44 protein-coding genes and 3 tRNA genes are annotated in these 46,999 nt (G+C 72.7%); 24 read left to right on the top strand and 23 right to left on the bottom strand.

The features are described 5' to 3' along the window. Positions 1–204 precede the first annotated feature (204 nt). The 5 genes from ABT085_RS08340 to ABT085_RS08320 all read left to right on the top strand — a co-directional run bounded on the left by ABT085_RS08340 (position 205) and on the right by ABT085_RS08320 (position 5,358). Positions 205–1,173 (top strand): bifunctional MaoC family dehydratase N-terminal/OB-fold nucleic acid binding domain-containing protein, encoded by a 969-nt coding sequence (locus ABT085_RS08340; RefSeq protein ID WP_351603513.1) that lies wholly within the window; start codon positions 205–207, stop codon positions 1,171–1,173. Positions 1,174–1,190: 17 nt separating this feature from the next. After that, a complete protein-coding gene (locus ABT085_RS08335) occupies positions 1,191–1,607 on the top strand; it encodes a MaoC family dehydratase (RefSeq protein ID WP_351603525.1) in 417 nt (138 codons plus the stop codon). After that, positions 1,604–2,770, top strand: a complete 1,167-nt coding sequence (locus tag ABT085_RS08330; protein WP_351603511.1) for a lipid-transfer protein — start codon at positions 1,604–1,606, stop codon at positions 2,768–2,770. Before ABT085_RS08335 ends, ABT085_RS08330 begins: the two co-directional genes overlap by 4 nt. A gap of 147 nt (positions 2,771–2,917) precedes the next feature. Beyond that, positions 2,918–3,514, top strand: a complete 597-nt coding sequence (locus ABT085_RS08325) for a SigE family RNA polymerase sigma factor (protein WP_351603509.1) — start codon at positions 2,918–2,920, stop codon at positions 3,512–3,514. Between the two features lie 185 nt (positions 3,515–3,699). Next, complete coding sequence (locus tag ABT085_RS08320) at positions 3,700–5,358, top strand: long-chain fatty acid--CoA ligase (protein ID WP_351603507.1); 1,659 nt, start codon at positions 3,700–3,702, stop codon at positions 5,356–5,358. 185 nt (positions 5,359–5,543) lie between these two features. Here ABT085_RS08320 and ABT085_RS08315 read toward each other — a convergent pair whose 3' ends face one another. Further along, entirely contained in the window at positions 5,544–9,689 is a 4,146-nt protein-coding gene (locus ABT085_RS08315) for a PAS domain-containing protein (protein ID WP_351603505.1), read from the bottom strand. A 265-nt stretch (positions 9,690–9,954) separates the two neighbouring features. Next, positions 9,955–10,482 (bottom strand): SSI family serine proteinase inhibitor, encoded by a 528-nt coding sequence (locus tag ABT085_RS08310; protein ID WP_351603503.1) that lies wholly within the window; start codon positions 10,480–10,482, stop codon positions 9,955–9,957. A 169-nt stretch (positions 10,483–10,651) separates the two neighbouring features. On the opposite strand from ABT085_RS08310, the gene ABT085_RS08305 reads away from it, so the two are divergent. The 12 genes from ABT085_RS08305 to ABT085_RS08250 all read left to right on the top strand — a co-directional run bounded on the left by ABT085_RS08305 (position 10,652) and on the right by ABT085_RS08250 (position 23,249). After that, a tRNA-Ser gene (locus ABT085_RS08305) sits at positions 10,652–10,742 on the top strand. Between the two features lie 258 nt (positions 10,743–11,000). Then, positions 11,001–11,073: transfer RNA gene (locus tag ABT085_RS08300), tRNA-Arg, on the top strand. Positions 11,074–11,234: 161 nt separating this feature from the next. Further along, positions 11,235–11,657, top strand: coding sequence for a DUF6234 family protein (locus tag ABT085_RS08295; RefSeq protein ID WP_351603499.1), 423 nt, complete (start codon positions 11,235–11,237; stop codon positions 11,655–11,657). Positions 11,658–11,999: 342 nt separating this feature from the next. Further along, the gene (locus tag ABT085_RS08290) at positions 12,000–12,689 is read left to right on the top strand and encodes a TNT domain-containing protein (protein ID WP_351603497.1); all 690 of its coding nucleotides are present in this window, start codon (positions 12,000–12,002) and stop codon (positions 12,687–12,689) included. A gap of 70 nt (positions 12,690–12,759) precedes the next feature. Further along, positions 12,760–13,113 carry a hypothetical protein gene (locus ABT085_RS08285; RefSeq protein WP_351603495.1) on the top strand — a complete coding sequence of 118 codons (354 nt, stop codon included), beginning with the start codon at positions 12,760–12,762 and terminating at the stop codon, positions 13,111–13,113. Positions 13,114–13,182: 69 nt separating this feature from the next. After that, positions 13,183–14,070, top strand: a complete 888-nt coding sequence (locus ABT085_RS08280) for a DUF2797 domain-containing protein (protein ID WP_351603493.1) — start codon at positions 13,183–13,185, stop codon at positions 14,068–14,070. 229 nt (positions 14,071–14,299) lie between these two features. Next, positions 14,300–15,037, top strand: coding sequence for a response regulator transcription factor (locus ABT085_RS08275; RefSeq protein ID WP_351603491.1), 738 nt, complete (start codon positions 14,300–14,302; stop codon positions 15,035–15,037). 166 nt (positions 15,038–15,203) lie between these two features. After that, a complete protein-coding gene (locus ABT085_RS08270) occupies positions 15,204–16,865 on the top strand; it encodes a sensor histidine kinase (protein ID WP_351603489.1) in 1,662 nt (553 codons plus the stop codon). 14 nt (positions 16,866–16,879) lie between these two features. After that, positions 16,880–18,397, top strand: coding sequence for a bifunctional glycosyltransferase family 2/GtrA family protein (locus ABT085_RS08265; protein WP_351603487.1), 1,518 nt, complete (start codon positions 16,880–16,882; stop codon positions 18,395–18,397). Next, positions 18,394–20,718: a glycosyltransferase family 39 protein gene (locus ABT085_RS08260; RefSeq protein ID WP_502982686.1), complete on the top strand. Its 2,325-nt coding sequence runs from the start codon at positions 18,394–18,396 to the stop codon at positions 20,716–20,718. The genes ABT085_RS08265 and ABT085_RS08260 overlap by 4 nt, the downstream gene beginning before the upstream one ends. Positions 20,719–20,823: 105 nt before the next feature. Continuing rightward, positions 20,824–22,299: an MFS transporter gene (locus ABT085_RS08255; RefSeq protein WP_351603485.1), complete on the top strand. Its 1,476-nt coding sequence runs from the start codon at positions 20,824–20,826 to the stop codon at positions 22,297–22,299. A gap of 221 nt (positions 22,300–22,520) precedes the next feature. After that, positions 22,521–23,249 (top strand): TetR/AcrR family transcriptional regulator, encoded by a 729-nt coding sequence (locus ABT085_RS08250; protein WP_351603521.1) that lies wholly within the window; start codon positions 22,521–22,523, stop codon positions 23,247–23,249. 44 nt (positions 23,250–23,293) lie between these two features. Here the strand turns inward: ABT085_RS08250 and ABT085_RS08245 are convergent, their stop codons facing one another. Beyond that, positions 23,294–23,764 carry a PPOX class F420-dependent oxidoreductase gene (locus tag ABT085_RS08245; protein WP_351603483.1) on the bottom strand — a complete coding sequence of 157 codons (471 nt, stop codon included), beginning with the start codon at positions 23,762–23,764 and terminating at the stop codon, positions 23,294–23,296. Positions 23,765–23,786: 22 nt separating this feature from the next. After that, a complete protein-coding gene (locus ABT085_RS08240; RefSeq protein ID WP_351603481.1) occupies positions 23,787–24,140 on the bottom strand; it encodes an STAS domain-containing protein in 354 nt (117 codons plus the stop codon). A 224-nt stretch (positions 24,141–24,364) separates the two neighbouring features. Between ABT085_RS08240 and ABT085_RS08235 the strand changes: the two genes are divergently transcribed. Next, positions 24,365–25,093: a GAF and ANTAR domain-containing protein gene (locus ABT085_RS08235; RefSeq protein WP_351603479.1), complete on the top strand. Its 729-nt coding sequence runs from the start codon at positions 24,365–24,367 to the stop codon at positions 25,091–25,093. 28 nt (positions 25,094–25,121) lie between these two features. Here ABT085_RS08235 and ABT085_RS08230 read toward each other — a convergent pair whose 3' ends face one another. From ABT085_RS08230 to ABT085_RS08220, 3 genes are all read right to left on the bottom strand, one after another. Continuing rightward, entirely contained in the window at positions 25,122–25,943 is an 822-nt protein-coding gene (locus ABT085_RS08230) for a YceI family protein (RefSeq protein WP_351603477.1), read from the bottom strand. A gap of 107 nt (positions 25,944–26,050) precedes the next feature. Further along, positions 26,051–28,489, bottom strand: a complete 2,439-nt coding sequence (locus ABT085_RS08225) for an MFS transporter (RefSeq protein WP_502982688.1) — start codon at positions 28,487–28,489, stop codon at positions 26,051–26,053. Positions 28,490–28,571: 82 nt separating this feature from the next. After that, a complete protein-coding gene (locus ABT085_RS08220) occupies positions 28,572–29,063 on the bottom strand; it encodes a MarR family winged helix-turn-helix transcriptional regulator (protein ID WP_351603471.1) in 492 nt (163 codons plus the stop codon). 207 nt (positions 29,064–29,270) lie between these two features. Here ABT085_RS08220 and ABT085_RS08215 point away from each other — a divergent pair, with 207 nt between their 5' ends. After that, entirely contained in the window at positions 29,271–29,471 is a 201-nt protein-coding gene (locus ABT085_RS08215) for a hypothetical protein (protein WP_351603469.1), read from the top strand. Positions 29,472–29,540: 69 nt separating this feature from the next. Here ABT085_RS08215 and ABT085_RS08210 read toward each other — a convergent pair whose 3' ends face one another. The 9 genes from ABT085_RS08210 to ABT085_RS08170 all read right to left on the bottom strand — a co-directional run bounded on the left by ABT085_RS08210 (position 29,541) and on the right by ABT085_RS08170 (position 35,309). After that, a complete protein-coding gene (locus ABT085_RS08210) occupies positions 29,541–30,137 on the bottom strand; it encodes a hypothetical protein (RefSeq protein ID WP_351603467.1) in 597 nt (198 codons plus the stop codon). Between the two features lie 298 nt (positions 30,138–30,435). Then, complete coding sequence (locus ABT085_RS08205) at positions 30,436–31,329, bottom strand: RNA polymerase sigma factor SigF (protein WP_351603465.1); 894 nt, start codon at positions 31,327–31,329, stop codon at positions 30,436–30,438. A gap of 382 nt (positions 31,330–31,711) precedes the next feature. Beyond that, complete coding sequence (locus ABT085_RS08200; protein ID WP_502982683.1) at positions 31,712–32,686, bottom strand: RNA polymerase sigma factor SigF; 975 nt, start codon at positions 32,684–32,686, stop codon at positions 31,712–31,714. 195 nt (positions 32,687–32,881) lie between these two features. Next, positions 32,882–33,175 carry a Dabb family protein gene (locus ABT085_RS08195; protein ID WP_351603463.1) on the bottom strand — a complete coding sequence of 98 codons (294 nt, stop codon included), beginning with the start codon at positions 33,173–33,175 and terminating at the stop codon, positions 32,882–32,884. Positions 33,176–33,270: 95 nt separating this feature from the next. Continuing rightward, the gene (locus ABT085_RS08190; RefSeq protein WP_152893628.1) at positions 33,271–33,450 is read right to left on the bottom strand and encodes a hypothetical protein; all 180 of its coding nucleotides are present in this window, start codon (positions 33,448–33,450) and stop codon (positions 33,271–33,273) included. A gap of 162 nt (positions 33,451–33,612) precedes the next feature. Continuing rightward, a tRNA-Ser gene (locus ABT085_RS08185) sits at positions 33,613–33,697 on the bottom strand. 81 nt (positions 33,698–33,778) lie between these two features. Continuing rightward, complete coding sequence (gene tadA, locus ABT085_RS08180; protein ID WP_351603461.1) at positions 33,779–34,210, bottom strand: tRNA adenosine(34) deaminase TadA; 432 nt, start codon at positions 34,208–34,210, stop codon at positions 33,779–33,781. Positions 34,211–34,266: 56 nt separating this feature from the next. Next, positions 34,267–34,812, bottom strand: coding sequence for a tRNA adenosine deaminase-associated protein (locus tag ABT085_RS08175; RefSeq protein ID WP_351603517.1), 546 nt, complete (start codon positions 34,810–34,812; stop codon positions 34,267–34,269). A 302-nt stretch (positions 34,813–35,114) separates the two neighbouring features. Then, complete coding sequence (locus ABT085_RS08170; RefSeq protein ID WP_351603459.1) at positions 35,115–35,309, bottom strand: hypothetical protein; 195 nt, start codon at positions 35,307–35,309, stop codon at positions 35,115–35,117. Between the two features lie 138 nt (positions 35,310–35,447). On the opposite strand from ABT085_RS08170, the gene upp reads away from it, so the two are divergent. Then, complete coding sequence (upp, locus tag ABT085_RS08165) at positions 35,448–36,083, top strand: uracil phosphoribosyltransferase (protein WP_152893632.1); 636 nt, start codon at positions 35,448–35,450, stop codon at positions 36,081–36,083. 329 nt (positions 36,084–36,412) lie between these two features. On the opposite strand, the gene ABT085_RS08160 is transcribed toward upp, so the two are convergent. The 7 genes from ABT085_RS08160 to ABT085_RS08130 form a co-directional block, all read right to left on the bottom strand. Beyond that, entirely contained in the window at positions 36,413–37,060 is a 648-nt protein-coding gene (locus tag ABT085_RS08160) for a LytR C-terminal domain-containing protein (RefSeq protein WP_351603457.1), read from the bottom strand. Positions 37,061–37,158: 98 nt separating this feature from the next. Then, positions 37,159–37,455: a type II toxin-antitoxin system VapB family antitoxin gene (locus ABT085_RS08155; RefSeq protein ID WP_004943146.1), complete on the bottom strand. Its 297-nt coding sequence runs from the start codon at positions 37,453–37,455 to the stop codon at positions 37,159–37,161. Between the two features lie 428 nt (positions 37,456–37,883). Then, complete coding sequence (locus ABT085_RS08150; RefSeq protein ID WP_351603455.1) at positions 37,884–38,039, bottom strand: hypothetical protein; 156 nt, start codon at positions 38,037–38,039, stop codon at positions 37,884–37,886. A gap of 59 nt (positions 38,040–38,098) precedes the next feature. Further along, positions 38,099–38,440 (bottom strand): hypothetical protein, encoded by a 342-nt coding sequence (locus ABT085_RS08145; protein WP_351603453.1) that lies wholly within the window; start codon positions 38,438–38,440, stop codon positions 38,099–38,101. Positions 38,441–38,532: 92 nt separating this feature from the next. Then, positions 38,533–39,204 (bottom strand): HdeD family acid-resistance protein, encoded by a 672-nt coding sequence (locus ABT085_RS08140; RefSeq protein ID WP_351603451.1) that lies wholly within the window; start codon positions 39,202–39,204, stop codon positions 38,533–38,535. Between the two features lie 61 nt (positions 39,205–39,265). Further along, positions 39,266–39,862: an HhH-GPD-type base excision DNA repair protein gene (locus ABT085_RS08135; protein WP_351603449.1), complete on the bottom strand. Its 597-nt coding sequence runs from the start codon at positions 39,860–39,862 to the stop codon at positions 39,266–39,268. A 24-nt stretch (positions 39,863–39,886) separates the two neighbouring features. Then, entirely contained in the window at positions 39,887–40,609 is a 723-nt protein-coding gene (locus tag ABT085_RS08130; RefSeq protein WP_351603447.1) for a siderophore-interacting protein, read from the bottom strand. An 84-nt stretch (positions 40,610–40,693) separates the two neighbouring features. Between ABT085_RS08130 and ABT085_RS08125 the strand changes: the two genes are divergently transcribed. From ABT085_RS08125 to ABT085_RS46660, 4 genes are all read left to right on the top strand, one after another. Further along, positions 40,694–42,823 carry a penicillin acylase family protein gene (locus ABT085_RS08125; RefSeq protein WP_351603445.1) on the top strand — a complete coding sequence of 710 codons (2,130 nt, stop codon included), beginning with the start codon at positions 40,694–40,696 and terminating at the stop codon, positions 42,821–42,823. Continuing rightward, positions 42,816–43,430: a GNAT family N-acetyltransferase gene (locus ABT085_RS08120; protein WP_351603443.1), complete on the top strand. Its 615-nt coding sequence runs from the start codon at positions 42,816–42,818 to the stop codon at positions 43,428–43,430. The genes ABT085_RS08125 and ABT085_RS08120 overlap by 8 nt, the downstream gene beginning before the upstream one ends. 312 nt (positions 43,431–43,742) lie before the next feature. Beyond that, positions 43,743–45,599 carry a copper resistance CopC/CopD family protein gene (locus tag ABT085_RS08115; protein ID WP_351603515.1) on the top strand — a complete coding sequence of 619 codons (1,857 nt, stop codon included), beginning with the start codon at positions 43,743–43,745 and terminating at the stop codon, positions 45,597–45,599. Positions 45,600–45,975: 376 nt separating this feature from the next. After that, the gene (locus ABT085_RS46660) at positions 45,976–46,920 is read left to right on the top strand and encodes a lamin tail domain-containing protein (RefSeq protein ID WP_502982681.1); all 945 of its coding nucleotides are present in this window, start codon (positions 45,976–45,978) and stop codon (positions 46,918–46,920) included. The last annotated feature ends 79 nt before the right edge of the window (positions 46,921–46,999 follow it).

The raw sequence follows: 46,999 nt of genomic DNA, 5'->3' as shown, positions 1-46,999 counted from the left end.
GCCCCTCGGGGTCCCTTGCGCGGGCGTTCCATGGGGTGCGACACGACTGTGCGGCGGTGCTTCGGCGCCGCCGCGCGGCCGTTCCCGGCAGGCACCCCCTGCGCCGGCCGGTACCGACTCCTTGACAGTCGACACTATCTGACGGACAGTCAGAAATCTTCGGAGATCGGGGCGCTACGGATCGGCGAGGGGCGGTGGCGGGCGGTGGGCGACGAGTGGGACGAGCGGCTGAAGGCGTACGAGGGACGGGCCGCCGTGGTCGGCGGGGTCGGCAAGGACCCCGTCAACGCGCCGATGATCCGGCACTGGTGCGAGGCGATGGGCGACACCGGTCCGGCGTACCGGGGGCCCGGCGCCGTCGCCCCGGCCACCATGCTCCAGGTGTGGACCATGGGCGGCCTGACCGGGCACGCGGATCAGGCGGATCAGGCGGGTCAGGCGGAGCGGGCCGGACGCGGGGGCCGGACGCAGGCGTACGACGAACTGCTCGCGCTGCTCGACGAGGCGGGCTGCACCTCGGTGGTCGCCACCGACAGCGAGCAGGAGTACCTGCGCCCGCTGCGCCCGGGTGACGAGATCACCTTCGACGTGGTGATCGAGTCGGTGTCGGCACGCAAGACGACCAGCCTGGGCTCCGGGTACTTCGTCACGACCCGGATGGACGTGCGCGCGGGCGCCGAGCTCGCCGGGACCCACCGCTTCCGCATCCTCAAGTACGCGCCCGTACGGCAGCAGCCGAGACCGCCCCGCCCCCGCCCGGTGGTCAACCGCGACAACGCCGGCTTCTGGGAGGGCGTGGCGCGCCACCGGCTGCTCATCCAGCGCTGCACCGGCTGTGCCACCCTGCGCCATCCGTGGCTGCCGGGCTGCAACGCCTGCGGCTGCCCGGACTGGGACACCGTCGAGGCGAGCGGCGCGGGCACGGTGTACTCGTACGTCGTGATGCACCACCCCCGCTTCCCGGCCTTCTCGCCGCCCGAGGGCGGTCCCGGCCCGGCGGGTCCCTACGCGGTCGGGCTGATCGAACTGGCCGAGGGGGTGCGGATGGTCAGCAACGTGATCGGGGTGCCGTACGACAAGGTGCGCATCGGGATGCCGGTGCGGCTCGTGTTCCACACCTACGACGGGGAGTCGGTGCTGCCGGTCTTCCGCGCCGCGGAGGAGGCCGCATGAATCCGCCGCCGGAGGACGTGACGGCCGGGACCCGGCTGCCGCCGCTGGAGATCGAAATCACCCGCACGCTGATCGTCGCCGGGGCCGTCGCCTCCCGCGACTACCAGGACGTGCACCACGATCCCGAACTGGCCCGGGACAAGGGCTCCCCCGACATCTTCATGAACATCCTCACCACCAACGGCCTGGTCGGCAGGTACATCACGGACCACTTCGGCCCCTCGGCCGTGCTCCGCGGGGTGGCCATCCGGCTGGGCGCACCCAACTACCCCGGGGACACGATGGTGCTGACCGGCAGGGTGGAGGAGGTCGACGGCGGCACCGTAACGGTCCGGGTGACCGGGACGAACGGCATCGGCCGCCATGTCACCGGCACGGTCACCCTCACCCTGCCCGCCACGGGTACGACCGACGGCCCGGGAGGCACGGCATGAGCGTGCGCGGGCGGGACGCTCTCGGCGGGCGCGCGGCGATCGTCGGCATCGGGGCCACGGAGTTCTCCAAGGACTCGGGCCGCAGCGAACTGCGGCTGGCCGCGGAGGCGGTGCGGGCGGCCCTGGCGGACGCCGGGCTGACACCGGCCGACGTGGACGGGCTGGTCACCTTCACGATGGACACCAGCCCGGAGATCACGGTCGCCCAGGCCTGCGGGATAGGCGAGCTGTCCTTCTTCTCCCGGGTGCACTACGGCGGCGGAGCGGCCTGCGCGACCGTCCAGCAGGCCGCGCTCGCCGTGGCGGCGGGGGTCGCGGAGGTGGTCGTCTGCTACCGGGCCTTCAACGAGCGCTCGGGGCGCCGCTTCGGCTCGGGGGTCCAGCACCGGGAGCCGTCGGCCGAGGGCGTGGCGCTCGGCTGGGCGCTGCCGTTCGGCCTGCTCACTCCCGCCTCCTGGGTGGCGATGGCGGCCCAGCGCTATCTGCACACGTACGGACTGACTCCGGAGGCCTTCGGACAGGTGGCCGTGGTGGACCGCGAGTACGCCGCGACCAACCCGGCGGCGTACTTCCACGGCAGGCCCATCACCCTCGCCGACCACGCCGCCTCCCGGTGGATCGTCGAGCCGCTGCGCCTGCTGGACTGCTGCCAGGAGACGGACGGCGGGCAGGCCCTCGTCGTCACCTCGGTGGAGCGGGCCCGCGATCTGCCGCACCCGCCGACCGTCGTCGCGGCGGCCGCGCAGGGCGCCGGCCGCGCCCAGGAGCAGATGACCAGCTTCTACCGCGACGACCTGACGGGGCTGCCGGAGATGGGCGTGGTGGCCCGCCAGCTGTGGCGGACGTCCGGACTCGGTCCCGCCGACATCGACGTGGGCATCCTGTACGACCACTTCACCCCGTTCGTGCTGATGCAGCTGGAGGAGTTCGGCTTCTGCGCGCGGGGGGAGGCCGCGGACTTCGTGGCCGGGCGGCGGCTGCCGCTCAACACCCACGGCGGGCAGCTCGGAGAGGCCTACCTCCACGGGATGAACGGCATCGCGGAAGCCGTACGCCAGCTGCGCGGCACGGCCGTGAACCGGGTACCCGGCGCCCGCCGGGCCCTGGTGACCGCGGGCACCGGGGTGCCGACGTCGGCGCTGGTCCTGGCCGCGGACGGCTGAGCCCCCAGGGGTCATCCCGCAGTGGACCCCGGGCGCGGCTCCACCTTCAGGAGGTGGGGCCGGCCCCACCCCTACAACCTGAGGCGGACACCCCTTCGGGACCTGCGGCCGATCCGCCCGGGCGCGGGTCGCTCATAGCGTGGAGCCATGACCACACCCGTCTGCACCAGCGCTTCCACCGCCGCTGCTCCACCGAGGCAGACCCGCCCGCAGTCCCGGCTGCGTCCGGCCGTCGGGACCCCGGTCTACCCGTCGTTCTCGTCGTACGTACGGGCCCGTCAGCCGGTGCTGCTGCGGACCGCCCGGTCGCTGACCGCGAACCCGAGCGACGCCGAGGACCTGCTGCAGACCGCGCTCACCAAGACGTACGCCGCCTGGGAGCGGATCGAGGACCACCGGGCGCTCGACGGCTATGTGCGCCGGGCGCTGGTGAACACCCGTACCTCGCAGTGGCGCAAGCGCAAGGTCGACGAGTTCTCGTGCGAGGAGCTGCCCGAGCCGGAGCCCGTGCCCGGCGGGGGAGACGACCCGGCCGAGCGGCAGGCGCTGCACGACGCGATGTGGCGGGCGATCATGAAGCTGCCCGACCGGCAGCGGGCGATGGTCGTCCTGCGGTACTACGAGGATCTGAGCGAGGTCCAGACGGCCGAGGTGCTCGGGGTCTCGGTCGGCACGGTGAAGTCGGCGGTCTCGCGGGCCCTCGGCAGGCTGCGCGAGGATCCCGAACTCGGGCTCGTGCGCTAGCGATCCGGTCTGTGGAGGTCCGGCGGAGGCCGGGCGGAGGTCCAACGGAGGCCTGGGGAAGGCGTCGAGGCACCGAGTGACGTGATCGATCAACCGGGCCTAGTGACATACCGCGTGGTATGTGCGCAGAATCAGCGCAACCTTTACCACCGCCACCGCCAGGCAATGTTGCCGAGGAGGACGCCGTGCTGAGCACCATGCAGGACGTACCGCTGCTGATCTCGAGGATCCTGACCCATGGGTCGACGATCCACGGCTCCTCGCAGGTGATCACCTGGACCGGTGAGGAGCGGCCCGAGCGCCGCTCCTACGCCGAGGTCGGCGCCCGTGCGGCCCAGCTGGCGCACGCCCTGCGCGACGACCTCGGAGTGGCGGGCGACGATCGTGTGGCCACGCTCATGTGGAACAACGCCGATCACGTCGAGGCGTACTTCGCGATCCCCTCCATGGGCGCGGTCCTGCACACCCTCAACCTCCGGCTGCCCGCCGAGCAGCTGGCCTGGATCGTGAACCACGCGGCCGACAAGGTCGTGATCGCCAACGGTTCGCTGCTGCCCCTGCTGGCCCCGCTCCTGCCGCACCTCGGGACGCTCGAGCACGTCGTCGTCTCCGGACCGGGCGACCGCACCCTGCTCGCGGGCGCGACCTCCGTCCAGGTGCACGAGTACGAGGACCTGATCGCCGGGAAGCCGACCACGTACGACTGGCCGGAACTGGACGAACGCCGGGCGGCCGCCATGTGCTACACCTCCGGTACCACCGGCGACCCCAAGGGCGTGGTGTACAGCCACCGCTCGATCTACCTGCACTCCATGCAGGTCAACATGACCCAGTCCATGGGCCTGACTGACGAGGACACCTCGCTGGTCGTGGTCCCGCAGTTCCACGTCAACGCCTGGGGTCTGCCGCACGCGACCTTCATGACCGGCGTCAACATGCTGATGCCGGACCGGTTCCTTCAGCCCGCGCCGCTCGCCGAGATGATCGAGTCCGAGCGCCCGACCCATGCCGCCGCCGTGCCCACCATCTGGCAGGGCCTGCTCGGCGAGCTGACCGCCAGGCCCCGTGACGTCAGCTCCCTCACCCAGGTGACCATCGGCGGCGCCGCCTGTCCGCCCTCCCTCATGAAGGCCTTCGACGAGCTGGGCATGCGGGTCTGCCACGCCTGGGGCATGACGGAGACCTCCCCGCTCGGCACGGTCGCCCGTCCCCCGGCCCACGCGGTCGGTACGCCGCAGGAGTTCGCCTACCGGATCACGCAGGGCCGCTTCCCGGCGAGCGTCGAGGCCCGGCTGACCGGTCCCGCCGGCGAACACCTCCCCTGGGACGGGGAGTCCGCGGGCGAGCTGGAGGTGCGCGGTCCCTGGATCGCCGGCGCCTACTACAACGGCCCGGACGCCGAACCCCTGCGCCCCGACGACAAGTTCAGCGCGGACGGCTGGCTGAAGACGGGCGACGTCGGCACCATCAGCCCGGACGGCTTCCTCACCCTCACCGACCGGGCCAAGGACGTCATCAAGTCCGGCGGCGAGTGGATCTCCTCGGTCGACCTGGAGAACGCCCTGATGTCCCACCCGGACGTCGCCGAGGCGGCCGTCGTCGCCGTCCCCGACGACAAGTGGGGCGAGCGCCCGCTGGCCACCGTGGTGCTGAAGGCGGGCTCGGCCGTCGACTTCGACACCCTGCGCGGCTTCCTCGCCGCCGAGGCCGGGATCGCCAAGTGGCAGCTTCCCGAGCGCTGGACGCTGATCGAGGCGGTGCCCAAGACCAGCGTGGGCAAGTTCGACAAGAAGGTGCTGCGCCGGCAGTACGCGGACGGCGAGCTGGACGTCACCAGGCTCTGACCGCCGGCCGCCGCAGCGGCGTCACGTGACCGTCGCGCAGCCGAAGGCCCCGCCCCGCGGCACCGGTCCACCGGTGTGCGCGAGGCGGGGCCTTCAGCGTGCGACGCGCCCGACGGGCCCGCGGTGGCTCACGCCGTCCGGCGGCGACGGGCCCGCGCCGGACGGCACCGGCCGTCCGGCCGGGCTCAGTTGGTGCCGATGCGGGCCAGCAGGTCCACGATCCGGCCCTGCACCTCGTCGCTGGTGGACCGCTCCGCGAGGAACAGCACCGTCTCGCCCGACGCGAGGCGCGGCAGGTCGGCCTGGCCCACGGCGGCCGTGTAGACCACGAGCGGGGTGCGGTTGAGCTGCCCGTTCGACCGCAGCCAGTCCACGATCCCGGCCTGGCGCCGGTGCACCTGGAGCAGGTCCATCACGACCAGGTTCGGCCGGAAGTGACCCGCCAGCGCCACCGCGTCCGCGTCGCTCGCCGCCCGCGCGACCTGCATCCCGCGCCGCTCCAGCGTCGAGGTCAGCGCCAGCGCGATCTCCGCGTGCTCCTCGACGAGCAGGACCCGCGGCGGGTGCTGCTCGCTGTCGCGGGGCGCGAGCGCCTTCAGCAGTACGGCGGGATCGGCGCCGTACGCCTCCTCGCGCGTCGCCTGCCCGAGTCCCGCGGTGACCAGCACCGGCACCTCGGCGGCCACGGCCGCCTGCCGCAGCGACTGCAGGGCCGTACGCGTGATCGGTCCGGTCAGCGGGTCGACGAACAGCGCCGCGGGGAACGCGGCGATCTGCGCGTCCACCTCCTCGCGCGAGTTCACGATCACGGGCCGGTAGCCGCGGTCGCTCAGCGCCTTCTGGGTGGCGGCGTCCGGGGCCGGCCAGACGAGCAGCCGGCGCGGGTTGTCCAGCGGCTCCGGCGGCAGCTCGTCGTCCATCGGCTGCGGCCGCGGCATGTCCGCGATCTCCACCGCGCCGCCCGGACCGTCCAGCGGCTCGGGCCCTTCGGCGGCGTTCTCGTCCGGTGCTCCTATGGCGTACGACCGTCCGGCACCCTCGGTGTTCGGCGCGAGCCGGGACTGTCCCGCGAGCGACGGCTGCGCGACCGCGGGCTGCGGCGCGGCGGCCTTGGGCGCGGGAGCCTGCGGCGCGGCCGCCCGGGTCGCGACGGGCTGCTCGGCACCCGGCTGCGGCCGGCCGGGCTGCTCCGGACGCGTGGCCGGGTCGGGCGGGGTGCCCAGCTTGCGGCGCCGGCCGGAGGCGTTCGGCCCGTGCGGGGGCGGTGTGGCGGTCGCCGACGGCTGCTGCACCTGCGCGGCCTGCCGGGTGAACGGCACACCCTGGCCCAGCGTCCGCACGCTGAACGCGCGTCCCTGGGTGGAGTTCGGGTCCACGGCTGCCGCCGCCTGCGCGGCCTCGGCCGGCAACGGCTGTGCCGCGCGCGGCTGCACGGGCGCGTTCTCGGGCGGCAGCGGGGTGCCGGCCGCCGGGGTGGCGGACGCGACGTGGTGCTGGGCGGCCGGAACCTGAGCCGGGATCTGCACCGCGGAGGCGGCGGAGGCCGTCTCCGCGGGCAGCGGCTGGGCGGGAACGCCCTGGGCCGGAACCGGCTGCGGGGCGCCCGGCTGCGGCGGGGCCGACTGCTGGGGAACCTGCGGAACCAGTTGCGGCACGCCACCCGTCACCGCGGCCGCGTCCGCCGGCTGGCCGGCGGCCCGGCGACGGCGCCCGGTCGGCGCGGTCGTGGGGTGCGGCTGAGGCGGGGTGTGGTCCTCGGCGTGGTCGTGGGGCGCGGTGTCGGGCCGGCCGTGGGCGACGGACGCGTCACCCGCGGGAACCGGTCCCGAGGGAAGCGGCAGGGGGCCCGGCGACGGCACGGGCACGGGCGCCTGGGCGAGCGCCGGTACCGGCCCCGCCTGGGCTCCTTGCGCCGCCCCGTCGGTGGCGCGGTCCGCCTCGGCGGGCGGGAGCGCGAAGACCGCGCGCGGGGCGGCCTCCTGCTGGCTGGCGCGTTCGGCCGCGGCGGCCAGGGCACGGCGGCGCCGCCCGCCGGTCTCCTCGTCGCCGTCCGCTTCGTCCTCGTGGTCCGTGGCGACGGCCGCGGGGAGGGCGGGCGGCAGCGCGTGCTGCTCGTCGGCGCCGCGCCGGGCACGCCGTCCGGCGGGCGCGGACACGCCCTGCGCCGGAACGGTCCCGCCGACGGGCACGCCCTGCGGCGGAACGGTCCCGCCCAGTCCGGTGCCCGCGGCGGCGGTCCCCGCGGCGTTCTCGTCGGCCATGACGACGGCACCCTCGGCCGCGTCCTGACCCGCGGCCGCGGTCTCGGCGGGCCGTCCCCGACGCCGTCCCGTCCCGCCGGAGACCTCCCCGGCCTCGACGGGCGCGGCCACCGGCTCCTCTGCGGCGGCCGCCGCCCGCCTGCGCCTGCGTCCGGGCGGCGACCCGGTCTCCGCCTCGCCGGCACCGGACTCGCCCGGCACCTCGCTCTCCAGGAAGGCGTCCACGGAGGACCGGCGGGCCCGCCGCCCGCGCCCGCCGCCGGAGCCCTGGGCGGACCCGTTGCCGTCGTTGCCGAGGTCGGCGCCGGCCGGGGCCTCCAAGGCGTAGGAGGTCGGTCCGGCCGGGCCTTCCAGGGCATAGGGGGCCGGCGCCTGGGCGAGCTCCAGGGCCTGGGAGGGCACCGTCCCCGCCCCGTCCCCGAGCGGCACCTCCAGGACGTACGCGCTGCCGCTCATGCCCGGCACCTCGTGCGTCTGGAGCACACCGCCGTGGGCGCGCACGATCCCGCGCACGATCGGCTCGTGCACCGGGTCGCCCCCGGCGTACGGGCCGCGCACCTCGATCCGTACGACCTCGCCGCGCTGCGCCGCCGCCACGACGACGGTGTTGTCCATGTAACCGCCCGCCGACACCGGCGCGTTGCCGGTGGCGTCGACGCCCGCGACGTCCGCGACGAGATGCGCGAGCGCGGTCGCCAGCAGCCGCGCGTCGACCTCGGCCTCGATCGGCGGCGCGTGCACGGCGAACTGCACCCGGCCGGGCCCGATCAGCTCCACGGCCCCGTCGACACCGGCGGTGACGACGGCGTCGAGCATGACGTTCGTGCGGTTGACGGTCTGGGTGCCGGCGTCGAGCAGCTGGTAGCCGAGGACGTTGTCGATGAGGGTGGTGATACGCGAGTAGCCCGCCGACAGATGGTGGAGCACCTGGTTGGCCTCGGGCCACAGCTGCCCGGCGTCGTCCGCGGCGAGCGCGGCCAGCTCCCGGCGCAGCTCGTCCAGCGGTCCGCGCAGCGACCGGCCCAGCAGGGTGAGCAGCTGGTCGTGACGCGCGGCGAGCGCCTCGTAGCGGTCCTTCTCCCGCTCGCCGAGCGCGGCGTAGCGCTCCTCGTTCGCCGCGAGCTCCTCCTCGTGCCGCTCGGTCAGCTCCTCCAGCTCGGCGACGTGCTTCTGGCGCAGGGCGGTCAGGTCGGAGGCGTGTTCCTCGGAGAGCCGCTCCAGCTCCTCGGCGTGCTGCTTGTCGGAAGTCTCCTTCTCCTCGGCGAGCAGGTCGTACTGCCGCCGGTCGTTGAAGGTCATCACCGCGCCGACGAGCTGGTCGCCGTCGCGCACCGGCGCCGTGGTCAGGTCGACCGAGACCTTGTCGTCGGTCTTGGACCACAGCACCTGCCCGCGCACCCGGTGCTTGCGCCCGGAGCGCAGGGTGTCGGCGAGCGGCGACTCGTCGTACGCGAAGTGCGAGCCGTCGGCGCGCGAGTGCAGCACGAGGTCGTGCAGCTTCTTGCCGCCGAGGTCGCTGGCCCGGTAGCCCAGGATCTGGGCGGCGGCCGGGTTCACCAGGACGATGCGGCCGTCGGTGTCCGTGCCCACCACGCCCTCGGACGCGGCCCGCAGGATCATCTCGGTCTGCCGCTGCGAACGGGCCAGCTCGGCCTCGGTGTCGACGGTGCCGGAAAGATCGCGTACGACGAGCATCAGCAGCTCGTCGCCCGTGTAGCCCTGGCCGTCGTAGGCCTGCTGGCCGTTCTCCAGGTTGGCGCTGGTGACCTCGACGGGGAACTCGGCCCCGTCCGTCCGCCTGGCGATCATGCGGGTCGGCTTGGTCCGCCCGGCCGGGTCCATGTGGTCGGGCCGCCGCATGGAGCCCGGGATCAGCTTGGAGTCGAACTGCGGCAGCAGATCGAGCAGCCCGCGCCCGACGAGGGCGGTGCCCGGAGACTCGAAGGCCTCCAGGGCGATGGTGTTTGCGTTGACGACCGTCCCGTTCGCGTTGACCAGCACCAACGCATCGGGCAGCGCGTCCAGTATGGCTGCGAGGCGAGCAGCGCCTCGGGATGGCCTGCTGCTCACGAGACGCTTCCTCCCTGTTACCGCACCTTGCCGACCGCCCGGGCCATATTGCCAACCTGCCCGCGACGTGTCACGCGAGGGATTCTAAGGGCTCGGATCGCTCCCGCGGCGCCGGATGAGAGGGAGCTCGCACGACCAAGTGACACGGAGGGCTTGATCGGGCTCCCCGGCTGCGCGGGACCTTCGCGGGACCTCTACGGGACCGTTGCCTTCGCCGGGAGGCCCCTGTGCGGGACCTTCCCCGCCCCTGACCTCCCGCGAGCCGCTATCGGCGCAGGTCGGGAAGCAACGGTACGAACCGGTCCCAGCGGGCGATCCGGCACCCGTCGCCGCGGTCGAAGGTCGCGTCGACGGGCCGTCCGGCCCAGGTCCCGGTGACCCGGGCCGTGGCCGGGCCGCCGTACTGCAGGGTGCAGATGCTGTCCCCGGGCACGGGTGCGAAGGTCTCGGTGCCCCAGCGGGTGTTGCGCTCCACCGCCAGACAGGCGTCCTGCGGGTCGGGGTGACTGCCGCCGTCCGGGTGACAGCGCAGTTCGTACGTCCCGTCCGCGGCGCCGCCCGCGCCGCGGACGGTGACGGTGAGGCGGTCGCCGTCCGCCCGGTCCTCGTCGCGCAGGGGCGGCGGCATGATCCGGGCGCTCACGGCCGCGACCGGGGCGCTCCCGGCGTAGGCGGCCGTGGGCGCGGCGGACAGCGAGCCGGCTGCGGCGAGGCAGGCGGTGGCGAGGGAGGCGGTGGCGAGGGAGGCGGTGGCGGCGAGCCGGCGCAGAGGGCCGGAGGTGACCTGCGACATGACCTGACTAACGCGGTACGAGGTGCCACGTTGCGCGTCCGCCGCACCGGGGGGTAAGCCTTTGCCCTACGGCGTCCCCGCCTAGTACCGTGGAGGCCGATTGGTGACGCGGCCGTCGTCTGTGTCATCATCTGCACGCACCACTCGCGCTCGCGTGAGCGGTTGTGCTGGAGGCGTCGCCTAGTCCGGTCTATGGCGCCGCACTGCTAATGCGGTTTGGGCCTTAAAGCCCATCGAGGGTTCAAATCCCTCCGCCTCCGCGCGATGACGAAGCCCCGGTCCACTGGACCGGGGCTTCGTCGTTCTCCCGACGGATCTCCGGCGGATTTCCTGGCTGTTCCCCGTGACTCCCGTGCGGTCCCCGGGTGGCTCCAGGATCGCCCCAAAAGACGTTTGCGCAGGTCACAAGGGGTGCGGCTAACGGATTTCACATGTCGGCGGCAGTCATGTAATGTTCTTCCTGTCGCCGCGAGCGGGCCGGAAGGGCCGGGAGCGAAGACAGAAACAACAAAAGACAAGCACTCGTAGCTTAACGGATAGAGCATCTGACTACGGATCAGAAGGTTGCAGGTTCGAATCCTGCCGAGTGCACATCGGACCAGAGGCCCCGCGGAGTGATCCGCGGGGCCTCTGGCTTTTGCGTTGACGGCAGTGGTTGACGGCAACCGCTCCGAAGGGCCGGCGCGGGACCGGTGCCGAGCTGAGTACCCGTACTCATGTGCCGTCTTGCGCGTGTGGGCAAGGTGGCGGGTATGGATTTACCCGTTGCCCCTCCGGCCTTCGACGCCACCACCGGCCCCCGGCAGCGGCGCGGTGCGGACCGCGGTGCCGACATCGCAGCCGGGTGCGGTCTCGTGCTCCTGGAGCTGATCGCCCTGGCGGTGATCTTCGGACTCTGGTTCCTCTCCGGTTTCCATCTCGACCCGCAGGAGACCGTCACGACCGACTCCTTGTGGGGCTATCTGGCCGCCGCCGGCGGGGTCGGAGCCGTCGCCGTCGCGGCGGCCGTGACAGCCGCGCGGGTCGACGCCGTCGTGACGGTTGTCGCCCAGGCCGTGATGGCCGTTTTGATCTTGATGATTGTCCTGGGCGGGGGTGAGGTCCAGTCCCACCAGGACCAGTTGTGCCACGACGTACCGTCAGCGGTCGGCTGCAAGGGCAGTGACCGGAACTGAGGAGCGGGCCGCCGAGGAGCAGCAGGCTGCCGATCGCGTCCACTGGGCCGAGGCGGGGCCCCGGGGACGAAGATCCAAAAGAGGCCGTCCAGCCCGTGCCGCCGTTCAGGTGGCCGGGCGTTTTCGGGGGCGGGTGTCGCGCGGGCGGACGGGTCCGGTCTTCGGCTGATCGGGCTTGTCCTTTCATCTGTGCGGGTGACTGACCGCCGGGCCTTCGCCCCTCGTGCACCCGGCGCGCGTCAACTGGGCCCTGTCACACGACGAGGCCGGCGGCCGGTCACCACGACCGGCCGCCCGCCCCCGGACGGCGCCTGGCCGGCGCCGGAAGAGAAGGGACACCGGATGCGCGTACTGCGCGCCTTCCTGGGGAGCGGCATCGCGTCGCTCCTCCTGCTGATCGGCATCTCGCCGGCCACGGCCTACACGGACACCGCCCGTGTGGGGACCGGGGTCCACTGCCCGACCGAGCACCGCAGCCGCGGGACCAACTCCGCACCCACCACGCAGTTCGGGCCCTACTTCCGCGACGACTGGCGGCTGGGGCCGACGGTTCTACCGCGGACGGGTGCGCTCGGCCAGATGCTGAGGGGTTACCGCCGCACGGACCACGTCTCCTCGTACTGGTTCCTCGGGTGCTACTGGCAGACGGATCCGCAGACCGGGAAGTCCGGCTGGTGGTACCCGGACAACAACGGCTTCGTGCTGAGGAACGGCAAACCGGTCGAGCATCTGACGACGCTCCGCAAGGGCCGGCTGGTCGACATCTTCGGCAGCGGCTTCGGCAACTTCCTCGCCCCCGCGGGCACGCCGTACGCCAAGCGCGCGATCCCGCCGAGCAATCTCGACACCTATGTCGCGGCCTATCCGTTCAGCTATCACCTCTACCGGGTCGTCGATCCGTTCGAGGTCCACGCGGGCCCGATCAGGCCCTGGTTCGGGCAGCCCGGTCTGGGCCTCCAGTACTTCTCCGACCTGACGATCCCCAAGCTCATCGAGGCGAAGAAACTCGAAGAAGTGAACCTGCGCCGATGACATCCCCCGCGAGGTGGCCCTGGACCTGTCCGGCCGGCGGCCGTCCGGGGCAGACGACGGGACGGACCCGATGGACCGTGCGGACCTCGTCGGAAGGCTTCGCGAGGCGGGCGTCCCGGACGCGTTCTACGACATCCCCGGTGTCCACGAGGTGTCCGTCCAGCCGGACGCCTTCTACTTCCTGGAGCGCGAGGCCGACGCCTGGGCCGTAGGGCTGCGCCAGCGTTCCCGGGACAGCGTGATGGAGCGGTTCGCCACCGAGGCGCAGGCGTGCGCGTACCTCTACGACGCCCTCCTCAGGGCGCTCGCACCCCCGCCGGGACCGGCGGAGTCCCTGGACGAGCTCCTCGCCGACCCCGAGGAGATCCAACGGCAGGCCTGGGCGGACTTCGACCGCCGGGACGGGACCTCCGGCGGCGGCTGAGACCGGGGGTGCGGCCCGGACGCCGATGCTCCGGCCGGCTGTCGGTGGCTGCGCCTACGCTCGAAGGCGATGACACAGGCATGGAAGTGCTCGGGACTGCGGTGGTCGGCGGACGGTCCCGTGCTGCGATGGGACGGCGGGCGGTGCAGTGCGCTGTCGTGGGGGAAGCAGGTCGCCTTCCGGATCGTGGACGGGGGTGTGCGGACGTGTGTGGGGGCGCGCGGGCATCCGTGCGCGGCGCGGGCGGTCGTCCCGGGGCGCAGTACGGGAGCCCGGTGCGAGGAGTGTGCGCGGATGGACCGGGCGCACTCCGTGGCCGCCGACACCGTCGCGGACGACCCGCGGCCGTACCACGTCTATCTGGCGTGGTTCGGGCCCGGCATGGTCAAGGTCGGCATCACGGCCCTGGAGCGGGGACCGGCCCGGCTGCTGGAGCAGGGCGCCGTCTGTTTCAGCTGGCTCGGCACCGGGCCGTTGATGGCCGCGCGGCGGGCCGAGGAGCTGCTGCGCGCCGCGCTCGGGGTGCCCGACCGGATCCCGTACGCCGACAAGCGCGCGGTGCGCTCCGAGCTGCCCGGCACGCAGGACGAGCGGGCGGCCGAGATCGTGGCGCTGCACGCCCGGGCGGTGGCGCTCGACGGGTGGCCTGAGTCGCTGACGCGCGAGCCCCTCGACCCCGTCGACCATGTCCGCGTCTTCGGGCTCGCCGGGCTGCCCGCCGCCGGTGCGGCGGTGCGGGAGCTGGTCGCCGGGGGTGTGGTGCGAGGGGAGCTGGTGGCCGCGGCCGGGCCCGATCTGCATCTGGCCGGCGCGTCCGAGGACGGGGCCGTGGTGGTGCTCGACACCCGGCTGATGACCGGGTGGGAGCTCCTCCCGGCGGAGGGTTCCGTACCCGAACTCACCGTGCCGGTACGCAGGTTCCGGCGGGAGCCGGGTGTGCAGGACGGGCTCTTCTGACCCGGGCACGGCGAAGTGGGCGGTACGAGGGCGGAGTTGGATGCTCGGGAGCCCTTTCGGTAAGCGCTCTCCGCTCCGCCGCGGCCGCCCGGCACCGGCTCCGGCACTCCCGGGCCGATGTCAGGCAAGGAATCACCCAAGTCTTCCCTGAGAGGCTCCTGTGAGTTTCTTAGGGAAATCACAGATTAGTGAAAGCGTGCTCTCAGAGGACCCGGACATGGTGTCCACCATGACCACGACCTCGCCCCAGGGGCGCACCGAACTGCTGAGGCCGGACGGGAGCCCCGTCCGCGTGCTTGTGGTGGACGACGAGTTGTCGATCACCGAACTCCTGTCCATGGCCCTGCGTTACGAGGGCTGGCAGATCCGCAGCGCGGGTGACGGGACGGGCGCGATCCAGACCGCCCGCGAGTTCCGGCCGGACGCGGTGGTCCTGGACATGATGCTGCCCGACATGGACGGGCTGACCGTCCTGGGCCGGCTGCGCCGTGAACTGCCCGACGTGCCGGTGCTGTTCCTCACCGCCAAGGATGCGGTCGAGGACCGGATCGCCGGACTCACCGCCGGCGGCGACGACTACGTCACCAAGCCGTTCAGCCTCGAAGAGGTCGTGGCGCGGCTGCGCGGACTGATCCGCCGTTCCGGTGCCGCCGACCGGCGCTCGGACTCCGTGCTCGTCGTCGGCGATCTCACCCTCGACGAGGACAGCCACGAGGTGTCCCGGGCCGGGGACGGCATCCACCTGACCGCCACCGAGTTCGAGCTGCTGCGCTTCCTCATGCGCAATCCCCGTCGCGTGCTCAGCAAGGCCCAGATCCTGGACCGCGTGTGGTCGTACGACTTCGGCGGCCAGGCCAACGTGGTCGAGCTGTACATCTCGTACCTGCGACGCAAGATCGACGCCGGTCGTGAGCCGATGATCCACACCCGGCGCGGTGCCGGGTACCTGATCAAACCGGCCGGCTGAGGTCCGGTGACCGGCGGGCCGTCGGTCCTCGTGCCTGCCGCCCTGTCATGGAGGAGCGCCCCCGGGTCGCTCCTCCATCCGGTCGTGAGCCCCCGGCTCCATCCGGTCGTGAGCCCTGGCGCAACGACCCCGAGACCCTTGCGGACGCTTCGGTGAAGGCAGCGCGATGAGCAGGCAGAGACAGCGACAGAAGCAGAAGAGGCAGCGCACCCCGCGGACCCTGCGGTCACGGCTGGTGATCTCGGCGGTGGCGCTGATCGCCGTGGTGTGCACCGTGATCGGCACGGTGACGACCCTGGCGCTGCGCTCGCATCTGTACGAGCAGCTGGACGGCAAGGTGCACGACTCCGGCATGCGCCTCGCGGGCGGTCATGCGCCGCCGGGCGCCACGAACCCCGGCGCCGCCCAGGGGCCGGTCGGGGTCACGGAGGGGCCGGCCGGGGCCTCGCGGGACGACGTGTCGGGCAGCGACAAGGTCGTCAGCTTCGCCACACAGGGCCCCACACAGCCCGGCACCATAGCCGCTTCCGTGGAGAACGGCACGGTCACCACCGCGGTCCGCACCCAGTCGAAGAAGGACAGCTACGGCAACTACAAGGGGATGCGCGCCCCCGGTCTCAGTACGGCGCAGAAGGCCGCGCTGGGCTCGGCGCCCCGGGACGGCAGCGCGCACTCCGTGGACATCCCCGGACTCGGCGAGTATCGCGTCGAGTACAAGACGAACGAGAGCGGTGACGCGTTCTACGTCGCGCTGCCGACCACCGACGTCACCAACACCATCAACACCCTCGTCCTGGTCGAGGTGAGCATCACCGCGGCCGGTCTCTTCGCCGCAGGCATCGCCGGTTACGTCCTCGTCGGCGTGGCCACCCGCCCGCTGCGCAAGGTCGCCGCCACCGCCACCCGGGTCTCCGAACTGCCCCTGCACACCGGCGAGGTCAACCTCAGCGAGCGGGTCCCCGAGGCCGAGACCGATCCGCACACCGAGGTCGGACAGGTCGGCGCCGCGCTGAACCGGATGCTGAACCACGTCCACGGCGCCCTGCACGCCCGCCAGCAGAGCGAGATGCGGGTACGGCAGTTCGTCGCGGACGCCAGCCACGAGCTGCGCACCCCGCTGGCCTCCATCCGCGGCTACGCCGAGCTCACCCGGCGCGGACGCGAGCAGGTCGGGCCCGACACCCGGCACGCGCTGCACCGCATCGAGTCCGAGGCGGGCCGGATGACGCTGCTGGTCGAGGACCTGCTGCTGCTCGCCCGCCTGGACGCGGGCCGGCCGCTGCAGTTCGAGCAGACCGACCTCGTACCGCTCGTGGTCGACACCATCAGCGACGCCCGCGCGGCGGGCCGGGACCACGTCTGGCGGCTGGAGCTGCCCGACGAGCCCGCGCTGGTGTCCGCGGACGCGGCCCGGCTGCAACAGGTGCTGGTCAACCTGCTGGCGAACGCGCGTACCCACACCCCGCCCGGTACGACCGTCACCGCACGGGTGCAGCGGCGCGGGCCGTGGCTGTGCGTGGACGTCCAGGACAACGGCCAGGGCATTCCGTCGGACCTGCTCCCGCACGTCTTCGAACGGTTCGCCCGCGGCGACTCGGCGCGTTCCCGCGCCACCGGGTCGACCGGTCTGGGCCTGGCCATCGTGCAGGCCGTGGCGACCGCGCACGGCGGTGCCGTGACCGTCGACAGCGTGCCCGGACGCACGGTGTTCACCGTGCATCTGCCCGCCCTCGGCCCGTCCGTTCCGCACCCCGCGCCCGAAACGAACTGGCAACTCGACTCACAGGTTCAGCACAGTGCCACCACATGGGTGCAACAGGGCGCTTGACAACAGTCGTTGTCATGCGAACCGATTCTTCTCCCGGCAACCTGCCGGCGCGGGAACACCTCCCGGCCGCGGCCGCCGGTACGCCGGTCCTGGACGTAGTGATCCCCGTCTACAACGAGGAGAAGGACCTCCAGCCGTGCGTCGTCAGACTGCACGAACACCTCAAGCGCACGTTCCCGTACCCGTTCCGCATCACCATCGCGGACAACGCGTCGACGGACACGACCCCGCAGGTGTCCTCGCGGCTGGCGGCGCAGCTGCCGGAGGTGAAGGCCTTCCGGCTGGAGCAGAAGGGCCGCGGCCGGGCGCTGCGGACCGTCTGGTCGGCCTCGGACGCGCCGATCCTCGCCTACATGGACGTGGACCTGTCCACCGACCTCAACGCGCTGCTGCCGCTGGTGGCCCCGCTGATCTCGGGCCACTCGGACCTCGCGATCGGGTCGCGGCTGGCCCGCAGCTCGCGGGTGGTGCGCGGCGCCAAGCGCGAGTTCATCAGCCGCTCGTACAACCTGATCCTGCGCGGTTCGCTCCAGGCCCGCTTCTCGGACGCGCAGTGCGGTTTCAAGGCGATCCGCCGCGATGTCGCCCAGGTGCTGCTGCCGCTGGTGGAGGACACCGGCTGGTTCTTCGACACCGAGATGCTGGTGCTCGCCGAGCGCGCCGGGCTGCGGATCCACGAGGTGCCCGTCGACTGGGTCGACGACCCCGACTCCACGGTGCACATCGTGAAGACGGCGACCGACGACCTGAAGGGCGTGTGGCGGGTGGGCAAGGCCCTGGCCACCGGCTCGCTCCCGCTGGACCGGCTGACCCGGCCGTTCGGCGACGACCCGCGCGACCGTGACCTCGCGGACGTGCCCAGGGGACTGGCCCGCCAGCTCGTCGGGTTCTGTGTCGTCGGCGGTCTGTCGACCCTGTTCTACCTGCTGCTCTACAGCGCCTTCCGCACCTTCGGCGGTTCGCAGACCGCCAACGCGCTCGCGCTGCTGGTCTCGGCGATCGCCAACACGGCCGCCAACCGGCGCCTGACCTTCGGGGTGCGCGGCCGCGGCGGCGCCGTCCGGCACCAGGCGCAGGGCCTGGTCGTCTTCGGCATCGGCCTCGCGCTGACCAGTGGCTCGCTGGCCGCCCTGGGCGCGGCGACGGCCGACCCGGCGCACTCCACCGAACTCGCGGTGCTGATCGCCGCCAACCTCGCGGCGACCGTGCTGCGCTTCCTGCTCTTCCGCGCCTGGGTGTTCCCGGACCGGCGCGAGGCCGACGCCCGCTCGACGGTCGTCGCCTCCCACACCCCGTCCGCCCCGGTCTACGCCACGGCGCAGGCCGCGCAGCACTCCGGCGGCCCGTACGCCCCGCTGCCCCAGCGCCGGCCGGAACAGCAGCAGCCGTACTCCGCTCCGTACGACCCGGCCCTGTACGACGACCCGACCCTGTTCCGCGCCGGTGAAGCCGCGGACGGCACCTGGCGGGACGCGACCATGCGGCTCCAGCCGATGCGCCCCTACGACACCGACCCGGGGGACTCCCGATGACCATCGACTACGACCGGACGGCCGACCCGACGGCTGACCCGACGGCTGACCCGACGGCCGACCCGACGGCTGACCCGACGGCCGACCCGACGACCGGCCGGGAAGGCGCTCCCCCGACCTGGGGGCCGCCCCCGACCGCCCCGCCCGTGGACCCGGCCGCCGCCCCGCCCGCGGATGCGGCCGCCGGTGCTGCGCCCGCCCCCGAGGGCGGCGAGCCGAAGCAGCCCTTCGTACGGAGACTGTGGCGCGGCCGCCCCGAGGACCCCCGCTGGGCGCGCCCGGCCTTCCTCGGCCTGCTGCTGGCGACCGGGCTGCTCTACCTGTACAACCTGAGCTCCTCCGGTTACGCCAACTCCTTCTACTCCGCGGCCGTCCAGGCCGGCAGCAAGAGCTGGAAGGCGTTCTTCTTCGGCTCGCTGGACGCGGGCAACGCCATCACCGTCGACAAGCCCCCGGCCTCGCTGTGGCCGATGGAGCTGGCGGTGCGGATCTTCGGCCTGAACTCGTGGGCGATCCTCGTCCCCGAGGTGCTGATGGGCGTCGCCACCGTCGCCGTCGTGTACGCGTCCGTGCGCCGCCGGTTCAGCCCCGCCGCCGGTCTGATCGCGGGCGCCGTGCTGGCGCTCACGCCCGTCGCGGCGCTGATGTTCCGGTTCAACAACCCGGACGCCATGCTGGCGCTGCTGATGGCCGTCGCCTGTCACCTCGTCGTGCGCGCCCTGGAGGACGGGCGGACGAAGTGGCTGCTGTGGGCCGGCGCGGCGATCGGCTTCGCCTTCCTCGCCAAGACCCTCCAGGCCTTACTGATCCTGCCGCCGCTGGCGATCGTCTACGCCGTCTGTGCTCCGGTGGCGCTGAAGAAGCGGCTCGGGCAGCTCGCCCTGGCGACCGGCGCGCTGATCGTCTCCGGCGGCTGGTGGGTGGCGATCGTCGAGCTGTGGCCGGCGTCCTCCCGCCCCTACATCGGCGGTTCGCAGAACAACAGCTTCCTGGAACTGACCTTCGGCTACAACGGCCTGGGCCGCCTCAGCGGCGACGAGACCGGCAGCGTCGGCGGCGGTGGCGGCGGTGGCGGCACCGGGCAGTGGGGCGAGACCGGCTGGGACCGGATGTTCAATTCCGAGGTCGGCGGCCAGGTCTCCTGGCTGCTGCCGGCCGCGCTGGTCCTGCTGGTCGCGGGTCTGGTGGCCACGCGCAGGCTCCCGCGGACGTCCGTGACCCGTGGGTCGCTGCTGGTCTGGGGCGGCTCGCTGCTGATGACCATGGCCGTCTTCAGCTACATGGCGGGCATCTTCCACCAGTACTACACGGTGGCGCTCGCCCCGTACCTGGCGGCGGTGACCGGCATGGGCGCGGGCCTGCTGTGGGAGCGGCGCGAGCGGACCTGGGTGTCGGTCGCCCTCGCGGCCTCGGCGGTGGCGGCCGCGGTGTGGGGCTACGTCCTGCTCAACCGCACCTCGGACTATCTGCCGTGGCTGAAGTGGCTGGTCCTGGTCGGCGGCCTGGCCGGTGCGCTCGGTCTGGTCTTCGCGGGCCGCGTGCCCCGCCGGACGGCCCTCGCGGCGGCGGCCGTGAGCGTCGTGGCGGCGCTGGCCGGCCCGACGGCGTACACCCTCAGCACGCTCCAGGAGGGACACACCGGCTCCATCGTCACCGCCGGTCCGGCCGGCGCGAGCATGATGGGCGGCGGTCCGGGTCGTGGCGGCGGTGGCGGTGGCCGGGGCGGCTTCGGCGGCTTCCCCGGCGGCGGCAACACGCAGGGGCAGCAGGGCAACGGCACCAACCAGAACGGCAACGGCTTCCCGGGCGGCGGCACCGGCGGCTTCCCCGGCGGCGGTATGCCGGGCCAGGGCCAGGGCCAGGGCCGGGGGCAGCAGAACGGCAACGGCTTCCCCGGCGGCGGGACGTTCGAGGGCGGTGGCATGGGCGGCGGCGGTGGCGTCGGCGGCCTGCTGAACGGCGCGAGCGTCTCCTCCGAGGCGAAGGCGCTGCTGGAGAAGAACGCCGGCTCGTACACCTGGGTCGCCGCGTCCGTCGGCTCCCAGAACGCCGCGAGCTACCAGCTCTCCACCGGCGAGCCGGTGATGGCGATCGGCGGCTTCAACGGCACCGACCCGTCCCCGACGCTGGCGCAGTTCAAGAAGTACGTGGCGGACGGAAGGATCCACTACTTCATCTCCGGCGGTGGCATGGGCGGTGGCATGGGTGGCAGCAGCGACGGCACCGCCTCGCAGATCTCCTCGTGGGTCGAGAGCAACTTCAAGAAGGTGACGGTCGGTTCGGCCACCTTCTACGACCTGACGAAGAAGGCGAGCGGCTGACGCTCGGCCGGGACGGAAAGGGCGGTGGCCGACGGCCACCGCCCTTCCTCTCGCTCGCCGCATACTCGCTGTACGTCGTATAGGAGCTGTTCTACGGTGTAGAGCATGTCCACTCCGCAGAGCCACCCCCAGCGCTGGCTGATACTCGGTGTCATATGCCTGGCGCAGCTCACCGTGCTGCTCGACAACACCGTGCTGAACGTCGCGATCCCCTCGCTCACCCGCGAACTGGGCGCGAGCACCTCCGACATCCAGTGGATGATCAACGCGTACTCGCTCGTGCAGTCGGGTCTGCTGCTCACCGCAGGCAGCGCGGCCGACCGCTACGGCCGCAAGAGGATGCTGATCACCGGCCTCGTGCTGTTCGGCGCGGGCTCGCTGGTGGCCGGACTCGCCGACTCCACCGGCCAGTTGATCGCCGCGCGGGCCGGTATGGGCGTCGGCGGCGCGCTGCTGCTGACGACCACACTGGCCGTGGTGATGCAAATCTTCGCGCCCGAGGAGCACGCCAGGGCGATCGGCATCTGGGCCGCGGTCAACGCCCTCGGCTTCGCGGCCGGTCCGCTCATCGGCGGCTTCGTGCTGAACCACTTCCGGTGGGGCGCCATCTTCCTGATCAACCTGCCGGTCGCGGCGCTCGGCCTGGCCGCGGTCGTGGCCCTCGTCCCCGAGTCCAGGAACCCCCGGGGCGAGCGCCCGGACCTGCTCGGCGCCCTGCTGTCCACCATCGGGATGACCACGCTGGTGTTCGCGATCATCTCCGGCCCTGCGCACGGCTGGACCTCGGCCCGGGTGCTGGTGAGCGCGGCCGTCGCGGTGGCCGTACTCGCCCTGTTCGCCCACTGGGAGAGCCGGGTCCAGGACCCGATGCTCGACCTGGAGTTCTTCCGCGACCGCCGCTTCAGCGGCGCGGTGGCCGGCGCGGTCCTGATCACGTTCGGCATGGGCGGCGCGCTGTTCCTGCTCACCCAGCACCTCCAGTTCGTCCTCGGGTACGGCCCCCTGGAGGCGGGGCTGCGCACCGCGCCGCTCGCGCTGTCCGTCGTCGCCCTGAACTTCTCCGGTCTGTCGGCGAAGTGGACGAAGCGGCTCGGCACGCCGGTGTCGATAGCGCTGGGCATGGCGCTGATGTCCGGCGGCCTGGTGTCGATCGCCACGCTCGCCGCCCACGGTTACGCGGGCACACTGCTGGGTCTGCTGCTCATCGGCGCGGGCTGCGCGGTCGCCAACCCCGCCATGGCGCACGCCATCATGAGCGCGATCCCGCCGGAGAAGGCCGGCGTCGGTGCCGGGATCAACGGCACGCTCGCCGAGTTCGGCAACGGACTGGGCGTCGCCGTCCTGGGCGCGGTGCTCAACTCCCGTTTCGCGGCGCTGGTTCCGGTGGCGGCGGGTTCGCTGCCCGCGGCGCTGGCGGCCGCCGACGGGGAGCGGGAGCGGGCCCGGGTCACCGACGCGTTCTCGTCCGGACTCCAGGTCAGCCAGCTCGTGGGCGCGGTGGCCGTACTGCTCGGCGGGATCCTCGCCGCGGCGTTGTTGCACCGGGCGGAGCGGGCAGACTCGGAGGTGGTGACGGCGTAGGCCCTGGTCCGGACCTTCGGCCGGGTCCCGGGCCGGTCCCCGAGCCGGGGGCAGGCCGAGGTGCCGCACCTGGCATCGTGAGCGGGCCGCGGGAGTGTCGAGGAAGGTGCGCCATGGAGCAGCCGGAACAGAGCGAGCAGCCGGAGCAGGGCGAGAAGGCGGAACAGAGCGAGCAGGCGGAACAGGGCGAGAAGGCGGCCGGGCGGCCCGCGCGCAGCAGCGTGTGGCTGGAGGGCAAGGCGCGCCGGGGCGGACGCGGGGGCGGCCAGCCGTCGGGACTCGACCGTGACCGGATCACCGAGGCCACGGTCCGTCTCCTGGACGCCGAGGGGCTGGCCAGGTTCTCCATGCGGCGGCTGGCCGCCGAGCTCAACGTGACCGCGATGTCCGTCTACTGGTACGTCGACACCAAGGACGACCTCCTCGAACTCGCCCTGGACGCGGCCTTCGGCGAGCTGCGCCTGCCCGATCAGGACGCCGGGGACGCGAAGGACTGGCGCGACGGGCTGCGGACGCTGGCCGCCGAGTACCGGGCGCTGCTGGTGCGGCACCCCTGGCTCTCGCCGCTCGCCGGGCGGTACCTCAACATCGGCCCCAACTCGCTGGCCTTCTCCCGCCAGGTGCAGCGCGTCGTCCGGCGCACCGGGCTGCCCGCGCACCGCGTCACGGGCGCGATCTCCGCCGTCTTCCAGTTCGTGTACGGCTACGGCACGATCGAGGGCCACTTCCTCGCCCGCGTCGCGGACGCCGGTGTGGGCCCGGACGACTACTTCCAGCAGGCCATGAGCGCGGCGTACGAGGCCCCGGACACCGCCGACGTGATCCAGGAGTCCCGGGACCTCATGGCCGCCCGCGGCGGCGACACGGTCGCGGAGATGATGGACCGCGACTTCGCCTTCGCCCTGGACCTGCTGGTGGCCGGCATCGAGGCGATGGTGGAACGCGGCTGACCGGACTTTCGCGGTCCGCTCGCCCGTCCCGCTCGCCCGTCCCGCTACTCCTCGGGCGCGAGCCGTGCGGGGAAGCCGCCGGTCGCCACCGGGCCCCAGCGCTCCGGGGTGATCCGGATGATCGACTTGCCCTGCTTGACCATCGCGGCCCGGTACTCGTCCCAGTCGGGGTGTTCGCCGGCGATGTTCCGGTAGTACTCGACCAGCGGCTCCACGGAGTCGGGGCTGTCGAGGACCTCGGCCGTGCCGTCGACCTGGACCCAGGGGCCGTTCCAGTCGTCGCTGAGCACGATCACGCTGACCCGGGCGTCCCGCCGGGCGTTACGGGTCTTGGCGCGCTCCGGGTAGGTGGAGACCACGATCCGGCCCGAGTCGTCGACCCCGCAGGTCAGCGGCGATCCCTGGGGGCTGCCGTCGGCCCGCCGGGTCAGCAGGAGGGCGCGGTGGCGGGGGCGTACGAAGTCGAGCAACTCGTCCAGCGTCACGGAGGTGTTGGTCGCGATGTTCGGTGCCATGACGCCAGCCTAGGGCAGCCGCTCAGGCCGACCGGGCCTGCGACGCGTCGTCGTACACGGGCACGTCGCGGCGTACCCCGGTCAGCTCCAGGACGCGGCGCGGCACTCCCGAGGGTGAGGCGGCGACCCGGAGCGGGACCCGCGGGCCCAGCAGCCGGCGTACGTCGTCGACCAGGCGGGCGCCCTGGGAGTCCATGAAGCGGGTGCCCGTGAGGTCCAGGACCAGCATCGCCAGCCGGTCGCCGCGGGCGTGCACGGCGCCGGCGACGGCGTCGAACACCGTGGTCGCGTTGGAGAGGTCTATTTCCGGGGGCAGGGTCAACAAGGTGCAGCCGGGCAGGTCGCGCACCCGGCAGGGTGTCGGGAGGTAGGTCACGTCACTCACCTGGCAGAAGGCGTACTCGTCCGGGTTCCGGGGAGGCCACTTCCTGACCTGCCGCCCATTCCATCACGCCCACGGCCCGCTGCGAAAGGGCGACCGGACGGTCCGTCAGCCGGGCGTCATCACCACCCGACGGAGCAGATAAGGTGCTCTTCGTCCTTTGCTCGCAGTCGGGAATGTGCTGCGGAGCTCTCCTGCGCGCGACCGGTCGGTCGTGCATGCCGAAGAGGTTCGTGGTGACTGCGTCCGAGTTTTCTGAATTGCCCCGATTTCCTGTCGGGTTCGAGCTGGCCGAAGCCCTGACGGCGGCGGCTCGGCAGCTGCACGACACGGACACCCCGCACGGCACGCTGCGCACCGCGGTCCGGCTGGCCGTGCGTCTGCTGCCCGGGGCCGAGCACGCCGGGATCTCCGTGCTCGACGGCACCGACCGCCGGCACCCGGTCGCCTGGTCCGACGACGTCGTCCGCGCCGCCGAGTCCCCGGCCCAGGTCCGTGCCGTACGGCCGTACTGGCACCGGTTGCGGAACACCCCGGTCGTACGCCTCGACGACAGCGAGTCCGAGGGCGGCGAGGGCGACGGCGAGCTGGCCGCTCTCGGACTGCGTTCGGCGCTGGCCCTGCGGCTGCGGGCGGACCGGCAGCGCCTGACCGTGCTGACCGTGTACGCCCGCAAGCCGCGCACCTTCGACGAGACCGCCACCCGCGTCGGCCGGCTGTTCACCGCGCACGTCGGCCTGGCCCTCGACTCGGCGACCGTGCGCGAGCAGCTCACCGAGGCCATGCGCACCCGGGATCTGATCGGCCAGGCCACCGGCATCCTGATGGAGCGTCTGAACATCGACGCGGCGCAGGCGTTCGACAGTCTGGTGCGCGCCTCGCAACGCGAGAACATCAAGCTGCGCGACCTGGCCCGCACGGTCGTGGACGCGAACACCCGCTCCTAGAGGGCAACTTCGCCCGCGCCCCTCGCGGTCAGGTCTGCGGCAGTGACTCGCCCTGTACCGCCTGGACGTCCAGTTCGACCCTGAGGGTCGTACCGATGGCCGCGATGCCGGCCTGGACGATCTGGTTGTAGTTCATGGCGAAGTCCTCGCGGTGCAGCTCGGTGGTCGCCCGGAAGGCGGCCCGGGTGCCGCCCCACGGGTCGGAGCCGGTGCCGAGGTAGGCGAGGTCCAGGTCGACGGGCCGTACGACCCCGCGCATGGCCAGCTCGCCGTGGACGGTCCAGCGGTCGGAGCCCGCCGCCGTCAGGCCGGTGGAGCGGAAGGTGATCTCGGGGAACACCTCGGCGTCCAGGAAGTCCGCGGAGCGCAGGTGGGTGTCGCGCGTCCCGTTGCCGGTGTCGATGGAGGCGGCGCGGATCACCGCCTCGACCCGGGACTTGGTGATGTCGTCCGGGGCGATCTCCACCGTGCCCGCGAACTCCGTGAACCTGCCGCGCACGCTGGAGATGCCCAGATGCTGGGCGATCGCGCCCACCGTGGAGTGCGCCGGGTCGATGGTCCACGGCCCCGGCGGCGGCAGCTCGGTGCCGCCCTGCCGGGCCAGCGTCACCGTCCCGACCTCGGCCCGCCCGCTCGCGGTGACGATCGCGCTCGCGGCGGCCGGCGCGTACCCGACGGCGGTGACGATCACCGTGTACGCCCCCGGCGCCAGCGGGTTCGCGTCCCGTACCGCGCCCTCGGCGTCCGCCTCGGCCCGCAGCACCTGGCTGCCGGTCGTGTCGGTCACGGTGACGACCGCGTGCGACACGGCCCATCCGTCCCGGGTGCGGATCCTCGCGGTCAGTCCCATCCCGTTTTCTCCCTGCAAAGCATCAGAAATTGGTCGCGATGAAACCGGCCCGTGGCAGGGGCGCGCCGCCGCTCCGGGCGCGCCGGCCGCCACGGGCCGGAGTGTGACTACTCGCCGGGGTGGGCGAGCCGGATGTCGTGTCCGTCGACGCCGGGACCGGCGACCGTCAGCGCGGTGGCCACCGGCGGGTAGCCCGTCGCGATCACGGTGTACTCGCCGCCGTCCAGGTCGGTGAAGGCGTACGCCCCGTCCGACCCCGTGGTGGCCGTGCCGACCACGTTGCCCGCCGCGTCCACCAGCGTCACGCGGGCGTCGGCCAGCGGACCGTGCGGGGCCTGCACCACGCCCTGGAGCCGGGCGCCCGGGGCGAGGTCGATCTCGACCCGGGTGACGCCGGTGCCGCCCACCTCGACGGGCAGGGCGCGCGGCCGGTGGCCGTCGGCGTTGACCGCGAGGGTCACCGTGCCGGGCACCAGCTCGGCGAAGGAGAACTCGCCCTGCTCACCGGTGGCGGCGGTGGCCAGCAGGTCCCCGCGCACATCGGTGACGATCACCATCGCGTCCTTGACCGGCAGCGCGCTCTCGGCCTCGCGGACGACACCGGTCAGCCCGCTGGTGCCGCTGAGCAGGATGTCGTACGCCACCGGCTCGCCGTCCACGACGATCGTGGACGCCTGCGGCTGGTAGCCGTCGGCGGAGGCGATCAGGACGTACGAGCCCGTGCCGGGCGCGTCCACCGAGTAGGCGCCGTCGGAATGCGCGACCGACCGGCCCAGCTGCTGTCCCGCCAGGGAGATCAGCGTGACCGCGGCCCGCGGGACGGGCGCGCTCTCGGCGCCGCGCACGAAGCCGTGCACCGGGGTGCCGCCGCCCGCGGCCGCACCGGCGGCCACCGTGGCGACCGCGGCCAGGCGCTGGGTGCCCTCGGGACCGGCCTGCGCGAGGGCGGGCTCGGGAACGGGGGCCGGAGCCGGAGCGCTCTCCGCGGCCTGAGCCGCGACCGCGGCCGGGGCCTCGGCCGGGGAGTCCTCCGAGGCGGCCTGCGCCAGGGCGCCCTTGCTGCGCAGCGGGACCTCCTTGATGAACAGCGTGATGAGGAAGGCGAGCAGCGCCAGGACGGACGCGATCATGAAGACGTCCGCGATGCCGTGGCCGTACGCGCTCTCGATGACCGTGCGCAGCGGCGCGGGCAGCGTGTCCATGTCGGGGATGCTGCCGCTGGACTTGGACGCGGCGGCGGCGTACTGGGGGTCGAGGCCGGCCAGGCCGTCCTTGACGTAGTCGGTGATGCGGTGGGCCATGACCGCGCCGAGCGCGGAGACGCCGACCGCACCGCCGAGGGAACGGAAGAAGGTGACCGTGGAGCTCGCCGCGCCGATGTCGGAGGGCGCCACCTGGTTCTGCGTGGCCAGGACCAGGTTCTGCATCATCATGCCGATGCCGAGGCCCAGCAGGGCCATGAAGATGGCCATCTTCCAGTAGTCCGTGTCGTACCGGATGGTGCCCAGCAGACCGAGACCGGCCGTCACCAGCACACCGCCGCTGACCAGCCAGACCTTCCACTTGCCGGTCCGGGTGATGAACTGGCCGGACACGGTGGAGGAGACGAACAGACCGCCGATCATCGGGATGGTCAGCACGCCGGACATCGTCGGGGACTTGTCGCGGGCCAGCTGGAAGTACTGGCTGAAGAAGACCGTGCCGGTGAACATCGCGACGCCGACGAAGAGCGAGGCGAGCGACGACAGGGTGATGGTGCGGTTGCGGAACAGCCGCAGCGGGATGATCGGCTCGCTGGCCTTCGACTCGACCAGGACGAACAGCAGTCCGAGGACGATAGAGCTGCCGACCATCGCGTACGTCTGCCACGAGATCCAGTCGTACTTGTCACCGGCGAAGGTGACCCAGACCAGCAGCAGCGAGACCGCCGCGGAGATGAAGAACGCGCCGCTCCAGTCCACCTTGACCTGGCGCTTGACGACGGGCAGGTGCAGGGTCTTCTGCAGCACGATCAGCGCGATGACCGCGAAGGGCACGCCGACGTAGAAGCACCAGCGCCAGCCGAGCCACTCGGTGTCGGTGATGACACCGCCGAGCAGCGGGCCGCCGACGGTCGCGACCGCGAACGTGGCGCCCAGGTAGCCGGAGTAACGCCCGCGCTCACGCGGGGAGATCATCGCGGCCATGACGATCTGGGCGAGGGCGGACAGACCGCCGACACCGACGCCCTGGACGACACGGCAGGCGATGAGCATGCCGGGGTTCTGCGACAGGCCGGCGGCGGCCGATCCCAGCACGTAGATGATCAGCGCTATCTGGACGAGCGCCTTCTTGCTGTACAGGTCGGACAGCTTGCCCCACAGGGGGGTGGTGGCGGTCATCGCCAGCAGCGAGGCCGTGACGACCCAGGTGTAGGCGGACTGGCCGCCGCCCAGGTCGCCGATGATCTTGGGCAGGGCGTTGGAGACGATCGTGGACGACAGGATCGCCACGAACATGCCGAGCAGCAGCCCGGAGAGCGCCTCCATGATCTGCCGGTGGGTCATCGGGGCGTCGGAGGAGCCTCCCCCGTGCTTGGCGTGAGCCCGCACACCGGCTGGTGTGGTCGTTGCCATGGGCTTCCTTCTCTTACGTGCTTGCGGGTGTACGGGTGGTCGTCTCGAGTGCGGGAGGCGGCAGCCGGGGCGAGGAGCGGCAGTCGCCGAAGCTCGCTCTCAGGCGTGTCATCAGCCCTATGAGCTGTCCGACCTCGTCGTCGGTCCAGTCGCTCAGCCGGTCGGCGAGCAGCTCGGTGCTCCGCCGGTACAGCGTGTCGAGCTGGTCGCGGCCCGTGTCCGTGAGGTGCAGGATGCGCGAGCGCTTGTCCGCCGGGTCGGGGGACCGTTCGATCCAGCCCCGCTCGGCGACGTGCGCGACATGACGGCTGGTGACCGACATGTCCACGGCGAGCAGCTCCGCGAGCTTGCTCATGCGCATGTCCCCATGGCGGCCGAGCAGCGTCAGCACGGCAGCCGAGCCGGCCGGGCAGTCGTGCGGCAGGATCCGCCCGAGGTCCCGTTTCACGGCCCCGACGGCGCTGAGCTGGTGCGCCAGCTCCTGGAACTGCGCCTGCTCGGCCATCACACCTCCCGGTATTCGTTGCTTAGGGCAACCATAGAGATGTTGGTTGCTGCAGGCAAATAAAGAGGCGGGGTGCGGGCTCAAAAACTTGGCAAAGGCAAGTATTGCTAACGTAAATCCGCAGGTGGGCCCCGGTGATGCGGGGCGGACCCGGGACCGGAGCCCCCACTTGGGCCGGACCCGCCGAATTCGCTAGTGTCCTGGCCCATGGCTAACTCCCAGAACCCGCAGGGCAACCACGACCCCGCCGGCAGCACCCAGATGTTCCGTGCGTTCGTCGACGAGGCCCCCCAGAGCCGACAGCAGCAGACGGTGGCCTCGTCCGGCGGACCCCGTGTCGGCCTGATCGTGGGCGTCGTCGTCGCCGTCGCGATCGTCGCCGCCGTGGCCTGGCTCGCCCTCAAGTAGGCCGGTCCGCCACCCCCGCCCCCACCACCTCCACCGCATCCGTTCCGTCCGCCACGTTTGTCGTGTCCGTCACTCCCACTGGACGGACACGTCCCGCGTCTCCACGTGCATCCCGAGCGGCACGCGCCACGCGTCGACGCACACCGTCCAGGTCCGCTCCTCCCGGGCGCCGGCCGCGATCGGGACCGGAAGTCCCGCGGTCGACCCGACGGTGGCCCAGTCGACGCCCAGCGCGCCGATGATGTGCGTACCGAAGGTCACCGTGCCCGAACGCACCTCGGTTCCACCGGTGTTGCGCAGCGCGAGGCTCACCTTCTCGCACCACCGCTCGTCCGCCGCCGTACGCACCGGCTCGCCCACGCTCAGGGCGGCAGGTGCGGCGGACGCGGCCGGCGTGGAGGGTACCGACGGAGGGTGGGAGCCCGTACCAGGTCCGGCCGGGACGGACGGCGGCGTCCCGGGGCCCGTACCGCCGGAGGATCCCGTGCCACCGGCCGTACCGTCGGCGGCCGAGGAGTCGCCCGCGGAGGAGCCGTCGGGTGCGGAGTCCGGCCTTCCGGCCGTGGTTCCCGGCCCGGAGCCCGCCGCGCGGCCGCCGCTCGGACCGTCCCCGGCGCTCGGCGAGCCGTTCCCGGCGCCGCTCCCGTCGAGCGGCACCAGTGTCACGCCTCCCGTCGGCCGCCCCGCCCCGCCGGGCGCCGGTGACGGCCCTGCGCCCGCGCCCACCGCGGTGTAACCCCCGCCGTGCCCGCCGCTCCCGCAGGAACCCAGTACCGCGCCCAGACAGACGACGACGGCCGCCGACGCGCCCAGTGCGGCGCCCCGACGGCCGGATGTCGATGTCGGCCGTACATTCCGTACGGCCCTTGCAGCTCGTTCAACCCGTGCAGCCCGTGTCGCTCGAAGCATCGCGCCATGGTGACCGACGCCCCGACAAAGAGGAAGCCCCGCGACCCTTCCGGACTCAGTCCGAGATGAGCCCCTCGCGCAGCTGTGCCAGCGTCCGGGTGAGCAGCCGGGAGACGTGCATCTGGGAGATGCCGACCTCCTCGCCGATCTGCGACTGGGTCATGTTGGCGAAGAAGCGCAGCATGATGATGCGCCGCTCGCGGGAGGGGAGCTTGGCCAGCAGCGGCTTCAGGGACTCCCGGTACTCCACGCCCTCCAGCGCGCTGTCCTCGTAGCCGAGGCGGTCGGCCAGGGAGCCCTCGCCGCCGTCGTCCTCGGGGGCCGGGGAGTCCAGCGACGACGCCGTGTACGCGTTGCCCACCGCGAGGCCGTCGACGACGTCCTCCTCCGACACGCCCAGGACGGCGGCGAGTTCGGTGACGGTGGGGGAGCGGTCCAGCTTCTGGGAGAGCTCGTCGCTGGCCTTGGTGAGGGCCAGCCGCAGCTCCTGGAGGCGGCGCGGGACCCGCACCGACCACGAGGTGTCGCGGAAGAACCGCTTGATCTCGCCGACGACCGTCGGCATCGCGAAGGTCGGGAACTCCACCCCGCGCTCGCAGTCGAACCGGTCGATCGCCTTGATCAGGCCGATGGTGCCGACCTGGACGATGTCCTCCATCGGCTCGTTGCGCGAGCGGAAGCGGGCGGCCGCGTAGCGCACCAGCGGGAGGTTGAGCTCGATCAGGGTGTCCCGGACGTACGCGCGCTCGGGGCTGTCCTCGTCCAGCGCGGCGAGCCGCAGGAAGAGGGAGCGGGAGAGGGTGCGGGTGTCGATCGCTCCCGAGGTGGGGAGAGGCGGGGCCGGCACTGCCTCGAGGGCCGTAACGGCGTCGAGCGCGTCGGGCACGACGGGCACCTCAGCACTCTTCGTGAGTGTGAGCACCTTCGAGCTGCCCTGGTCTTCGGACATGCCACCCCCTTTGGGTCGCGGGACGGTCGCGGCGGAAGTTCCGGCGAGGAACATCAGCTTTCACCTGAATACCGGAGCCGGAGCCACGGCAAACGCTCTTCCCGCAGAATGTCACATGTCGGCAACGCGCTGTAGTGACATGTCGACATGTGAGTAACGAATCGGCCCTGGAAAGACGGGGCCTGACGGACTTTCACCGCACAACTGTCGGGAACGTCCCTGGTGAGCGATTCGCTCTCGACGGTGACCATTCGATCCCGTGTGCGGTTATGACTTGATCCCGTGTGCGGTTCGGCCGTGATCCGGTGTGCGGTCGTGCCGTGATCCGGTGGGCGGTCCCGTGGTGGGCCGGCGCACGGTCAGGCCGTGAACCGGCGCACGGTCAGGCCTCGATGCGGTTCGCGGAGCGCAGCCGCTGGAAGCTGCGCGCGAGCAGCCGAGAGACATGCATCTGGGAGACGCCGAGCTCCGCGCTGATCTGCGACTGGGTCAGGTTGCTGTAGTAGCGCAGGAGCAGGATTCGCTGTTCGCGTTCGGGTAGCTGGACCAGGAGGTGGCGGACCAGGTCGCGGTGCTCGACGCCGTCCAGCGCCGGATCCTCGTAGCCGAGCCGGTCGAGCAGTCCGGGCAGCCCGTCGCCCTCCTGTGCGGCCTCCAGCGAGGTGGCGTGGTACGACCGCCCGGCCTCGATGCAGGACAGCACCTCGTCCTCCCCGATGCGCAGCCGCTCGGCGATCTCGGCGGTGGTCGGGATGCGGCCGAAGGCGGTGGTCAGGTCCTCGGTCGCGCTGTTGACCTGCACCCACAGCTCGTGCAGCCGGCGCGGTACGTGGACGGTGCGAACGTTGTCACGGAAGTACCGTTTGATCTCGCCGACGACCGTGGGCATCGCGAACGTCGGGAACTGCACGCCCCGTTCCGGGTCGAAGCGGTCGATGGCGTTGATGAGCCCGATGGTGCCGACCTGGACGACGTCCTCCATCGGCTCGTTGCGGCTGCGGAAGCGGGCGGCCGCGTAGCGCACGAGCGGGAGATTGGCCTCGATGAGCGCCCCGCGCACCCGGTCGTGCTCCGGCGTGCCCGGCTGGAGGTCCTTCAGCTGGGAGAAGAGCACCTGGGTGAGTGCCCGGGTGTCGGCGCCACGGCGCTTCTCCGGGGCCGGGACGGGGACCTCCTGGCTCCCGGCGTCCTCGGGGCCCTCGGGAGCCTCAGGGCCTGCCAGGCCTGCCGGACCCGCCGGGGCGCCCGGTGCTCCCGGTGTCCCCGGGGCAGGAGGGGTCCCGGGGACCGGGGAGGCCGCGGAGGTCGTCTCCCGGATGGCGGTCTCCTCCTGGGGCGGCGCAGTACTGGCCGACACGGTCAACGCCACCTCTTCATCGGTCAATCATCCGTCAAAAGCGGTCATAGCATCACAAGACATGTGCACAGTGTGCAAGCACCGCATAATGCCGTGTTGGGGGCGAGTTGAAGCAGATGGCACAGGAAAGCCCCGCGACGTTCGCTCCGATGCGGGGCTTCGCGGGGCTGTTCGTGTGGGCGTGGGGCCGGCGGCTCAGAACGTGTAGTCCGCGACCACCCAGGTGGCGAACTCCCGCCAGAGGGCGACACCGGCCTGGTGCGCCGGGTGCTCCAGGTAGCGCTTGAGGGCGTCCGCGTCCTCGACCGCCGAGTTGATCGCGAAGTCGTAGGCGATGGGCCGGTCGCTGATGTTCCAGCCGAGCTCCCAGAAGCGCAGCTCGTCGATCTGGCCGTCGAGCGCGCGGAAGGCGGCGACGCCCTCCACGACGCGCGGGTCGTCGCGTTCCACGCCCTCGTCGAGCTTGAAGAGGACCAGGTGGCGGATCACGGGCACTCCCTAGGGTCGTTCGTACGGATCGGGGCGGCCGAGGCCGTCCCGGCTGCGGGGAGGACGCGATGCCGGGCCGCTCCGAGCGGTCGGCCCTAGTTCTTGGCCCCGTTGGCGATCCAGGTCATGAAGTCGCCTATGGCCTGGGCGGCGTCCGATATGCCCTCGAAGGCTATCTGGACGTAGTCCGCCGCCTTGGCCGGGTCCGTGATGATCACGTACAGCGCGAAGACCACGAGCACATAGACGGCGATCTTCTTCGCATTCACCGCCACCGCGGCCTCCCCTGTGACTGGCGTGCCCCTGGAGCCCTGGCAACGGGCCCTGTTACCGGCGGCGAGTTTAACTTCACGGCGTGTTGAAGGACCAACGATCTTCCGGGAGTTTCCGTCCGGGACGCACGAAGGGCCCCGTCTGTCGACGGGGCCCTTCTTCGGCGGTAGCGGAGGGATTTGAACCCTCGGTGACTTGCGCCACACTCGCTTTCGAGGCGAGCTCCTTCGGCCGCTCGGACACGCTACCGAGGGAGACACTACCCCAAGGTGGGCCGTGCTCTGAAATCCGTTTCCCGGGGACCCCCGGTCCGGGGTGTCCGGGGCGGGTTCAGCGGTCCCGGAAGAACTCGGTGAGCAGCCGTGCGCAGTCCTCGGCCAGGACGCCCTCGACGACCTCCGGGCGGTGGTTGAGCCGCCGGTCGCGCACGACGTCCCACAGGGAGCCGGTCGCGCCGGCCTTGTCGTCCCGGGCGCCGTAGACGACCCGGTCCACGCGGGACTGCACGAGCGCGCCCGCGCACATCGTGCACGGCTCCAGTGTGACGACGAGTGTGCAGCCGGTCAGCCGCCACTCGCCGAGCGCGGCGGCCGCCCGCCGGACGGCGAGGACCTCCGCGTGTGCGGTCGGGTCGCCGACCGCCTCGCGTTCGTTGTGCCCGGCCGCGAGCACGGTCGTACCGTCCGGAGCCAGCACGACGGCGCCGACGGGGACGTCTCCGCCCTGGACGGCCCGGCCGGCCTCGGCCAGGGCGAGCCGCATCGCGGCCCGCCAGCGGTCGCGTACCGGGTCCGGTGTCCGTGCCGCGTCCGGTGCGGTCAGCGGACCGTCTCCAGGACGTCGGCGGCGCCGAGGGCCTCGGCGATCTCGGTCAGCGCGTCGTCCGACAGCTGCTTCAGCTCCTTCTCGCTGATGCCGAGGTCGTCGAGGATGCCGGGGTCGCCGACCGGGCCGTGGGGCACGATCTCGCCGGAGCCGCCGCCACCGGCGGTCCCGTCCTCGTCCTCGTCGTCGGCCTGGTCGTCGCCGTCCTCGGTGCCGTCGAGGTCGAGCGAGTCCAGCTCGTCGTCGGGGTCACCCGGATCGCGGCCGAGCAGTTCGTCGGTGAGCAGGATCTCGCCGTAGCTGCTGCGGGCAGCGGCGGCGGCGTCGGAGACATAGATACGAGGGTCGTCCTCGCCGTCCACCCGGACGACACCGAACCACCCGTCCTCCTGCTCGATGAGTACGAGCACCGTGTCGTCGTCGGGAGAGGCCTCCCGGGCCAGGTCGGCCAGATCCGACAGGGTCTCCACATCGTCGAGCTCCGTGTCGCTCGCTTCCCACCCGTCTTCGGTGCGCGCGAGCAGTGCGGCGAAGTACACCGTGACTCTCCCACTGGTCATAGGCGTGCCGGTTGGGGGTCCCCCCGGCGGAGGTTGCGGGCGGGGAGAGCTGTGCTCCGGGCCCACCCACTCGGAATCGTGGCAGAAACAAGGCCTCCAGGGGACGTCTTCGGCTCCCTGTGTCTGGCAGTTTTGATCGCACGGAGGCAAGTACGTCCGAACAGGACTCACCAGCACACTCGTTGCTGCCACCTGCGGATCGTACGCGGCTTTCCGCCTCGCCCACGCACGGCCACCCGCGTGATCGCCGCCGCCCGGCCGTACCCACGGCGTGCCGCGGGCTACCAGCGGAAGGTCCGCATGCGCATGGCGTGCCGCAGCCTGGCGGTCCTGGCGCGCCGGGGCTGGATGCGGTCGCGCAGCTCCCGGGCCTCGGCGAGGTCGCGCAGGAACTGGGCGCGTCGCCGACGCCGCTCGGCGGCCGTCTCCGGCGCGTCGCGGTCGGGCGGGTCGGACGGTTCCGGAGACTCAGGCACAGCACCACCCCATCCCGGTCGTCATCACCACCTTCCCTCCGACGGGCGGTTCGACGCCAGGGGTCGTCGCGAGTCCGCGCCGGGCACCCGCCGAGTGCGGGAGCGCCGGGCGGGTTCGGCCCGGTTACTGTTGTGGACATGCGTCTCCACGTCGTCGACCACCCCCTGGTCGCCCACAAGCTCACCACGCTGCGCGACCGCCGCACCGACTCAGCGACCTTCCGCCGTCTCGCCGACGAGCTGGTCACCCTGCTCGCGTACGAGGCCACGCGTGACGTGCGCACCGAACAGGTCGACATCGTCACGCCGGTCGCCGAGACCACCGGGGTGAAGCTGTCCTACCCGCGCCCGCTGGTCGTGCCGATCCTGCGGGCGGGCCTGGGCATGCTGGACGGCATGGTGCGGCTGCTGCCGACCGCCGAGGTGGGCTTCCTGGGCATGGTGCGCGACGAGGAGACCCTGAAGGCCTCCACGTACGCCTCGCGCATGCCGGAGGACCTCTCCGGCCGTCAGGTGTACGTCCTGGACCCGATGCTCGCCACCGGCGGCACGCTGGTCGCGGCGATCCAGGAGCTGATCGCCCGCGGCGCCGACGACGTCACCGCCGTGGTGCTGCTCGCCGCCCCCGAGGGCGTGGAGATCGTGGAGCGCGAGCTGGCCGGCACTCCGGTCACGGTGGTCACGGCGGCCGTCGACGACCACCTCAACGAGCACGGCTACATCGTGCCGGGCCTGGGCGACGCGGGCGACCGGCTCTACGGCGCCGCGGAGTAGGCGTACGACCCGGCCGTACGCGGCCCTGAGCAGCCGGCAGGACCCTGGCGGCCGCCAGGCGGCCCGTGGGGCCCTCGGCCGGTCCCGTGGGGCCCTGAGTCCCCCGTACGCCCCCGCCCGCAGGGGCCCTGTGTCTTCTTTTCCCGGGGCCCGGCGCGCGGGCGTGTCGATGCCCCGCGCGGGGATCTCCCGGCGGTCCCGGGAGGGCGGCGTTCCCCGGCGGTCCGGGGAGGGTGTCCTCCGACGGGCCCGCGCGGACGGCGTTCCCCGGGGTCGCCGAAGGCCCCGCGGGTGTCCGCGGGGCCGTGTCCGGACCGGCCGTACGGCCGTCAGCAGCCGTTCTTCTTCGTCGCGGCGGCCGCCTCGGGCGCGTTCAGCGCGGCCAGTGCCTTGTCGGCGTCCGGCTTCGCGGTCAGCTGCTTGAAGGCGGTGCCGATGACGAGGTCGACGGCGGCGCTCTTGCGGGCGGCGTCGGTGCGGAGCTCGGCGGCGGCCAGCTGGGTGCCGAGCACCGGCAGCGAGGTCTTCAGCGAGGACGCGGGGCCGAGCAGTATCCCGGTGCCGGCGACCTTCTTGTCGAACTCCTTGGACGCGTTGCCCACTTCCCCGATGTGGAAGCCGCGTTTGGCGAGCTCGTCCGCGGTCTGCTTGGCGAGCCCGCTGCGGGGCGTGGCGTTGAAGACGTTGACGGTGATCTGGGCGGGCTTGGGCAGCACCACCGCGGCGGCGGCCGCCGAGGGCTTCACCTTGATCCCCTGCGCGCAGGCCGCCTTGGTGTTGGCGGCGGCCTTGTCGCCGCTGCCGGTGAAGACGTCGACGAGCTGGAGTGTTCCCCAGCCCACCACACCCAGCACGGCGACGGAGACGATGCCCACGACGACGAGCCTGCCGCGCCGCCGGGGAGGGCGCATACGCGGGTATTTGTCCCCCGTGATCCGGTACTGTCCGCCCATCCCGGGGGGAGTCAGCATGCTCATGGGCGCAGCGTAGTGCTCGAGGGCGGCCCTGCCTAATAGATGATCATCCGACTTGGTCGAGGAGCACCCGAAAGGGGCAACCGGGACCTGAGCGGGGGTCAGTCCAGTTCGAGGACGCGTGCGTGCAGCACCTGACGCTGCTGGAGGGCCGCCCGTACCGCTCGGTGCAGTCCGTCCTCCAGGTACAGGTCGCCCTGCCACTTCACGACGTGCGCGAAGAGGTCGCCGTAGAAGGTCGAGTCCTCCGCGAGGAGGGTCTCCAGGTCGAGTTGCTGCTTGGTGGTCACCAACTGATCGAGGCGGACCGGGCGCGGCGCGACGTCCGCCCACTGCCGGGTGCTTTCCCGGCCGTGGTCGGGGTACGGCCGGCCGTTTCCGATGCGCTTGAAGATCACACGGAAAGCCTACCGGCCCAGACGTTCCGGGCGCAGCCATGGCGACGGAGTGCGACGCCGGAAAAGACGGTCCAAAGCGGGGCGTTCGGGAACGGGGCCGGAGACGAACGACACCCGGACGGTGCCGCGGGCCGTCGCCCCCGGTGCCGCCGGGCGGTCGCCGCCTTCCTCGCCCCCGGCTGGGGAAAGAGCGAACCCGGGGGAACGGGCGGCCTGTCCCCGGTCACGGCCGGGGCCGTCCGTACGCGGCCCGTCCGCCCCATTCGCCCGAAAGGAGTCGCCGTCCTCGACGGGTGTTGTGCACAGGCTGTGGACCGCGCTCCGGGCGGAGCAGGACCGGACGCCCGCAGCGCCCGGTCCGGCTCCGGATCAGACGGCCGGACCGGACCCCGGGGCCGGTCCCCGGACCGGCCGCGTCACCGCTCTCCTCACGGGCACGGCTGCGGGGGCTCCCCTTCGCTCATCCTTCGCGCCTTGCTCCTCCTTCGTGCCTCGCTCGCCTTCTCGGCTTCCGGTTTCGGCGTGTTGCGGGCGGCCTCGGCGCGCAGCAGCGCGCGCAGGACCGCGTACGGGTCAGTGGGCATGGCTGTTCGTGTTCCTTGCGTCGTACGGGACGGAGCGGACCGGGAGAAACCGGTGCTCGTCAGCAGCGCAGAACCATCGAGCGGGCGGCGGCGTGCGGGGCGTACGCGCGGTGCGGGGTCGGGAGCGGGCCGCGTCCCGCACCGGCCGCCGGGTCCGGCACAGGTGCGGGACGCAGGGCCTCGGCGGGGCGCACGGCGGTACGGCCGGGCGGTCGCAGCGCGGTGTCGAGGACGTCGTACTCGACCGTCTCGCCGGACCCGCAGGCGGCGGCGGCCGGTGCCGTTTGGAGCGTCGCGTGGGCGCCCGGAACGGGCAGGGCCAGCAGCAGGAGGAGCAGCAGGACGAGCACCCGCGGCCGGACCCGGCCGGACGGGGGAAGGTGGGGTGCGCCGCTGCTCACGAAGGTTCATCTCCCCGGGTGACGTACGGCGTCCATCGCGCCGGACGCGAGATCCGCCCGCTCGGCCCAGTGCCGTGCGGCGGGGGCACGGGTCAGATCGTGCGTGGGGTCCGGTGGGTCAGGCCGTGCATCCGGACCGCGGTGACGATCTCGACGATGCCGACCACGATGAGCCAGATCCCGCCCAGCAGCGTCAGGATGGCGACGGACTCCAGCGGCGAGTCGATCAGGACGATCCCGGCGACGAAGGTGACGACCCCGAGGAAGATCTGCCAGCCGCGTGCGGGCATGGCGGAGTCCTGTACGGCGGCCAGCGTCTGGGTGATGCCGCGGATCAGCCAGCCGATGCCGATCCACAGGGCGAGCAGCAGGGTCGACTGCATGATGCCGCGGAAGCAGAACAGGCCCAGCACGATCGACAGGGCGCCGCTGATGAAGGCCAGCACCCGCAGCGAGGTCCTGCGGTGGGTGCCGAACGCGGAGATCAGCTGGAGCACACCGCTGATCAGCAGGTAGATGCCGAAGAGGACCCCGGCGATCTTCACCGAGGCGTGCGGCCAGATCAGGACCAGGACGCCCAGGACGAGGGAGGCGACGCCGGTGAGCAGGACGACCTGCCAGGCGGCCTCGGAGAGGGCGCGCAGAAGTCCGTCGAACGGGGGTTCCGGCTCGTGGCCGTCACGCGGGTCGGACGGGCGCTCGGCGTGCACCTTGCGGTCGTCGAACTCCGGTCCCCAGGAGGGGCCGGTCGGTGGCTCGGTCATGATCCATGCTTGGACCGGGCTCCGGCGTACCGCCACCCGGGACGGTCCGGCCGGCTGACGGTCACCGGCCGGGCGGCGTCTTCGCGGCCTTCGCCGCGGCCTTCATCTCCTGCTTGTGCGCCCGCACCTTCGCCAGGGACTCGGGCCCGGTGATGTCGGCGACGGAGCGGTACGACTTCGCCTCGCCGTAGGACCCGGCCGCCTCCCGCCACCCGGTGGGCCGCACCCCGAGCTGCTTGCCGAGCAGCGCCAGGAAGATCTGTGCCTTCTGCTTGCCGAACCCGGGCAGTTCCTGGAGCGCCGTGAGCAGTTCGCGGCCGCTGCCGGTGTCCCGCCAGACGGCCTCGGCGTCACCGTCGTAGTGCTCGACGAGGTACTGGCACAGCTGCTGGATCCGCTTGGCCATGGACCCCGGGTAACGGTGGACGGCGGGCTTCTCGGACAGCAGCGCGGCGAACGCCTCCGGGTCCATGACGGCGATCGCGGCGGCGTCCAGGTCGTCGGAGCCCATCCGCCGCGCGATCGTCGAGGGCCCCTTGAACGCCCACTCCATCGGGACCTGCTGGTCCAGCAGCATCCCGACCAGCGCGGCGAGCGGGGAGCGGCCGAGGAGTTCGTCGGCCTCGGGGTCCTGGGCGAGGTGCAGGGTGACGTCCATGGGTCGATGATCGCCTGTACCCGGTCAGGTCGCGCGCCAGTACCCCAGCGCGTGCACCCGGTGCCGGGCGACGCCCAGGTCCTTGCGCACGTACGACGACAGCGCCCGGGTCGTCACCGTGTCGCAGGCGATCCACACGTACGGGTCGGTGGTGGCCGCGAGGAGTTCCGGCAGGTCCGCCTTCACCCGCTCCACCAGCCGGGCGCCGGAGTCCTGCCGGGGCACCCGGCGCACCTCGTGGCGGGCCGGGTCGGCGCGCAGCGGGAGACCGTCGGCGGTGCCCTCGAAGAAGACGGTGGCCGGTGCCGTACCGAGCGCCCCCAGCAGGGAGTTGACCGCGGGCAGCGAGGCGGGGTCGCCGATCGCCACGAGGTGCGAGGGCGCGGGGTCGGGCTGCCGGAAGCCGGTGCCCTGGACGGTGACCGCCACGGTGTCCCCGGGCTTCGCCGCCCGCGCCCAGTCGCTCGCGCACCCCTGGTGCAGCGCGAACTCCAGCCCGAAGGTGCCGGCCGCCGGATCCGGGTCGACCAGCGTGTACGCCCGCTGGTGCGGCCGGCCCGCGTCGTCGAACCACAGCCGCACCCACATCGTCGGGTGGACGCCGGTCGCCGCGAGCAGACCGCCGTCGGTCAGGCGCAGCCGCCGGTAGTGCGCGGTGACGTCCTCGGCGTGCGTCACCGTGCAGGTGAAGTCCTTGGCGCTCATCAGTCTGAGGACCGCGCCCTCCCAACCCCGCCCCTGCCCCATGGCACTCCTTCGCGTCTCGCGTACGATTCCCCCGCCTGACCAAATAGTTAGGCAAGGCTAACCTAAAACGCAAAGGGGCCAGGGGTGACCACCGAGATCTACCGGGACACGTGGGGAATCCCGCATCTGCGCGCCGACGACGCCCGTGAACTGGCCCGCGCCCAGGGCCGGGTCACCGCCCGCGACCGCGCCTGGCAGCTGGAGGTCGAGCGGCACCGCGCCCAGGGCACCTCCGCGTCCTTCCTCGGCCCCGAGGCCCTGTCCTGGGACCGCTTCGCGCGCCGCGTCCGCCTGGAGGACACCGCCCAGCGCTGCTACACCCGGCTCGAGGACACCGACCCCGAGACCGCCGAGTGGGTACGGGCCTACGCCGAGGGCGTCACCGAGGGGCTGGCGGCGGCCGACGCCCCGGAGTTCGCCCGGGTGGACCTCGTCCCCGGCCGCTGGGAACCCTGGACCCCGCTCGCCGTCTGGCTCTCCACCCACATCCTGTTCGCCGGTTTCCCCGCCAAGCTGTGGCGGGAGGAGGCCGTACGCCACCTCGGCCCGGACGCGGTCGGCCTGTTCGCCACCGACGGCCCCGGCACCTCCGGCAGCAACGGCTGGCTGGTCGGCGGCGAGCGCACCACCACCGGACAGGCCGTCATCGCCGGTGACCCGCACCGCTTCATCGAGAACCCCGGCGTCTACCAGCAGATCCGCCTCGCCTGCCCCGAGTTCGACGTGGTCGGCCTCGCCGTCCCCGGCGTCCCCGGCATCGCCCACTTCGGCCACACCGGCACGGTCGCCTGGGCCATCACCAACGCCATGGCCGACTACCAGGACCTCTACCGCGAACGGTTGCGCCGCACCGGCGCCGGCGTCGAGGCCCTCGGCCCGGACGGCCACTGGCACCGTGCCACCCGCCACACCGAACTGATCCGCGTGGCCGGCGCGGAGCCGGTCGAGGTCGAGGTGATCGAGACCGACCGCGGCCCGGTCGTCGCCGGCGGTCCCGAGGGGCTCGACGACGGCACCCCGCTCGCCCTCAGCCTGCGCTACCCGCCCCGCGTCACCGCCGACCTCGGCTTCGGCGCGCTCCTGCCGCTGCTGCGCGCCCGCCGGGTCGCCGACGTCGACCGCGCCCTCGACGCCTGGGCCGAACCCGTCAACGTCGTCCAGGCCGCCGACACCGAGGGCGCGGTGCTGCACCGGGTCGCGGGCCGGGTGCCGGTGCGCGCCGAGGCCAACCGGGTCCGGCTGGTCCCCGCCTGGGAGCCCGGCCACGAGTGGACCGGCTGGCACGAGCCGCCCCGGGCCGGACTGGCCGACGGCATCGCGGTGATGGCCAACCAGCGCGGTCTCGCGGCCTCCCTCGGCGTCGAGTTCGCGCCCCCGCACCGGGCCGACCGCATCCGCGCCCTGCTCGACGGGCACCGCACCCTGTCCGCGGCCGACATGCCCGCCGTCCACACCGACACCCATCTCGCCTCCGCCGGGCCCCTGCTGGAGGCGGTGGCGGCCCTCGACGGTCTCCCCCCGCGGGCCGCCGCCCTGCGCGACCGCCTCCTGGGCTGGAACCGCCGGATGGACGCCGACAGCACGGACGCGGCTCGGTACGCGGCCCTGCGCGGCGCGGTCGTCCGCCGGATCGCCGCCCACCCCGCGCTCGCGGCCCTGACCGCTCCGCCCGCCTACGCCGAGGTGCTGCTCCCCTGGCTCGCCCTCGCCCCCCGCGTCGGCTTCGCCCTGGAGCACCTGCTGCGGGCCGAGGAGCTGTACGGCATCGACCGCCCGGCCGTCGTGCGCGCCGCCCTGGAGGAGACGGCCGCCGAACAGATGGCCGGACAGGCGGCCCCTGCCGAACAGGCGGCCGTTGCCGATCAGGCAGACCCGGCCCCGGCCGACCCCGTCTGGGGCGACACCCACCGCCTCGCCCCCTGGCAGGCGATGCCCGACCCGTCGTACACCGGGCCCGCGCTCTCCGGCGACCACGACTGTGTGCTGTGCACCTCCAGCGTGCCCGGCCTCACCGACCTCGCCGCGCGCGGTCCGGCCGCCCGCTATGTGTGGGACCTGGCCCGCCGCGAGGACAGCCGCTGGGTGGTGCCGTTCGGCGCCGACGGCGTCCCCGGCAGCCCGCACCACCGTGACCAGCTCCCGCTGTGGCTCGCGGGAGACCTCGTCCCGGTCGTCACCGACTGGGACCGGCTGGAGAAGGAGACCGATGTCTGATCCGTACGCCGCCCCCGCCCGCGAGGCCGTCCACGAGGAGGTGACCGACGGCTTCGGCACCGTCCGCATCCTCCCGCTGGACGCGGCCGCCGACGCCGAGGTCGTCCATCGCTGGGCGAGCCAGGAGCGGGCCGTCTTCTGGGGCATGAACGGCCTCACCCGGGACCAGGTGGCGGAGATCTACGCCCACCTGGACACCCTCGACACCCATCACGCCTTCCTCGCCGTCCGGGACGGCGAACCGGTCGGCCTGCTCCAGACCTACGAACCCGAGGCCGACCGGGTCTCCGAGTGCTACGAGGTCCGGCCCGGGGACATCGGCGTACACGTGCTGCTCGCGCCCGCCGGGGACGGCGGAGCGCGCCCCGGCTGGTCGTCCGCCCTGATGGGTGCCTTCGCCTCGTACGTCCTGCTGGTCCTGGACCGGCGCCGGGTCGTGGTCGACCCCGACGTGCGCAACGAGCGGGCGATCAGCCGTTTCCTGCGCCAGGGCTTCGAGGCGGGCCCGGTCGTCGTCCTGCCGGAGATCGACCTCCCGGACGTGTATCTGCCCGAGAAGCACGCCCAACTGGCCTTTCTACGCCGGGAGGTGGCCTTCCCCGGGTGACCCCGAGGGGCCCGACGGCCGGCCCGGCGGGCACGACGGGCCCGCGGGGGCCGTGGGGGCGTGCGGCGGTCGTGAGGTGGGCCGGGAGGGGGCGTGCGGCGGCCATGAGGGGGGCCGTGCCCGCCCGTTCACGGCCGGTGTGCACGATGGTGCCCGTGCCCGCCCGTCGGCCGGTGGTGAGCACGGCGCTGCTCCCGTCCGTACCTATCCAGGAGCACACGAGTGCGAAGGCGGAGCGGTGACGTGAGCGAAGGGCCCGATGGCGGACGACGGTACGGCGCACGGCACGGAAACCGGCGGCTTCGAGGGCTGGTGCTGCTGGGCACCGTGCTGGTCCTGCTCCTTTTCGGCGGCGCGGGGCCGGCCTCGGCCCACGCCGCCCTCCGCAGCACCGATCCCGCCGACGGGGCCGTCCTCGAGTCCGCCCCCCGCGCCCTCACCCTGACCTTCACGGAGTCCGTCGGTCTGCTCGACGACTCCTTCCGCGTCTTCGACCCCGACAACCGCCGGGTGCGCACGGGCGAGCCGCAGCACGCGGCGGACCGCTCGGACACGGCCCGGGTCACCCTGCCCGCGAAACTGGGCCGGGGCACCTTCACCGTGGCCTGGCGGGTGGTCTCGGCGGACAGCCACCCGGTCTCCGGCGCCTTCACCTTCTCCGTCGGCGAACCCACCCCGACCACCGCCGCGGTGAACGCCGGCCCCACCGAGGACCCGGTCACCGGCAACCTCTACGACACGGCCCGCTACGCCGCCTATCTCGCCGCGGCCCTGCTCATCGGCACGGCCGCGTTCGTCCTGCTGTGCCGCCCGGCCGACACCGCCCCGCTGCGCACACCGCTCAGGGCGGGCTGGTGGACCCTGCTGGCGTCCACCGTCGTGCTGTTGGTGCTGCGTGCTCCGTACGAGGCGGGCACGGGCCCGGCCGGGGCCCTCGACCCGTCCGCCCTGGCCCACACCCTGAGCACCCGTCCGGGACTGGCGCTGACGGCCCGCCTCGCCCTGCTGGGCCCGGCGGCCGTGCTCCTGATACGCGCCCGCAGGCGCCCTCCGGCCTCCGCGACGGCCGGACCGGCCCTGACGACGACCGGGCCGGCCGTCGTGGTCGCCGTCGGACTGGCCCTGACCTGGGCGGCCGCCGAGCACGCCTCGGCCGGCCTCCAGGTTCCGCTGGCGATCACGTCCTCGGTCCTGCACCTGCTGGCGATGGCGGTCTGGCTGGGCGGTCTGACGGCGCTGCTGATCCTGCTCCACCGCACCACGCTCCCGGCCGATGCGGTCGCCCGCTTCTCCCGGGTCGCGTTCACCGCCGTCACCGTGCTGGTGGTGACCGGCTTCTACCAGTCCTGGCGCGGTCTCGGTTCCTGGTCCGCGCTCACCGGGACGGACTACGGCCGCCTCCTGCTCGCCAAACTGGCCGGGGTGACGCTGCTGCTGACGGCGGCGTCCTTCTCCCGGAGCTGGACGGCCCGGCCCGCGGCGGCCAGGGCGGCCACCGGGGAACGGGTGCCGGTGACGGCGGGCGGACCACCGCTCCCGGAGCGGGAGCCGGAGCCGGAGACCGCCCGGGGGACGGAGGCGGTGACCGTCCCGGCATCGGAGGCGGAGACGGCATCGGAGGCAGAGGCGGAGACGGCATCGGGAGCGGAGACGGGAGCGGCGGCCGACGGCGACACCGTGCGCGGCCTGCGCCGTTCCGTCCTGGCCGAGGTCGCCGTCGCGGCGGTGGTGCTGATGGTCACGACGGCCCTGACGGGCACCACCCCCGGCCGGGCCGAGACCGAGGCGGCCGACGCGCGGGCGTCCGCTCCGGCCACCGGTATCGCCACCGCGTCCGTCACCCTGGTCCCGTTCGACGTCGGCACCCCCGCGGTCCACGGCACGGTGCAGGTCACGCTCGACCCCGGCCGGGTGGGCGACAATTCGGTCGAGGCCGTGGTCTTCGGCCCCGACGGCGGCCTGTCCTCGGTGCCCGAACTGCGCCTGACCTTCACCCTCGCCGGTCAGAAGATCGGCCCGCTCGACACCAAGGTGACCGACAGGGGCGGCTATTGGGCGGCCGACGCCTTCAACCTGCCATTGCCCGGAACCTGGACGATGAAGGCGACGGTCAGGGTCTCGGACGTGGACCAGGTGAGCGAGACTCGGCAGGTACGGATCGAGCGCTAGGGGCGGCAGATCCTGGAGATTCCTGGTCGCGCAGGGTGGCCGGATCCGTAGGAAATTGTTACCCACTTTCGGGCTATGGGGTGGTTTCGCCGTATTGACGCCCCGGGATGGCGGGAGCGTGCAGCCCAGTCGCCGCAAGGGGTGACGAAATGGCGGGGCGTCAACATCGTGCATATCGCGCATAGATGGACATTGCATCCGAGGGTAACGGAAGTGTGATCACTTGGTCACACAGTGCGCGTATCGCGTTCACAGCGCCGCCCGGCGGCCAGAGTGTGAATGCACGGCCAGCCGGTCGTCGCAAGCACACCGCACCACCCCCGACCAGGCACGTCGTCACGGCCGGGAAGGTGCCTGCACCATGCAAGGGGACTCCGTGTCCGTTTTCGTTAGCCCTCGCCGTCTGGCCGCCGCGACGCTCGCGGCCGGTGCACTCGTCGGAGCGGTGGCCCTGCCGGCGTCCGCTGCCGACCACGTCGTCCGCGCGGACCGGTCGCGGGTCGAGATCAGCGACGTGCACCGCGACGCCCTGAACCGCCACGACCGCTTCTACGGCTCGAACTTCTCGCTCAACAGGGAGTGGGTGCAGCTCAGCAACTACAGCGGCCGCAGCGTCGACCTCAACGGCTGGACCCTCCGGGACGAGGACGGCCACAAGTACACCTTCCGGCACGTCCGTCTGTACGCCCGGTCCACGGTCCGTGTCCACACGGGCATCGGCCGTGACACGCGCACCGACGTCTACCAGGACCGCCGCGGCTACGTGCTGGACGACCGGTCCGACACGGTCACCCTGCGCAACGACCGCAACCGGTTCGTCGACTCCTACTCGTGGCGCGACCGCGACTACCGGGACTGGAACGGCCGGGACGACCGTCACGACCGGAACTGGAACGGCCGGGACAACCGCCACGACCGGAACTGGAACCACCGCGACGACCGTCACGACCGGAACTGGGACGGCCGTGACAACCGTCACGACCGCAACACCCACGACCGTGGCGACCACAACAACCGGCCGGGCCAGTTCCCCGGTCACCTCCCCGGTCAGCTCCCCGGTCACCTTCCGGGCCAGGGCAACCAGGGCAATCACGGGAACCAGGGGAACCAGGGCAACCAGGGCAATCACGGGAACCAGGGCGGCAACCAGGGCAACCAGGGGAACCAGGGCAACCAGGGGAACCAGGGCAACCAGGGGAACCAGGGCAACCAGGGCAACCAGGGCAACCAGGGCAACCAGGGCAACCAGGGCAACCAGGGGAACCAGGGCAATCACGGGAACCAGGGCGGCAACCAGGGGAACCACGGTAACCACGGCTGACCGGCCGCCGCCGGATGTGACCTCTGAAGGGCCCGCCGGCAGCTAGACGCGATCCTTGGTCAACGTAGAAGGGCCCCAC

Source organism: Streptomyces sp. NPDC002265 (assembly GCF_040296125.1).
Taxonomy (GTDB): Bacteria; Actinomycetota; Actinomycetes; order Streptomycetales; family Streptomycetaceae; genus Streptomyces.
This window is presented reverse-complemented; position numbering and strand designations above follow the sequence as displayed.

Bases quoted from the DNA above. Each gene is read 5' to 3' on its own strand.
- upp (WP_152893632.1), top strand. From the start codon at position 35,448: ATGCGTCTCCACGTCGTCGACCACCCCCTGGTCGCCCACAAGCTCACC.
- ABT085_RS08205 (WP_351603465.1), bottom strand. From the start codon at position 31,329: ATGTCCGAAGACCAGGGCAGCTCGAAGGTGCTCACACTCACGAAGAGT.
- ABT085_RS08280 (WP_351603493.1), top strand. From the start codon at position 13,183: ATGACACAGGCATGGAAGTGCTCGGGACTGCGGTGGTCGGCGGACGGT.
- ABT085_RS08275 (WP_351603491.1), top strand. From the start codon at position 14,300: ATGACCACGACCTCGCCCCAGGGGCGCACCGAACTGCTGAGGCCGGAC.
- ABT085_RS08150 (WP_351603455.1), bottom strand. From the start codon at position 38,039: ATGCCCACTGACCCGTACGCGGTCCTGCGCGCGCTGCTGCGCGCCGAG.
- ABT085_RS08225 (WP_502982688.1), bottom strand. From the start codon at position 28,489: ATGACCCACCGGCAGATCATGGAGGCGCTCTCCGGGCTGCTGCTCGGC.
- ABT085_RS08270 (WP_351603489.1), top strand. From the start codon at position 15,204: ATGAGCAGGCAGAGACAGCGACAGAAGCAGAAGAGGCAGCGCACCCCG.
- ABT085_RS08295 (WP_351603499.1), top strand. From the start codon at position 11,235: ATGGATTTACCCGTTGCCCCTCCGGCCTTCGACGCCACCACCGGCCCC.
- tadA (WP_351603461.1), bottom strand. From the start codon at position 34,210: ATGCGGCTCGCCCTGGCCGAGGCCGGCCGGGCCGTCCAGGGCGGAGAC.
- ABT085_RS08235 (WP_351603479.1), top strand. From the start codon at position 24,365: ATGCCGAAGAGGTTCGTGGTGACTGCGTCCGAGTTTTCTGAATTGCCC.
- ABT085_RS08330 (WP_351603511.1), top strand. From the start codon at position 1,604: ATGAGCGTGCGCGGGCGGGACGCTCTCGGCGGGCGCGCGGCGATCGTC.
- ABT085_RS08325 (WP_351603509.1), top strand. From the start codon at position 2,918: ATGACCACACCCGTCTGCACCAGCGCTTCCACCGCCGCTGCTCCACCG.
- ABT085_RS08135 (WP_351603449.1), bottom strand. From the start codon at position 39,862: ATGGACGTCACCCTGCACCTCGCCCAGGACCCCGAGGCCGACGAACTC.
- ABT085_RS08260 (WP_502982686.1), top strand. From the start codon at position 18,394: ATGACCATCGACTACGACCGGACGGCCGACCCGACGGCTGACCCGACG.
- ABT085_RS08310 (WP_351603503.1), bottom strand. From the start codon at position 10,482: ATGTCGCAGGTCACCTCCGGCCCTCTGCGCCGGCTCGCCGCCACCGCC.
- ABT085_RS08160 (WP_351603457.1), bottom strand. From the start codon at position 37,060: ATGAGCATGCTGACTCCCCCCGGGATGGGCGGACAGTACCGGATCACG.
- ABT085_RS08290 (WP_351603497.1), top strand. From the start codon at position 12,000: ATGCGCGTACTGCGCGCCTTCCTGGGGAGCGGCATCGCGTCGCTCCTC.
- ABT085_RS08255 (WP_351603485.1), top strand. From the start codon at position 20,824: ATGTCCACTCCGCAGAGCCACCCCCAGCGCTGGCTGATACTCGGTGTC.
- ABT085_RS08130 (WP_351603447.1), bottom strand. From the start codon at position 40,609: ATGGGGCAGGGGCGGGGTTGGGAGGGCGCGGTCCTCAGACTGATGAGC.
- ABT085_RS08285 (WP_351603495.1), top strand. From the start codon at position 12,760: ATGGACCGTGCGGACCTCGTCGGAAGGCTTCGCGAGGCGGGCGTCCCG.
- ABT085_RS08215 (WP_351603469.1), top strand. From the start codon at position 29,271: ATGGCTAACTCCCAGAACCCGCAGGGCAACCACGACCCCGCCGGCAGC.
- ABT085_RS08140 (WP_351603451.1), bottom strand. From the start codon at position 39,204: ATGACCGAGCCACCGACCGGCCCCTCCTGGGGACCGGAGTTCGACGAC.
- ABT085_RS08245 (WP_351603483.1), bottom strand. From the start codon at position 23,764: ATGGCACCGAACATCGCGACCAACACCTCCGTGACGCTGGACGAGTTG.
- ABT085_RS08230 (WP_351603477.1), bottom strand. From the start codon at position 25,943: ATGGGACTGACCGCGAGGATCCGCACCCGGGACGGATGGGCCGTGTCG.
- ABT085_RS08220 (WP_351603471.1), bottom strand. From the start codon at position 29,063: ATGGCCGAGCAGGCGCAGTTCCAGGAGCTGGCGCACCAGCTCAGCGCC.
- ABT085_RS08120 (WP_351603443.1), top strand. From the start codon at position 42,816: ATGTCTGATCCGTACGCCGCCCCCGCCCGCGAGGCCGTCCACGAGGAG.
- ABT085_RS08265 (WP_351603487.1), top strand. From the start codon at position 16,880: ATGCGAACCGATTCTTCTCCCGGCAACCTGCCGGCGCGGGAACACCTC.